This is a genomic window from Burkholderia sp. Cy-637, from assembly GCF_011753175.1.
Classification (GTDB): Bacteria; Pseudomonadota; Gammaproteobacteria; order Burkholderiales; family Burkholderiaceae; genus Burkholderia; species Burkholderia gladioli.
Map to the genome: position 1 here is coordinate 1 of NZ_VWWC01000050.1, position 40,779 is coordinate 40,779.

The window sequence follows — 40,779 nt, forward strand, 5'->3', positions numbered from 1 at the left end:
CCGGGGAGGGCGCGCCGGCCGCTGGCGGCAAGCCGCCGGCCACCGGCCTGGTGGGTGGTCCCGAAGGACGCCTGGCGGACCTGGCGGCGCGCCCGATCGGCGGCTTCGAGGCCGCCGCCGCCGGGCTCACGCTGTTCGTGGCCGGCGCGAGCCGCCTGCTCGACCTGGAACTGAGCGCGCTCGAATCGCAGGGCCGGGGCCAGATCGTCTCGCGCCCGCGCGTGGTGACGGCCGATCGCGCGCCGGCCCTGATCGAGCAGGGTACCGAACTGCCCTACCAGGCCAAGGTGGGGCGCGGCGTGTCCGGCGTGCAGTTCCGGCGCGCCACGCTCAAGCTCGAGGTGGAGCCGCAGATCACGCCCGACGGCCACGTGGTGCTCGACCTGGACATCGCCAAGGACAGCGTGGGCGAGCAGACCGACGCGGGGCCGGCGATCCACACCAAGCACGTGCGCACGCGGGTCGAGGTCGAAAATGGGGGCACGGTCTCGATTGGCGGTATTTACGAGCGCAACGAATGGGGCGATGTGACTCGGGTGCCGGTCTTGGGCAAAATACCGGTCTTGGGCGCGCTGTTCCGCCATAAGGCGCGGCGCGAGCGGTCGAGCGAGCTGGTGGTCTACATCACCCCGCGCGTGCTCGGCACCGCCGAGCACGAGGACGGCGATCCGGGCGATCCTTCCCCCGATCCGGCCGCGGGCCCGCCGGGCGTCCCGGAAGCGGCGGAGGCGCCGGCGCAGCCGCATTGAGCTGCGGCCGGCCGCGCTCGACAAGGCCGGCGCTTTGCCAGTAAGCTGCCGCACACACCAGCAAGATTGAAGCAGAGGAAGCCGTTGCAAGCGCGGGACCCACACGCAAGCGTATTTTTCGTCGGACTCATGGGAGCAGGCAAAACCACCGTGGGTCGTGCGGTCGCGCGCCGTCTCGACAGGCCGTTCTTCGATTCCGACCACGAGATCGAGGCCCGCACCGGCACGCGCATCCCGGTCATCTTCGAACTCGAGGGCGAGGCGGGTTTCCGCGATCGCGAGGAAAAGATGATCGACGAGCTGACGCAGCGCGACAATGTCGTGCTGGCCACCGGCGGCGGCGCGGTGATCCGTCCCGAGAATCGCGATGCCCTGCGATCGCGCGGCATCGTCGTCTATCTGCGCGCCAATCCTCACGATCTCTGGCTGCGTACCCGCAAGGACAAGAACCGCCCGCTGCTGCAGACGGAAGATCCCAAGGCCCGGCTCGAGGCGCTCTACGAGGCGCGCGATCCGCTCTATCGCGAATGCGCGCATTTCGTGATCGAAACCGGCCGTCCGTCCGTCAACGGGCTCGTCAACATGGTGCTGATGCAGCTCGAGCTGGCCGGCATCGTCGCCAAGCCGCTACAAGCATGATTACCGTCAATGTCGACCTGGGCGATCGCGCCTACCCGATCCATATCGGCGATGGCCTGATTGGCCGCACCGAGCTGTTTGCCCCGCATATCAAGGGCACGTCCGTCACCATCGTGACCAATACCACCGTCGAGCCGCTCTATGGCGAGGTGCTGCGCGCCGCGCTCGCGCCGCTCGGCAAGCAGGTCAACACGGTGGTGCTGCCCGACGGCGAATCCTACAAGCACTGGGAAACGCTGAACCTGATCTTCGACGGGCTGCTCGGCTCGCGCGCCGACCGCAAGACCACCCTGATCGCGCTGGGCGGCGGCGTGGTGGGCGACATGACCGGCTTCGCGGCGGCCTGCTACATGCGCGGCGTGCCCTTCATCCAGGTGCCCACCACGCTGCTCTCGCAGGTCGATTCCTCGGTCGGCGGCAAGACCGGCATCAACCACCCGCTCGGCAAGAACATGATCGGCGCGTTCTACCAGCCGCAGGCCGTGATCGCCGACATCGGCGCGCTGCGCACGCTGCCGGAGCGCGAGCTGGCGGCCGGCATCGCCGAGGTGATCAAGACCGGCGCGATCGCCGATGCCGCCTTCTTCGACTGGATCGAGGCCGATATCGAGGCGCTCAACCGTCGCGAGCCGGCCGCGCTGACCGAGGCGGTCAAGCGCTCGTGCGAGATCAAGGCCCGCGTGGTGGCCGCCGACGAGCGCGAGGGCGGGCTGCGCGCGATCCTCAATTTCGGCCATACCTTCGGCCACGCGATCGAGGCCGGCCTCGGCTACGGCGAGTGGCTGCACGGCGAGGCGGTCGGCTGCGGGATGGTGATGGCGGCCGATCTCTCGGTGCGCCTGGGCCGGCTCGACGACGCCGCCCGCCGGCGCCTGGACCGCGTGATCGCGGCCGCCCACCTGCCGGTGCGCGCCCCCGACCTGGGCGCCGCGCGCTATGTCGAGCTGATGCAGGTCGACAAGAAGGCCGAGGCCGGCGCGATCAAGTTCATCGTGCTCGACGGGCTCGGCACGGCGGCCATCACCGCGGCGCCCGACGAGATCGTCGAGGCCACGCTCGCGGCCGCCATCGGCTAACATCGGTCGCATCCCGGCGCGATCCGGCCCCGGCGCCTTGCCAGGGCCGGTCTGATTTCCGCATCGAGCCGGCCATGTACCGGGTGCCGGATCGGCCGGCGCCCCCGCAGTGGAGGAGACAGTGAGCGAAACACCCCGCGAGTTGCCACACCCCACCGACGCTTCCCGCCAAGGCCGCTCCGGTAGCTCGGCCGGTCCCGTCGCGGCGCCCACCGTCGCCGCGCTCGAAGCGCACCTCGCCCCCTACGCGGCCCATTCCGCGAACACGCGCGGCCGCCGCCATCCCGAGACGGCGCCCGCCGCGCGCACCGAATTCCAGCGCGACCGCGACCGCATCGTCCATTCGACGGCCTTCCGCCGCCTCGAATACAAGACCCAGGTGTTCGTGAACCACGAGGGCGACCTGTTTCGCACGCGCCTGACGCACAGCCTCGAGGTCGCGCAGATCGCGCGCTCGGTGGCGCGCAACCTGCGTCTGAACGAGGACCTGGTGGAGGCGATTTCGCTGGCGCACGACCTCGGCCATACGCCCTTCGGCCATGCCGGGCAGGACGCGCTCAACGAGTGCATGCGCGAGCACGGCGGTTTCGAGCACAACCTGCAGAGCCTCGCGGTGGTCGACGAGCTGGAGGAGCATTACGGCGCCTTCGACGGCCTGAATCTCTGCTTCGAGACGCGCGAGGGCATTCTCAAGCATTGCTCAAGGGAGAACGCGCGCCGGCTCGGCGAGCTCGGCGAGCGCTTCCTCGACGGCCGGCGGCCCTCGCTGGAGGCGCAGATCGCCAATATCGCCGACGAGATCGCCTACAACAACCACGACGTCGACGACGGCTTGCGCTCGGGCCTGATCTCGATCGAGCAACTGGCGGGCGTGGCGCTCTGGCGCCGCCACCACGATGCCGCGCTGGCCGATTTCCCCTCGCTGGAAGGCCGCCGGCTGGTGCACGAGACGGTGCGGCGCATCATCAATACGCTGATCGTCGACCTGATCGACGCGACCACGCGCAACCTGGCCGAGCACGCGCCGGCCTCGCTCGACGACGTGCGGCGCTGCCCGCAACTGGTCGCGCACAGCGCCGTGATCGCCGAGGAGGCGGCCGAGCTCAAGCGCTTCCTGTTCCGCAACCTCTATCGTCACTACAAGGTGATGCGCATGGCCAACAAGGCGCAGCGCGTCGTCAAGGGGCTCTACCAGGCCTTCACCGGGGATCCGCGCCTGCTGCCGCCGGCCTACCAGAGCGACGACGCGGCCGCCCAGCCGCGGCTCGTCGCGCACTATATCGCCGGCATGACCGACCGCTTCGCGTTGAAAGAATATCAACGCCTTTTTGTCATGGACGAGAATTAGACTGCCGCGTTTTGGCTCGACGGGACAACGCGGCGGGCAACAACAGCGGTCGGACATTCGAGCCGGCCGCACACCATTTGGAGATGGTCAATGAGAGTCAACACCCTGGTTCGCTCGCTGGCTGCGGGCGGCATGATCTGGTTCGGAATGCAGAATGCCGCCTTCGCCGCCACCGAGATCCAGTTCTGGCACGCGATGGAAGCGGCGCTCGGCGACAAGGTCAACGCGATCGCCGACCAGTTCAACGCCTCGCAGAGCGACTACAAGATCGTGCCGGTGTTCAAGGGCACCTACGACCAGGCGCTGGCCGCCGGCATCTCGGCCTATCGCAGCGGCAACGCGCCGGCGATCCTCCAGGTGTATGAAGTCGGCACCGCCACCATGATCCAGGCCAAGAAGGCCGTGATCCCGGTCTCCGAGGTGTTCAAGCAGGCCGGCGTGCCGCTCGACGAGAAATCCTTCGTGCCGACCGTGGCCAGCTACTACAGCGACGCGAAGACGGGCCAGCTGGTGTCGATGCCGTTCAACAGCTCGACGCCGGTGCTGTACTACAACAAGGACATGTTCAAGAAGGCCGGGCTCGATCCGAACCAGCCGCCCAAGACCTGGGCCGAGCTGAAGACCGATGCCGAGAAGCTGCGCAAGGCCGGCTCGACCTGCGGCTACACCACCGGCTGGCAGGGCTGGATCCAGCTCGAGAACTACAGCGCCTGGCACGGCCTGCCGTTCGCCACGCGCAACAACGGCTTCGACGGTACCGACGCGGTGCTCGAGTTCAACAAGCCGCGGCAGGTCGCCCATATCCAGTTCCTGCAGGACATGGCCAAGGAAGGCAGCTTCACCTATGCCGGCCGCAAGGACGAGGCCACCGGCAAGTTCTACAGCGGCGACTGCGCGATCATGACCACCTCGTCGGGCGCGCTGGCCACCATCCGCAAGTACGCGAAGTTCGATTTCGGCACCGGCATGATGCCCTACGACGCCGACGTGAAGGGCGCGCCGCAGAACGCCATCATCGGCGGTGCGAGCCTGTGGGTGCTGGGCGGCAAGGACGCCAACACCTACAAGGGCGTGGCGAAGTTCCTGGCCTACCTGAGCTCGGCCCCGGTGGCCGCCAAGTGGCACCAGGACACGGGCTACCTGCCGGTCACCACGGCCGCCTACGACCTGACGCGCGAGCAGGGCTTCTACGCGAAGAACCCGGGCGCCGACACGGCCACCAAGCAGATGCTGAACAAGCCGCCGCTGCCGTTCACCAAGGGCCTGCGCCTGGGTAACATGCCGCAGATCCGCACCGTGGTCGACGAGGAGCTCGAGCAGGTCTGGGCGCAGAAGAAGACGCCGCAGGCCGCGCTAGACTCGGCCGTCTCGCGCGGCAACGAGCTGCTGCGCCGCTTCGAGAAGCAGGGCTCCTGAGCCCGGCCCGCCGCCGCGCCCCGGCGCGGCGGCGTTTCGTTTCCTTCGACGGAATTCCTCCGATGTCATCCCGCTCCCGTTTCGGCACGAGCGTGCTGCCCTACCTGCTGGTCGCGCCGCAGCTCGCGATCACGGCGATCTTCTTCCTGTGGCCGGCCGGCGTCGCGCTCTGGCAGTCGACCCAGACCCAGGACGCGTTCGGCACCACCAGCGAATTCGTCGGCCTGGCGAACTTCGCGCACCTGTTCGGCGATCCGCTCTACCTCGACTCGTTTCGCACCACCCTGGTGTTCAGCGCGCTGGTCACCATCGGCGGGCTGGCGGTGTCGCTGCTGCTGGCGGCCTGCGCCGATCGCGTGGTGCGCGGCGCGCGCAGCTATCGCACCCTGCTGATCTGGCCTTACGCGGTCGCGCCAACGATTGCGGCCGTGCTGTGGGCCTTCCTGTTCAATCCGAGCATCGGCGTGATCACCTATGCGCTGGCCCGGCTCGGCATCGTCTGGAATCACGCGCTCGACGCGAACCAGGCGATGGCGCTGGTGGTGGTGGCCTCGATCTGGAAGCAGGTCAGCTACAACTTCCTCTTCTTCTACGCCGGCCTGCAGGCGATCCCGCGCTCGCTGATCGAGGCGGCCGCGATCGACGGCGCCGGCCCGGTGCGACGCTTCTTCAACATCGCGCTGCCGCTGCTCTCGCCGACCAGCTTCTTCCTGCTGGTGGTGAACCTGGTCTATGCCTTCTTCGACACCTTCCCGGTGATCGACGCGGCCACCGCCGGTGGCCCCGGCCAGAGCACCAAGACGCTGATCTACAAGATCTTCACCGAGGGCTTCCAGGGGCTCGACATCGGCAGTTCGGGCGCGCAATCGGTGGTGCTGATGGCGATCGTGGTGGCGCTCACCGTGGTGCAGTTCCGTTTCGTCGAACGCAGGGTGCAATACTCATGATCGAGAATCGCAGGGGTTTCGACCTGTTCTGCCACGCGGTGCTGATGGTGGGCGCCGTGCTGGTGCTGTTCCCCGTCTACGTGGGCTTCTGCGCCGCCACCATGAACGCGCAGGAGGTGTTCCGGGTGCCCATGTCGCTGATCCCGAGCACCCACCTGTTCGAGAACATCGCCACCATCTGGAGTCGCGGCAGCGGCGCGACCACCACGCCGTTCGGCATCCTGCTGATGAACAGCCTGGTGATGGCGCTGGTGATCTCGATCGGCAAGATCGCGGTGTCGATCCTGTCCGCCTACGCGATCGTCTATTTCCGCTTCCCGTTTCGCAACACCGCGTTCTGGCTGATCTTCGTCACCCTGATGCTGCCGGTCGAGGTGCGTATCTTCCCGACCGTGCAGGTGGTCTCGACGCTGCACCTGACCAACAGCTACGCGGGCCTGACGCTGCCGCTGATCGCCTCGGCCACCGCCACCTTCCTGTTCCGGCAGTTCTTCATGACCCTGCCCGACGAGCTGATGGAGGCCGCGCGCATCGACGGCGCCGGGCCGCTGCGTTTCTTCTGGGACGTGGTGCTGCCGCTGTCGCGCACCAGCATCGCCGCGCTGTTCGTGATCACCTTCATCTACGGCTGGAGCCAGTACCTGTGGCCGATCCTGGTCGCCACCGACGGCGCGATGTCGAACGCGGTGGTGGGCATCAAGTCGATGATCGCCAGCGGTGACGCGGCCACCGAATGGCACCTGGTGATGGCCGCCACCATGCTGACCATGCTGCCGCCGCTGGTGGTGGTGCTGGCCATGCAGCGCTGGTTCGTGCGCGGCCTGGTGGACACCGAAAAATAACCGCTTATCCGGAGAGTTTCGAAGCATGGCTGCACTGAGCTTGAATGGCGTCAGGAAGACCTATGACGGCAAGCACGTCGTCCTGCACGGGATCGATGTCCAGATCGAGGATGGCGAATTCATCGTGCTGGTCGGGCCGTCCGGCTGCGGGAAGTCGACCCTGCTGCGGATGATCGCCGGCCTTGAGAGCGTCTCTGAGGGCGAGATCTCGATCGGCGGGCGGGTGGTCAATACGCTGGAGCCGAAGGATCGCGATATCGCGATGGTGTTCCAGAACTACGCGCTTTATCCGCACATGACGGTGGCGCAGAACATGGGCTACGGCCTGAGGATCCGCGGCATCGAGCGCGCCACCATCGAGGCGCGGGTGGCCTCGGCGGCGAAGATCCTCGAGCTCGAGCCGCTGCTCGGGCGGCGCCCGCGCGAGCTCTCGGGCGGCCAGCGCCAGCGCGTCGCGATGGGGCGCGCGATCGTGCGCGAGCCGGCGGTGTTCCTGTTCGACGAGCCGCTCTCGAACCTCGACGCCAAGCTGCGCGTGCAGATGCGGCTCGAGATCCAGCGCCTGCATGCACGGCTGCGCACCACCAGCGTCTATGTCACGCACGACCAGATCGAGGCGATGACGCTGGCGCAACGCGTGATCGTGATGAATCGCGGCCATGCCGAGCAGATCGGCGCGCCGGTCGAGGTCTACGAGAAGCCGGCGACGCTGTTCGTGGCGAGCTTCATCGGCTCGCCGGCGATGAACCTGCTGCGCGGCCGGCTGTCGGCCGATGGCAGCGCGTTCGAGGTGGCCGAGGGCGGCCCGCGCCTGCCGGTGGCCGGCGCTCCCGGCATTGGCCGCGAGGTGGCGCCGGGCGCCGAGTGGGTGCTCGGCGTGCGGCCCGAGCATATGACGCCGCAGCCGGGCATGCCGGTCGCGCCGCTGACGGTCGACTCCTGCGAGCTGCTGGGCGCCGACAATCTCGTCCACGGTCGCTGGGGCGCCGGCGACGTGGTAGTGCGGTTGCCGCATGCGGATCGCCCCGCGCCCGGCACGGCGCTGCCGGTGTCGCTGCCGGCCCACCGGCTGCACTTCTTCGATCCGGTCACGGGCCGGCGCGCCAACTGATACGCGGGGACGAGACCATGACGGATCCGAGATCCTGGCCCTACGAAGGTATCGCGCGCATCGTCGCGCATCGCGGCGGCGGCAAGCTCGCGCCCGAGAACACCCTGGCGGCGCTCGAGGAGGGTGCGCGGCGCGGCCATCGCATGGTGGAGTTCGACGCCAAGCTGTCCGCCGACGCGGTGAGCTTCCTGCTGCACGACGACGGCGTCGAGCGCACCTCGAACGGCCGGGGCCCGGCCGCCGCGATGCGCTACCAGGAACTGGCCGCGCTCGACGCGGGCGCCTGGTTCGACGCACGCTTCGCCGGCGAGCGGATGCCGACGCTGGAGGCGGCCGCCGCGCGCTGCCTCGCGCTCGGCCTGGCGGCCAACGTCGAGATCAAGCCCTGCCCGGGCCGCGAGGTCGAGACGGGCGAGCGGGTGGCGCTCGACACGGCGCGCTACTGGCGCGGCGCGGCGGTGCCGCCGCTGCTGTCCTCGTTCTCGGTGGATGCGCTCGATGCGGCGCGTCGCGCGGTGCCGGACCTGCCGCGGGGCCTGCTGGTCGAGACCCTGCCGGACGACTGGCGCGCGCTCGCCGCCGAACTCGGCTGCGTCGCGCTGCATGCCAACCATCGCGAATTCGATGCGGCCCGCGTGGCGGAGATCCGCGCCGCGGGCCTGCGCATGCTGGCCTACACGGTCAACGAGCCGGCGCGTGCCCGCGAGTTGATGGACTGGGGCGTCGACCTGATCTGCACCGATCGCATCGACCTGATCGGTCCCGATTTCACCTGAAGCTTGTGGCGAGACCGCCTGTCGATCGCCTTCCGTATCGACGAGCGGGTCGAGCCTATCCATCCTCGCCTGCCGATAGCGGGCCAGATCGCCGGTGAATGATTCGCCTGGCCGAGCATCGCCTCCAAATCGGAACGATTTTTCGGCCGGAGCGGCCTGGCGGGAAAAATGAAAATATCGCCGATCGGCTATTTGGGGTAGGAATCTACTCCGAAGAGCGGGCCACAAGGCATGCTCGCGGCCCGCTTTCGTAACGTCAGGAAAAAATCGCTACAAATTGCAGCGAAATTAACCATTCCCCAAATATTCGACTACGCTTAGAAGCGGTACCCGATGTTGACGTAGCTGACGATCGGGTCGAGCTTGATGTGAGCCTGGGACGTGCGCGTCAGCGTCCCGACCTGGGTGGCGGACTGGCTCGTCAGGGTGGCCGTCAAGCTGACCGGGATGTACGAGATCGACAGGCCGGCGAACCAGTGCTTGTTGAAGTTGTAGTTGAAGCCGGCGTTGAACACGGGCGCCCACTGGTTGCTGGTGGTGACGTTGGTGGGGCCGCCCAGCACGCCGCGCTCGAAGGCGGTGTTGGTCAGCTTGGCACCGGTGAAATAGATGTACGATGCGCCCACGCCCACGTAGGGACGGAACTTGGCCTCGGCGCTGTTGAAGTAGTACTTGAGCAGGACCGCCGGGCTCCACTGGTAGGCGCGGCCGAGCGTGCCGAACTGTTCGAACGAACCCTTGCCGTCCAGATTGAACTTTGGCGGGATCCCGTAGACGAACTCGGCAGCGATGTGGTCGGTCACGAAATACCCGGCGGTGAAGCCGAGCGTGTCGGAGTCGCTGATGCCGGCGCCGGTGTTGGGCACCGACTGGTTGACGGACCTGCCGCCGACGGTCATCACCTTGAGCGGATCGCTCGAGTCCTGCGGGGCGAGGTGGAACCAGCCCGTGGTGACGTAGAAGCTACCTGCCGATTGCGCTTGCGCGGCGGTGCCGGCAGTCATGAATGCGAGCGCAACGGCCCCCGTAATGGCCAATTTTTGTTTCATGGGTGTGTCTCCTCCTCGATTTAAGGCGTGCTCATTATGACCACGGCGTTTCAAACGGAACAGGCTTGTAAGCTAGAGCAATCTCCCTAGGTTTCGTACGAACGTGCGATTCCTCCCTGCCGCGCGGGGCTCTGCGCGGATGCAGTCATTCGGGCCTTCGGGTTTTTCCTAACGCGATCAAACGGACATTCAGCATGGCACGGCTAGCACGACTCTATGTTCCCGATCAGCCGCAGCACGTCATCCTGCGCGGCCTCGATCAGCAACCGGCGTTCGTCGACGATCAGGATTACGAGCTGTTCATCGATTGCCTGAAGGCGGCGGCGCGCGATCATCAACTGGCGGTGCATGCTTACGTGCTGCTGCCGCGGCAGGTGCAGCTGCTCGTCACCCCGAGCGACGAGGCGAGCCTGCCAAAGGCGATGCAGGCGGTAGGCCGGCGTTACGTCGCGCACTTCAACCGACGCTACTCGCGGCGGGGCACGTTGTGGGAAGGCCGCTACCGCGCCACCGTGATCGAGGGCGAGCGCTATTTCCTGCTCGCCAGCCGCGTGGTGGAGCTGAGCCCGGTGCGCGCGCAGCTGGTGCAGGCGGCCGAGGCCTATCGCTGGTCGAGCTACCGCCACCACATCGGCCTGACCGTCGACAGCCTGATCACCGACCACCCGCTCTACTGGGCGCTCGGCAATACGCCGTTCGAACGGCAGCGCGCCTACAAGGAGCTCTGCGAGCAGCCGCTCGACGAGCGCCAGACCGAGCAGCTCCAGCAGGCCACCCTGAAGGGCTGGGTGCTGGGCGGCGAGACCTACCGCGAGTGGGCCGCGCGCACCGCCAATCGGCGCGTTTCGCCCCTGCCGCGCGGTCGGCCGCGTAAGGTACGTGAAAACAACGGCCCACACAACCCGCCCGCGCACCAGTAAGCCGGGCCGGCGAATCGAAAGGCGGCATCTTCGGATGCCGCTTTTTTTGCACCAAATCGGTACGTCCCCAATAAAATAGCACCAAATCGAAACATCCATTTAATTGGTGTCAGAGCAAGCGGTTTTATTTGCTATTCCGTTGATTCGTCGCGTATATTCCGAATTCCGGCAGGCCGGGCGCAACTGTGTCCGGCTTTGGCCCGCCACGCCGCCGCCGAAGCGGCGGGCCCAAAAGCAGATGTTTCAACGGCCGCGAGGCCCTTACTCAGACGGTGTCCCCATGAACGACCACCAAGAGCCGCAGCGCGCGGTCCCCGCCGCGCAAGGTCTGTACGACCCGCAGAACGAGCACGACGCTTGCGGCGTCGGCTTCGTCGCTCACATCAAGGGCAAGAAGAGCCACGAGATCATCGAGCAGGGTCTGAAGATCCTGGAGAACCTCGATCACCGCGGCGCGGTCGGCGCCGATCCGCTGATGGGCGACGGCGCGGGCATCCTGATCCAGATTCCGGACGCGTTCTATCGCGAGGAAATGGCGCGCCAGGGCGTGACGCTGCCGCCGGCCGGCGAATATGGGGTCGGCATGATCTTCCTGCCGAAGGAAAACGCCTCGCGGATCGCCTGCGAACAGGAGCTGGAGCGCACCGTCAAGGCGGAGGGGCAGGTGGTGCTGGGCTGGCGCGACGTGCCGGTCGATTCGAGCATGCCGATCTCGCCGACGGTGAAGGCTTCCGAGCCGCTGATCCGCCAGATCTTCATCGGCCGCGGCAAGGACGTGATCGTCACCGACGCGCTCGAGCGCAAGCTGTACGTGATCCGCAAGACCGCCAGCCACCGCATCCAGGCGCTCAAGCTCAAGCACGGCAAGGAATACTTCGTGCCGTCGATGTCGGCGCGCACCATCGTCTACAAGGGCCTGCTGCTGGCCGGCCAGGTCGGCGTCTACTACCGCGACCTGCAGGACGTGCGGGTGGTCTCGGCGCTGGCCCTGGTGCACCAGCGCTTCTCGACCAACACCTTCCCGGCCTGGGAACTGGCCCACCCGTACCGGATGATCGCCCACAACGGCGAGATCAACACCGTCAAGGGCAACGTCAACTGGCTCAACGCACGCACCGGCGCGATCGCCAGCCACGTGCTCGGCGACGACCTGCCCAAGCTCTGGCCGCTGATCTACCCCGGCCAGTCGGACACGGCCTCGTTCGACAACTGTCTCGAGCTGCTGGTGATGGCGGGCTACCCGCTGGTCCACGCGATGATGATGATGATCCCGGAAGCCTGGGAACAGCACACGCTGATGGACGACAACCGCCGCGCCTTCTACGAGTACCACGCCGCGATGATGGAGCCGTGGGACGGCCCCGCCGCGATCGCCTTCACCGACGGCCGCCAGATCGGCGCGACGCTGGACCGTAACGGCCTGCGTCCGGCGCGCTACATCGTCACCGACGACGACCTGGTGATCATGGCCTCGGAAGCCGGCACGCTGCCGATCCCCGAGTCGAAGATCGTCAAGAAGTGGCGCCTGCAGCCGGGCAAGATGTTCCTGATCGACATGGAGCACGGCCGCATCATCGACGACAAGGAACTGAAGGACAACCTCGCCAACGCCAAGCCCTACAAGAGCTGGATCGACGCGGTGCGCATCAAGCTCGACGAGATCGAGCCCAAGGACGAGGACGTCGCGGCCGAGCGCCGCTCGGCGTCGACGCTGCTCGACCGCCAGCAGGCCTTCGGCTACACGCAGGAAGACCTCAAGTTCCTGATGGCGCCGATGGCGCAGCAGGGCGAGGAAGCGGTCGGCTCGATGGGCAACGACTCGCCGCTGGCGGTCATGTCCAACAAGAACAAGACGCTCTACCACTACTTCAAGCAGCTGTTCGCGCAGGTCACCAACCCGCCGATCGACCCGATCCGCGAGAACATGGTGATGTCGCTGGTGTCCTTCATCGGCCCGAAGCCGAACCTGCTCGACACGCAGAACGTCAACCCGCCGATGCGCCTCGAAGTCTCGCAGCCCGTGCTCGACTTCAAGGACATCGCCAAGATCCGCTCGATCGACCAGTACACCGGCGGCAAGTTCAGCGCCTACGAGCTGAGCATCTGCTACCCGGCCGGCTGGGGCAAGGAAGGCATCGAGGCGCGCCTGGCCTCGCTGTGCGCCGAGGCCGCCGACGCGGTCAAGTCGGGCTACAACATCCTGATCGTGTCGGATCGCAAGACCGACGCGGACACGGTGGCGATCCCGGCGCTGCTGGCCACCTCGGCGATCCACTCGCATCTGGTCGACCAGGGCCTGCGCACCAGCACCGGCCTGGTGGTCGAGACCGGCTCGGCGCGCGAGACGCACCACTTCGCGCTGCTGGCGGGCTACGGCGCGGAAGCGGTCCACCCGTACCTGGCGATGGAAACGCTCGCCAAGCTGGCCGAAGGCCTGCCGGGCGACCTGTCGGCCGAGAAGGCGATCTACAACTTCACCAAGGCGGTCGGCAAGGGCCTCTACAAGGTGATGTCGAAGATGGGCATCTCGACCTACATGTCCTACACCGGCGCGCAGATCTTCGAAGCGGTCGGCCTGGCCGGCGAGCTGGTCAACAAGTACTTCAAGGGCACGGCCTCGAAGGTCGGCGGCATCGGCCTGTTCGAGGTGGCCGAGGAAGCGCTGCGCCTGCATCGCGACGCCTTCGGCGACAACCCGCTGCTGCGCGACATGCTCGACGCGGGCGGCGAGTACGCGTTCCGGATCCGCGGCGAGGACCACATGTGGACCCCGGATTCGATCGCCAAGCTGCAGCACGCCACGCGCAGCAACTCGTACCAGACGTACAAGGAATACGCGCACCTGATCAACGACCAGACGCGCCGTCACATGACCTTCCGCGGCCTGTTCGAGTTCAAGGTCGATCCGTCCCGCGCGATCCCGATCGACGACGTCGAATCGGCCAAGGATATCGTCAAGCGCTTCGCCACCGGCGCGATGTCGCTGGGCTCGATCAGCACCGAGGCGCACGCCACGCTGGCGGTGGCGATGAACCGCATCGGCGGCAAGTCGAACACCGGCGAGGGCGGCGAGGACGTCAACCGCTACAGGAACGAGCTGCGCGGCATCCCGATCAAGAGCGGCGAGACGCTGCGCTCGGTGATCGGCGAGGAAGTGGTGCGCGACATCCCGCTCAAGGACGGCGATTCGCTGCGCTCGAAGATCAAGCAGGTGGCCTCGGGCCGCTTCGGCGTGACGGCCGAGTACCTGTCCTCGGCCGACCAGATCCAGATCAAGATGGCGCAGGGCGCGAAGCCCGGCGAGGGCGGCCAGCTGCCCGGCCACAAGGTCTCGGAATACATCGGCAAGCTGCGCTACGCGGTGCCGGGCGTCGGCCTGATCTCGCCGCCGCCGCACCACGACATCTACTCGATCGAGGATCTGGCGCAGCTGATCCACGACCTGAAGAACGTCAACCCTGTGGCCAGCATCTCGGTGAAGCTGGTGTCGGAAGTCGGCGTGGGCACGGTGGCGGCGGGTGTCGCCAAGGCCAAGGCCGACCACGTGGTGGTGGCCGGCCATGACGGCGGCACCGGCGCCTCGCCGCTGTCCTCGCTCAAGCATGCCGGCACGCCCTGGGAACTGGGCCTGGCCGAAACCCAGCAGACCCTGGTGCTGAACGGGCTGCGCGGGCGCATCCGCGTGCAGGCCGACGGCCAGATGAAGACCGGTCGCGACGTCGCGATCGGCGCGATGCTCGGCGCCGACGAGTTCGGCTTCGCCACCGCGCCGCTGGTGGTCCAGGGCTGCATCATGATGCGCAAGTGCCACCTGAACACCTGCCCGGTCGGCGTCGCCACGCAGGACCCGGTGCTGCGCGCGAAGTTCTCGGGCCAGCCCGAGCACGTGGTGAACTACTTCTTCTTCGTCGCCGAGGAAGTGCGCGAGATCATGGCCCAGCTCGGCATCGCGAAGTTCGACGAGCTGATCGGCCGCGCCGACCTGCTCGACACGCGCAAGGGCGTCGAGCACTGGAAGGCCAAGGGCCTCGACTTCTCGCGCGTGTTCTACCAGCCGCAGGTCGAGAACGCATCGACGCGCCACGTCGACGTGCAGGACCACGGCCTCGAGCGCGCGCTCGACCACACGCTGCTCGAAAAATCGAAGGCGGCGATCGAGAACGGCGAGCACGTGTCCTTCATCCAGCCGGTGCGCAACGTGAACCGCACGGTCGGCGCGATGCTCTCGGGCGTGATCGCCAAGAAGTACGGCCGCGACGGCCTGGCCGACGACGCCATTCACATCCAGCTGAAGGGCACGGCGGGCCAGAGCTTCGGCGCCTTCCTGGCGAAGGGCGTCACGCTCGACCTGGTCGGCGACGGCAACGACTACGTCGGCAAGGGCCTGTCGGGCGGCCGCATCATCATCCGCCCGACCAACGACTTCCGCGGCAAGTCCGAGGAAAACATCATCTGCGGCAACACGGTGATGTACGGCGCGCTGGAAGGCGAGGCCTTCTTCCGCGGCGTGGCCGGCGAGCGCTTCTGCGTGCGCAACTCGGGCGCCACGGCGGTGGTCGAGGGCACCGGCGACCACGGCTGCGAATACATGACGGGCGGCACGGTGGTGGTGCTCGGCGAGACCGGGCGCAACTTCGCGGCCGGCATGTCGGGCGGCCTGGCCTATGTCTACGATCCGGACGGCAGCTTCGCGGCCAAGTGCAACAAGGCGATGGTCGCGCTCGATCCGGTGCTGCAGCAGGTCGAGCAGGAACGCACGGTCGACCGCGCGATCTGGCACGCCGGCCAGACCGACGAAGCGCTCCTGAAGGGGCTGATCGAGCGTCACTTCCAGTTCACCGGCTCGCCGCGCGCGAAGTCGCTGCTGGAAAACTGGGATGCGGCGCGCCGCCAGTTCGTGAAGGTGTTCCCGCACGAATACAAGCGCGCGCTCGGCGAGATCGCGGCCGCCAAGGCCGCGAAGGAAGCCGTCGCAGCCTGACGCCGACGATCGAAACGAACTAGCGAACGTGCCCGCCGCATCGAGCGGCGGGCACGGGTCCCCACCCGAACCACCCCCGATTCAGACGAGAACCTTATGGGCAAGGCAACCGGTTTTCTCGAGTTCGAACGCCGCCACGAGGCGTACGAGGCTCCGCTCACCCGTGTGAAGCATTACAAGGAATTCGTCGCGGCGCTGTCCGACGACGACGCGAAGGTCCAGGGCGCGCGCTGCATGGACTGCGGCATCCCGTTCTGCAACAACGGCTGCCCGGTCAACAACATCATTCCGGACTTCAACGACCTGGTGTATCGCCAGGACTGGCAGCAGGCCATCGAGGTGCTGCACTCGACCAACAACTTCCCCGAGTTCACGGGCCGCATCTGCCCGGCGCCCTGCGAGGCGGCCTGCACGCTCGGCATCAACAACGACCCGGTCGGCATCAAGTCGATCGAGCACGCGATCATCGACAAGGCCTGGGCCGAAGGCTGGGTCAAGCCGCTGCCGGCCGCCCACAAGACCGGCAAGAAGGTGGCCGTGGTCGGCTCCGGCCCGGCGGGCCTGGCGGCCGCGCAGCAGCTCGCGCGCGCCGGCCACGAGGTGACGGTGTTCGAGAAGAACGATCGCGTCGGCGGCCTGCTGCGCTACGGCATCCCCGACTTCAAGCTGGAGAAGTGGCTGATCGACCGCCGCATGCGCCAGATGGAAGCCGAGGGCGTGACCTTCCGCACCAGCGTGTTCATCGGCAAGGATCCGCTGCCGCCGCAGATCGGCAGCCTGGCGAAGGAAACCATCTCGCCTGACACGCTCAAGGAAGAGTTCGACGCGATCGTGATCGCGGGCGGCTCGGAAACGCCGCGCGATCTGCCGGTGCCGGGCCGCGAGCTCGAGGGTGTGCATTTCGCGATGGACTTCCTGCCGCAGCAGAACCGCGTCAATGCCGGCGACAAGGTGGCCGACCAACTGCTCGCCAAGGGCAAGCACGTGGTGGTGATCGGCGGCGGCGATACCGGTTCGGATTGCGTGGGCACCTCGAACCGCCACGGCGCGAAGTCGGTCACGCAGTTCGAGCTGCTGCCGCAGCCGCCCGAGCAGGAAAACAAGCCGATGGTCTGGCCGTACTGGCCGATCAAGCTGCGCACCTCCTCGTCGCACGACGAGGGCTGCGAGCGCGATTGGGCGGTCGCCACCAAGCGCCTGGAAGGCAAGAACGGCAAGGTCGAGAAGCTGATCGCCGCGCGCGTCGAGTGGAAGGACGGCAAGATGGTCGAGGTGCCGGGCTCGGAGTTCGAGATGAAGGCCGACCTGGTGCTGCTGGCGATGGGCTTCACGCAGCCGGCCGCGCCGGTGCTGGATGCCTTCGGCGTGGCCAAGGATGCGCGCGGCAACGCGCGCGCGGCCACCGAGGGCGAGCGCGCCTACACGACCTCGGTCGACAAGGTGTTCGCGGCCGGCGACATGCGCCGCGGCCAGTCGCTGGTGGTCTGGGCGATCCGCGAAGGCCGCCAGTGCGCGCGCTCGGTCGACGCGTTCCTGATGGGCCATTCGGAACTGCCGCGCTGAGCGGCGACGCGCGGGACGCCAGCCGGCGTCTCGCCGCGGATGTGAAAAGAGCACGCTTCGGCGTGCTCTTTTTCATTGCTGCGGGGCCGGCTGCGAATGCGCTCAGGCGGCGGCCTCGTCGCGCCGCACCTCCAGCGTGCGGTCGTGGAACTGCGCCAGCGATTCGCGGTGCGCGATGCTGACGATCGCCGCGCCCGGCAGGCGCGCCGCCAGCAGGCCGTAGAGATGCGCCTCGTTCTCGGCGTCGAGCGCGCTGGTGGCCTCGTCAAGGAACAGGAAGTCGGGCTTGTGCAGCAGCACGCGCGCGCCGGCCAGGCGCTGCTGTTCGCCCGGCGAGAGGATCTGGGTCCAGTGGCCCGATTCCTCCAGGCGGCCGGCGTAGTCTTCCAGCCCGCTGTCGCGCAGCGCCGCGCGGCAGTCCTCGTCGCTGAAGCGATCGACCGCCGACGGATAGGCCAGCGCGCCCTTCAGCGTGCCGATCGGCAGGTAGCTGCGCTGCGGCACGAACATCATGGCGGCGCCGACCGGCGCGTCGATCGCGCCCTCGCCGAACGGCCAGAGGCCCGCCATCGCGCGCATCAGCGTGCTCTTGCCGGCGCCCGAGGGGCCGCGCACCAGCCAGCGCGAACCCGGCTCGATGCTGATGTCGTCGATGCGCGACAGCGGCTTGCCGTCGGGCAGGGCGAGGCGCAGGCCGTGGGTGCCGAGGTTCTGCTCGTCCATGTAATGCAGGTTGATGCCGCCGCGCTCGGTGGCCGGCGACATCGATTCCTTCAGGTGCGAGGCGCGCGTGACGCGCTTGAATTCGCGCAGACGATTGACGGTCGCGCGCCAGTCCACCAGGGTGCCGTAACTGTTCACGAACCAGGAGAAGGAGTCGCTGACGGTGCCGAAGGCGCCGACGATCTGCATCAGCACCCCGAACGAGTAGGCGCCCGCGAAGTAGCGCGGCGAGGCCACGGCGATCGGGAAGATGTTGGCGAGCTGGGCGTAGAAGCTGATCACGAAGGTCATGCGCTTGGTGATCGACATCACGCGCCGCCAGTTCTCGCGGATATGGCCGAACAGGTCGAGCGCGCCCTGGCGCTCGCGCGACATGCCGTCGTAGAAGGCGATCTGCTCGGCGTTCTCGCGGATCCGGATCAGGCCGAAACGCAGGTCGGCCTCGACGCGCTGCTGCTGGTAGGTGATCGAGACCAGCGGATGGCCGGCCTTGTAGGTCACGTAGGAGCCGATCAGCGCGTAGATCGCGGCGGCCCAGACCATGTAGCCGGGAATCACGAAGCTGGTGCCGCCCAGCGAGATGGTCGCCGCGCCCGCGATCGACCAGAGGATCACGATGAAGGAGAACAGCGTGACCACCGTCGAGAGCAGGTCGAGCGTCAGCGACAGCGTGCTGGTGGCGAGCGAATTCAGGTCGTCGGTGATCCGCTGGTCGGGGTTGTCGGCCAGCCGGTCGCGCTCGATGCGGTAGAAGGCACGGTCGCCGAACCAGTCGTCGAGCGCCTGGGTGGTGATCCATTGCCGCCAGCGGAAACCCAGCAACTGGCGCAGGTAGCGGCTATAGACGGCGATGATGATGAAGGAGAACGCATAGCCGGCGAAGATCATCAGCAGGTGCGGCACCTGGGCGGCGTCCTTCTGCTGCAGCGCGTTGTAGAAGGCGCCGTTCCAGGCATTGAGCCGGACGTTGATCCAGACCACCGTGAGATTCATCGCGATGATCGCGATCAGCAGCGACCAGGCCAGCTTCCATTCCGAGGACACCCAGTAGGGCTTGATCAGGCTCCACGCGGAGATGCGGGCGTCGTCGGGCGGCGCGTCGTTCGCGGCGCGGGCGGCGGGGGACGAGGGCGTCATGGGTTTCCTGCGTTTGGGGGGCGCGATGCCGGGTTGTCGAAGCGATGCGCGAGCCGGGCCGCGCATCCAAACAAAATCGTGCCAGTTGGCGACAGCTTGCCGCGGATTGTGCGGCGCCTCGCTTAAACGGCTCTTAACCGCGCCGGGGCGCCCTCGGGGCGAATCCGGCGGCCGGCCGAAACAGGGGCCATTGTGCCAGCACCGCGTGACGGCGCGCAGATCGGGGTCGAACGACCAGACCTGGCCAGGCGCCTCGCCGCAACCGTTCGCCGCCTGCCGCGCGATGGGGCGGCGTCGTTTGCGGGCGTTCGGGCTTCTGTGGTCTAATGGCCGCCTGACGAAACAGGGGTGCTTTGCTGCCCGCCGGAGCCGGAAACGGACCTCGGGCGATGCGGCGGCAAGGCTGAGAGAGACCCTTCGCACCCGATCCGGGTAATACCGGCGCGGGAAGTTTCCGATACCACCGGGTCGCGCGCTGTTTCCACGCTGTCGCCATGCTCTTGCCATCCATTGCGATGGTTCGACATGGGCGCCGCCCGGTCGGCCCAGGCCGCCGGTTTCGTCCGTTCGATCACGCCCTCGCGCGTCACGGAAGGAGCCCATGCCCGTTCTTCACGTCCAGCCGTTTTTCCCTGATTCCGATGCTTCGCGGTGCTGCCCGCCGTGGCCGGCTTGCGTTCGCGTGCTTGCCGGCGACGGCAGTCGCGCCGACCTCGCGGCGGAGCACGTGCGATGAGCCGCGCCGCCGGCGAGCGCCCCGATATCGCCGTGCTGGGCGGCGGCTTGGTCGGCCGCCTGATCGCCTGGCGGCTGGCGGGGCTGGGCATGCGCGTTGCGCTCTACGAGCGCGGCGACGCGGCCGGTACGGGCGCGGCCGCCTGGGTGGCCGCCGCGATGCTCGCGCCCCTGGCCGAGGCGGCCAGCGCCGAGCTGTTGATCACCGAGCTGGGCGCGGCCTCGCTGGCGCGCTGGCCGCAGTGGCTGGCCGAGTTGCCCGAGCCGGTGTTCTTCCAGCACAACGGCACCCTGGTGGTCTGGCATCAGGCCGATCGCGCCGAGGCGCCCTTGTTCGAGCGGCGCGTGCGCGCCAACGCGCCGGCCGAGCTCGTCGACGGCGCCGCGCGCAAGGCCCGTGCGAACGAGGCGGCCTTGCCGGAGTCGTCCGCCGAGGCCGAGGAAGTGGTGCGCCCCCCGTACTGGGACAAGGCCAGCGCCGATCTCGTCAAGCGCGATCGCATCCTCAAGAAGCTGATTCCGAAATTCGGCCCGGCGCATCTGGTCAAGCGCGGCGATCCCTTCGTCACGCTGGCGCGCTCGGTGGTCGGCCAGCAGATCTCGGTGAGCTCGGCGCAGGCCGTGTGGGCGGCGATCGAAGCCGCCTGCCCGAAGCTCGCGCCGCAGCAGGTGATCCGCCTCGGCCTGGAGAAGCTCGCGGCCTGCGGCCTGTCCAAGCGCAAGTCGGAATACATCATCGACCTGGCCCAGCATTTTGTTTCGGGCGCCTTGCACGTCGACAAATGGACCTCGATGGAAGACGAGGACGTGATCGCCGAGCTCACGCAGATCCGCGGCATCGGCCGCTGGACCGCCGAGATGTTCCTGATCTTCAACCTGTCGCGGCCCGACGTGCTGCCGCTCGACGACCCCGGCCTGATCCGCGCGATCAGCGTCAACTACTTCAGCGGTGAACCCGTCACGCGCAGCGAGGCGCGCGAGGTCGCAGCCAACTGGGAACCGTGGCGTACTGTCGCAACCTGGTACATGTGGCGCAGCCTTGACCCGGAATCCGGTGACGCTTGATCCGTTTTTGCTATTGATTAAATCGGCTCGATAGTTTCGAGTCGATTTTGATGCGAACCAGCGCGGTTAGAATACGCGCTGCCGCACGACCTAGGACTCCCATACATGAAGACCACGTTTCTGGATTTCGAACAGCCGATCGCCGAACTGGAAGGCAAGATCGAGGAACTGCGATTCGTGCAGGACGATTCGGCCGTCGACATTTCGGAAGAGATCGAGCGGCTGTCGAAGAAGAGCCAGCAACTGACCAAGGACCTCTACGCGAACCTCTCGCCGTGGCAGGTCTCGCAGATCGCGCGCCATCCGCAGCGTCCCTACACGCTCGATTACGTGAGCGAGCTGTTCACCGATTTCCACGAACTGCATGGCGACCGCGCCTTTGCCGACGACCAGTCGATCATCGGCGGCCTGGCGCGCTTCAGCGGCAATCCCTGCATGGTGATCGGCCACCAGAAGGGGCGCGACACCAAGGAGCGCGCGGCGCGCAACTTCGGCATGCCGCGTCCGGAAGGCTATCGCAAGGCCGAGCGCCTGATGCGCCTGGCCGAGAAGTTCGGCCTGCCGATCTTCACCTTCGTCGATACGCCGGGCGCGTATCCCGGCATCGGCGCCGAGGAGCGCGGCCAGTCGGAGGCGATCGGCCGCAACCTGTACGTGATGGCCGAGCTGAAGACGCCGATCATCACCACCATCATCGGCGAGGGCGGCTCGGGCGGCGCGCTGGCGATCGCGGTGGCCGATACCGTGCTGATGCTGCAATTCTCCACCTACTCGGTGATCTCGCCGGAAGGCTGCGCCTCGATCCTCTGGAAGAGCGCGGCCAAGGCACCCGAGGCTGCCGAGGCGCTGGGCCTGACCGCTCACCGCCTGAAGGCGCTGGGCCTGATCGACAAGATCGTCAACGAGCCGCTCGGCGGCGCGCATCGCGATCCGAAGGGCATGGCCGCGCTGCTGCGCCGTGCGCTGGCCGATACGCTGCGACAGTTCCAGGGCATGAGCATCGATGCGCTGCGCGAGCGTCGCCTGGAACGCCTGCTTGCCTACGGCAAGTACAAGGAAACCACGCCGGGCATCTGAGCCCCGTCTTCCACGTGCCTCGCGCGTGATGCCGATGATTCCTCCGAATGACCTCAACGCGGACCGCGTCGTACTCGACGCGGTCCGCGTTGCTTTGGGCGAGCTGCCCGAGCACGCGACGATCGCGATCGCCTACAGCGGCGGGCTCGATTCCTCCGTGCTGCTCGAAGCCGCCGCGCGCGTCGCCGGCGCCGAGCGCTGCGTGGCGCTGCATGTCCATCACGGCCTGAGCCCGAACGCCGATGCGTGGCTCGCGCATGCCGAGGCGGCCGCGGCTGCGCTCGGCGTGCGTTTCGATGTCGAGCGCGTCGAGGTGCCGCGTGGCACCGGGCTCGGCGTCGAGGCCAGCGCGCGCGAGGTGCGCTACCGCGCGCTCGACGCGATGGGCGAGCGGCATGGCGCGCAGGCGCTGTGGCTGGCCCAGCATGCCGACGACCAGGCCGAGACGGTGCTGCTGCAGTTGCTGCGCGGCGCGGGCCTGGCCGGCATCGCCGCGATGGCGCCGCGCTACCTGCCCGCCGAGGCGAGCATGGTGCGCGTGCGCCCGCTGCTGCATCTGCTGCGCGCCCAGCTCGAGCGTTATGCCGAGGCGCGCCGGCTGCGCTGGATCGACGACGAATCCAATGCCGACACGCGCTATACGCGCAATGCGCTGCGCATCGAGGTGCTGCCGGCGCTGTCGGTGCATTTCCCCGGTTTTCGCGACGCGCTCGCGCGTACCGCGCAGCATGCGGCGGCCGCGCAGCGGCTGCTCGACGCGCTGGCCGCCGGCGATCTCGCCGAGATCGCCCGGGACGAGGGCCGCGCCTTGTCGCGCGAGCGCCTGCTCGCGCTCGACGACGAGCGCGGCGCCAACCTGCTGCGCCACTGGATGCGCACGCTCGGCCTGCCCGGCGCATCGGCCGCGCGCCTGGCCGAGATGATCAAGCAGTTGCGCGCGACGCAGGTGTCGCATGCGCTGCGGATCGATCATGCGGGACAGTGCCTGAGGCTGTATCGCGAGGAGGTGTATTGGGAGGCCGGCGACAGTGCCGATCCGCCCGACGACGGCACCTCGCCCGAGCGCCCCGTGGCGCGGCTCGACTGGCGCGGCCAGGAGGTCTGGCACCTGCCGGCCTGGCGCGGCAGCTTCGTGTTCCGGCCGGTGACGGCCGAGGCGGGGCAGGTGGAGAACAGCGTGGCCGAGGCCACGCTCGCGCAGGCGCCGCTGATGGTGCTCGCGCGCAGCGGCGGCGAACGCCTGCGGATGTCCGCCGGCGGCCCCTCGCGCACGCTCAAGAACCTGTTCCAGGAGCGCGGCGTGCCCGCCTGGCAGCGCGACGTGCCGCTGCTGCATGTCGGCCAGACGCTCCTGTTCGTGCCGCGCATCGGCCTGAATCGCGCGCCCGAGGCGGCCGGCGCCGAGGCCGGGCAGGGCGGCGGCGCGCGCCGCCAGATCGAGTGGCGCCCCGATCTGCTGATGGCCTGAATTAAATGGGGCCGGGGCGATAACAAAAATGCCGATTTGCAGCGGCGCCCGTTTTTTAAAGGTGTCGGATCAATGCGGCTCGCTTGTCAAGCGGACCTCGATAGAGTACGCTCAAGCGTTTGCTCGGCTCGATTTTTCGAGCATTTTGTGCAGGTTTTCCGCGTGACGTACCCGGTTTGCGCGGCCTGATCCGCCGACCGGGCAAATCCGCCACGCCAGCGTACTGTTCCCGCCGTTTTTCCCGTCGTCCCCCTGCCAAAAGCCGCGAGACCGAACGGCAGCGCGGCTTCCGGCGCAGTGCGCCCGCGCGGTCAATCTCCTGTTCTGAACGACAATGGCACTCATCGTACATAAATACGGCGGCACCTCGATGGGCTCGGTCGAGCGCATCAAGAACGTCGCGAAACGCGTCGCGAAATGGCATCAGGCCGGTCACCAGCTGGTGGTCGTGCCCTCGGCGATGTCCGGCGAAACGAACCGCCTGCTGGGTCTCGCGAAGGAAATCTCGAGCCAGCCCGATCCGCGCGAACTCGACATGATTGCCTCGACCGGCGAGCAGGTCAGCGTCGGCCTGCTGGCGATCGCGCTGCAGGAAATCGGCGTCCCGGCCGTCAGCTACGCGGGCTGGCAAGTGCCCATCAAGACCGACAGCGCATTCACCAAGGCACGCATCCAGTCGATCGACGATGCGCGCGTCAAGAAGGATCTCGCGGCGGGCAAGGTGGTGATGATCACCGGCTTCCAGGGCGTCGATCCGGAAGGCAACATCACCACGCTGGGCCGCGGCGGCTCGGACACCTCGGCGGTCGCGGTCGCGGCGGCGCTGGGTGCCGAGGAGTGCCTGATCTATACCGACGTCGACGGCGTGTACACGACCGATCCGCGCGTGGTCGACGGTGCCCGCCGGCTCGACCGCGTGACCTTCGAGGAGATGCTGGAAATGGCCAGCCTCGGCTCGAAGGTGCTGCAGATCCGCTCGGTCGAATTCGCCGGCAAGTACCGCGTGAAGACGCGTGTGCTGTCGAGCCTGACCGATCCCCTGATTGCGCTCGACGAAGAGATGAAGTCGGGCACCCTGATTACTTTTGAAGAAGACGAGACCATGGAAAAGGCAGTCATTTCCGGCATCGCATTTCAGCGCGACGAAGCCCGCATCGTGGTGATGGGTGTGCCCGACAAGCCGGGTATCGCCTACCAGATCCTCGGCCCGGTGGCCGACGCGAACATCGACGTCGACATGATCATCCAGAACCAGAGCGTGGCCGGCAAGACCGACTTCACGTTCACGGTCGGCCGCGGCGACTACCAGAAGGCGATGGACATCCTGACCAACCAGGTCAAGGGCCATGTCAACGCCGAGCAGGTGCTGGGCGACCCGAAGGTCTCGAAGGTCTCGGTGGTGGGCGTGGGCATGCGTTCGCACGTGGGCGTGGCGAGCACGGCGTTCCGCACGCTGTCGGAAGAGGGCATCAACATCCAGATGATCTCGACCTCCGAAATCAAGATCTCGGTGCTGATCGACGAGAAGTACATGGAGCTGGCCGTGCGCGCGCTGCACAAGGCGTTCGAGCTGGACCAGGCCTGAGTTCGCGGGGTTTTCGCGGATTCGAGCGCGCGGCCGTCTTCGGCCGCGCGGCTCCTTGGAAGCGGGTTGTGGTTTAGGCAAAAAAAGCGTGCCGAAACATTTGACCTGGGCCCAATGAGCAGATAGAATTTCGTTCTCGTCGCGCTGCCTCCCTGGCGCGAGCGAAAGTTTGGGAGACGTGGCCGAGAGGTCGAAGGCACTCCCCTGCTAAGGGAGCATCTGGGCCAAAACCTGGATCGAGGGTTCGAATCCCTCCGTCTCCGCCAATAGGCGGTGACAAAGCCCCGCAAGTTTTCGGACTTGCGGGGCTTTTTCTTTTTCAGCCTATTAATTGGCCCATCAATGGCCAAGGGCCCATCGGTCATTCGAGGTAGATCATTTGGAATCGCGACAGGTCGTTGCCAGATTAGAGAGCGGTGTGGTGTCGGTTTCAGGTGGTTCAAAACAGGTAAAGGGAATCTCGGTGATCACGAGGCGAACCCGCTTCTGCCGCTGATTGTGGAGCAGGAATTGTCGCTTCGACAGATTCGATTTCACCTTGCCGCTTTGTTTTCCCGGCTTCGTGGGGAAAACCCGTGTCATCGACGGAATCACCAATTCGAAGAATTGATCTGGACCGTGCGCATGCTTGTCGATGTACTCGGATGCCTTGTAGAGAATCCACTCCACCTGCTGTCTGCTCAGAGAACGAGTATTTGACTTGCATTGGATAAAGCGAGCCTCGGATCCCTTACGGGCGACTAGGTCCACTCCTTGGTCGTAGAAACCAAGCGTTGCGCCGCGATACTCGACCAGATAGCCCGCAGCCTCGAAGTGAAGTCCGACGAGTCGTTCATAGACGGCACCGAAGTCCGAATGAGTCAGTTCATCGGCGCCAATCATATCGATTAACTGGCCGCTGGCATTAAATACTTCGACCGCGTGCTCGGGCGTCACGCTTGGAATACCTGCCATCAGCCTGCGATTCAAGCCCTTCATGCCGCCCCCAGTGAGACTTGTCAGCACTGTTCGAAAATAACCTCCGAAAGGATAACCGCTGATTGCGTTTCGTTGGAATGCAAGGCCCCGCTAGGTAATGCCAGCTCACCTCGTCGAAATGCGCTGATGCGCCACATGATCGATGCGCGTGGCCGGAAGGTGGGGTTTGTCCGAGGCGCCAACATCGCAAGCGCCTGAGCGCGGCGAGCGCGTTGGAAATTGCGATCTCGATGGCCTGTTGAAGAAGCGCTTCGATTGCTGGCGTCGTTGCTTCGATGCCGGGCGGGAGGGCGCTTGGTGCCACCATGCCGTCGCCGTCGCCGTCGCCGTCGCCGTCGCCGTCGCCGTCGCCGGCGGCTCGCGGCATCCTCCGGAGCTCCTCCAACCACCATCGATCAGGGGCCGGCTACGTCGACGTCGCGCCGACGCTCACGGAATCGAATAAGCCGAGGCGTGTGTAAACCTCTCGCCGATGACGTTGTAGCGAGCCTGCATCGCGTCGAAGAAATACTCCTCGTCGCGGCGCGATACCTTGAACTCGCCCATGTTGGAGTCGAACACGGTGAGCCGCTGGTCGCGCTCGTTGCGCGCCGGTCGGTGGACCGTGATGGCATGGCCCGTGCCGAAGCCGATGAGGCCGACGACATAGTCTCCCGGTGCGCGAGTCAGGGCATGCATCGATTCGCCGTTGAACAGGTCCGTCGCGCGGCTGACCTGGACGCCTTGTTGGCGGAAGATCTCCGTGATCGCCATGTCGGTTCTCACCGAGGGATCGTGCGATACCGACTGGATGCTCTGCTGATAGCTGACGTAGTTGTTTTGCACGTTCTGGGCCCTCCCCAGGGCCGCCGGGGAGCGCAGCGCGGCCAGGCTGTCGGCGTTCTGCCCGGCGGCGCCTGATCGACGATTGGCGAGCCATTCCATGCTCAGCCCGTAGCACACACCCTCGCCGATCTCCTGTCCTACCGAGTCCGCCACCTGGCCCATGTTGTAGCGATTGCCGAGGAAGGGCAGCAAGGCATCGCGGGTGCGTTGCTGGGCCAGTTCCCTGCCGATGTGCTGGATATTCGACAGGTCAGGCCGCTGAGCCTGTTGCGGCGGACTCGTATCGTGGGCGGGATCGGACAAGCAGCACAGGCGGCTGATCCAGGAGCGCGACCGGACAGCCGGCGCGGTCTGTGACTGCGGCGGGTAATGATGGATGCCGGTTTGGGAATGATGGGCGGGAGGCGCGTGCCGCGGAGGTCTCGAGGACGTGCTGCTGCGCTGCGAGCGCATGGACGGTGGCAGGGCACCATAGGGGTTCGGCCGCGCGGACGGCTCGCCCGAGACCGACGGCGACGCATGCTGCGTGGCGGATTGCGGATCGTGCGACGGATGGCTGGTATAGGGGTTGTAGACCGGATTCGACTTGGGGAAATGAGAAGACATGAGTCGTGTTCGTGAAAGTCAAAAGTCATTCTGATATGGCGGCTCCTACTCTAGAGACTCGGCGCAGGCTTGGCGGCGATGCAGGCGAAGAAGTAGGGCAATTGGCGAACACGTTCCATCGCGCCGCGATCCGTGATCGAACCTCCACGCCTCGCGCAAGCCGCCGGCATCACTCGCGCCGTTGAGCGCAACTCATGAGTCGGCGTGTCAGAATCCCGAAGCAAAATCCGCGCGGTCGTCCCGACCTCGTCCCCCCGTCGTTCATTCCTATCGGAGTTGTCATGCAGGTTTCTCATCGCCGTTTCGGCCGCACCGGCTGGGACGTTTCGGAAGTGGGTTTCGGTGCCTGGGCGATCGGCGGCGCATGGGGCGACGTCTCTGACGCGGATGCGCGCCAGGCGCTGCATGCGGCGCTCGACGCCGGGGTCGATTTCATCGATACGGCCGACGTCTATGGCGACGGCCGCTCGGAGCGGATCATTCGCGAGGTGCTCAAGGAGCGCGGAGGCCAGCGTCCGATCGTGGCGACCAAGGCAGGGCGCCGGCTCGATCCGCATGTGCTGGAAGGCTATACGAAGGCCAATCTCGAAGCCTTCATCGATCGCAGCCGCGAGAATCTCGGCGTCGATACGCTCGATCTGCTGCAACTGCATTGCCCGCCGACGGACGCCTATTTCCGCCCCGAACTGTTCGAGGCGCTCGACGAACTCGTCGCGGCCGGCAAGCTGCGCCATTACGGCGTGTCGGTCGAACGCGTCGAGGAGGCCTTGAAGGCGATCGAGTATCCGAACCTGGTGTCGGTCCAGCTCATCTACAACCTGTTCCGGCAGCGGCCGGCGCAGTTGCTGTTCCGCGAGGCGATTGCGCGCGATGTCGCGATGATCGTGCGCGTGCCGCTGGCCAGCGGCATGCTGACCGGCAAATTCACGGCGCAGTCGAGCTTCGCGGCCGACGATCACCGCAATTTCAACCGTCACGGCGAAGCCTTCGACGTGGGCGAAACCTTCTCCGGCGTGCCTTACGAGGTTGCCCTGGAAGCCGTCGAGGCGCTGCGCCCCCATGTGCCGCAAGGCGCGACGATGGCGCAGTTTGCCCTGCGCTGGATCCTGATGGAGCGGGCCGTGTCGGTCGTCATCCCCGGCGCGAAGAACGCCGCGCAGGCGAAGGGCAATGCCGAGGCGAGCGCGCTGGCCCCGCTGCCCGAGGACAGCATGGAACAGGCGCGGCGGATCTACGATCAGTTGATCGCGCCGCACGTCCATCATCGCTGGTGATCGGAGCCGCCGCTGCCGGCACGCGAGGCGCGCAGGCAGCGGCGCCGCTTGCCTGCGATCCGTCGCGGCCTGGATTGCTCCCGCAATCCCATCCGAGCGGCCAGGCCCGATCGATCAAGCCGTTTCCGGAATCACCATCCGCACCACCAGGTCGATATACGCATCGTCGATCTCGGCATAGGGCATCAGCAAGCGATAGTAGAAGGCACCAAACAGCAGGTCGATCATGACCGCCTCTTCCTGCTGCGACATGCCCGCCATCTTCAGGGCATTGCGTCCTTCCTCGCGTCGCGGCCCGATCCATTTCTCCCAGAATTCGCGCGCCAGCTCCGGGTCCGACTGCGCCGCGCCGATCAGGTGACGCAGCAACTCGCGGCGTGAGGGATCGAGCGCGCGCGCGAAATCGCGAAGCACGTTGCGGAAGGTTTCGCGCGGCGTCGAGCCCCGGGGGTAGACGATATGGGGCTGGATGTCCGCGAGGAAGGCATCCATGATCACCGCGGCGGCATTGGGCCAGCGCCGGTAGATGGTCGTCTTGGCCACGCCGGAGGTCGTCGCGATCCCGTCGATCGTGACGCGGCTCGGACCCAGTTCGCGCGCCAGCTGCAGCGCCGCCGTCTGCACCGAAGCCGTTGTCGCGTTGTTCCTGGCACGCCCCGCGCGTCCTTTCTCCATCGTCATCCTGTCGATTCTCCTTGTCGCCGGGGCCCGCGGGCCTCCATCCACACCCAATTCATTCGATTGACATCGCTACGGAGCGTAGCGTAATCTCCGCCCGAAACGCTACGCATCGTAGCGTATTTGTGGGCGTGTTGCCCGGCGGCGCTTGCACGATCGACTCCCGATCCGGTCAAGCCGCGCCGCGACTCGCGCCATCCTGATTGGAAAGGAACATGGCAGACAAGGAAGTCAATTCGCAGCGGGGCGAGGATAGGGGCGTTCGAGCGGTATGTGTCTACTGCGGCTCGTCGCCCGGCGCCGATCCCGCCTTCATGGAGGCCAGCCAGGCGCTCGGGCGGGCATTGGCGCGGGCGAGGCTAAAGCTGGTCTATGGCGGCGGAACCACCGGCCTGATGGGCGCGGTGGCGCGTGGCGCGCTCGACGCCGGCGGGGAGGTCGGCGCGGTCATTCCGCGCTTCCTGATCGATCGCGAGGCAAACCAGGCATCGCTGACGATGTTCGAGGACCTGACGATCACCGACACCATGCACGAGCGCAAGCACCGGATGTTCGAGCGCTCGGATGCGTTCGTGGCACTGCCGGGCGGCATCGGAACGGTCGAGGAGATCGTGGAGATCATGACCTGGAGCCAGCTCGGCCGCCATCGCAAGCCGATCGTGCTCGTCAACACCAAGGGTTTCTGGAATCCGCTGCTTGCCCTGCTCGACCACCTGCGCGAGGCCGGCTTCATCCATAGCGGGCACCTGTTGCAGCCGATCCTTGCCGAGCGCGTGGAGGACGTGGTGCCTGCCATCCTGGAGGCAGCCGTTCCCGCCGGAACCTCGGGCGAGGGTGAGCCCTCGATCGTCGGGACGCGCTAGCCGGCAGGTTGGTTCCTCCGCCGATGCGGCTTGCGCCGCCCGCTCACCGGCGCAACATCTCCGCGATCGTCTGCGTGAGCAGGGTCTGCCGGTTCGCCTTGCGCTGGACCATGCTCACCGAGCGAATGAAGGTTCGCCCCGGCAGCGGCACCAGCCGCAGGTTCGGGTCGCTGCGCCATCCGCCGCCGCGCAGCACCGGCAGCACGCTTACCCCCACGTTGCCGCGCACCAGCGAGACGATCGTCTCGATCGAGTTCAGCTCCAGGTATTCGCGCGGCGCGATGCCGAGCTCGGCCAGCGCGCGGTCGATCACCACGCCGGTCGGCACGCGCCGGTCGAAGCGCAGGAATTCACGCTCGCGCAGGATGCGGCGCGCGTCGTCGCCGGGCGTCTCCCGGCTCGTCACCAGCATCAGCGGCTCCTCGTAAAGCGGCGTCCAGGCGAGCGTCTCGTGCAGCGCGCCCTCGGCGCTGTCCACCACCACGGCGAGGTCCACGTCGCCATCCTCGACCATGTGCGCCAGCTCGTTCGAGCGTGCCGAGGTCAGCCGCACCTCCAGTTCCGGATGATCGTTTTTCAGGTGCGCGATGGCCAGCGACAGCCCGCCGATCACCGATACCACCGCGCCGATGGTGACCGAGCCGCGCATGGTGTCGCCCGTGCTGGCGGGCAGCTCGTCGATCAGGGCGAGGATGTGCTCCACCTTGGCGCAGATCTCCCGGCCTTCGCGCGTGAGCGCGATCTGGCGCGCGCGGCGGTCGAAGATCGATTTGCCCAGCGCTTCCTCGAGCCCGCGCATCTGCAGGCTCACGGCGGCTTGCGTGAGCGCGGTCTTCTCGGCCGCCGTGGCGAACGAACCGCTGCGCGCCACGGCCTGCAGGGTGCGCAGCATGCGTAAGGTGAGCATGTAAATTAAATTTAAGTGTCGAGAAAAAATATTAAATTTTTTTGCCCGCGCGTTCAAGATAATCCAGGTATCGAGGTGGGCATGCGTGCCGCCTCCTTCCTCATTACCGGGATCCGAACTTCCATGACGAGCTTCGACTGGCAGAACCCCTATCCGACACCGCGCCTGCCGGTGTTCGCCCGCAACATCGTCTCGACCTCGCACCCGCTGGCGGCGCAGGCGGGGCTGCGCATGCTCTGGAAGGGCGGCAACGCGGTCGACGCGGCGATCGCGGCGGCCGCGGCCATCACCGTGGTCGAGCCGGTCTCCAACGGCCTGGGCAGCGACTGCTTCTCGCTGGTCTGGGACGGCGCGAAGCTGCACGGGCTGAACGCCTCGGGCCCCGCGCCGGCGGCCTGGAGCGTCGATTATTTCCGCCGCAGGTACGGCGAGGAAAACGGGCTGGCGAAGCAGCCCAAGCGCGGCTGGGACACGGTGACCGTGCCCGGCGTGATCGCCGGCTGGGAGGCGCTGCATGCGAAGTTCGGTTCGCTGCCGTTCGCTGACCTGATGGAGCCGGCCATCGAGATCGCCGAGCGCGGCCATGCCGTGGCGACCATCGTCACGCGCAAGTGGCAGGCCGCGATTCCCGAACTGCACAACCAGCCGGGGTTCGCCGAGACCTTCATGCCGCGCGGGCGCGCGCCGGAAGTCAGCGAGCGTGTCTGTTTCCCGGGCCACGCGGCCACCCTGCGCCGGCTCGCGGAAAAAGGGCCGCGCGACTACTACGAAGGCGAGATTGCCGAGCGCATCGCCGCCTTCGCGCGCGAGGGCGGCGCGGCGCTCACGCTGGACGACCTGCGCGGCTATCGCCCGGAATGGGTCGAGCCGATCGGCAAGGACTATCGCGGCTACACGGTCCACGAGATCCCGCCGAACGGGCAAGGCATCGCGGCGCTGATCGCGCTGGGCATCCTCGAGCAGTTCGACATGAGCGCGTTGCCGCGCGACAGCCTCGAATCGCAGCATCTGCAGATCGAGGCGATGAAGCTCGCCTTCGCCGATGTCTACCGCTACGTCGCCGATCCGCGCTCGATGGAGGTCACGCCCGAGCAGATGCTCGATGCCGCCTACCTCAAGGAGCGCGCCAAGCTGATCGACCCGAAGCGCGCCACGCACTTCGGCTTCGGCATGCCGCGCTCGGGCGGCACGATCTACCTGTCCGCGGTGGACGAGCGCGGCATGATGGTGAGCTTCATCCAGTCGAACTACATGGGCTTCGGCTCGGGCGTGGTGGTGCCCGGTACCGGCATCGCCCTGCAGAACCGCGGCTGCGGCTTCTCGATGGATCCGGCCTCGCCGAACGTGGTGGCGGGCGGCAAGCGCCCGTTCCACACCATCATCCCGGCCTTCCTCACGCAGCAGGTGAACGGCCGCCAGGAGGCGGTGATGAGCTTCGGCGTGATGGGCGGCGACATGCAACCGCAAGGGCATCTGCAGTCGGTGGTGCGCATGCTCGATTACGGCCAGCAGCCGCAGGCCGCCTGCGACGCGCCGCGCTGGAAGGTCAACCGCGATTTCACGCTCGACATCGAGTCGACCTTCGACGCGCAGACGGCACGCGGCCTGCAGGGCCTCGGCCACGAGATCAAGGGCATCGACGACCCCTACATGGACTTCGGCTCCGGCCAGTTCATCTGGAAGCTCGATCGCGAGGATCCGGAACGCGGCTACGTGGCCGCGAGCGATACGCGACGCGACGGGCTCGCCGCGGGTTTCTAGTCGGCCGGCGCCTGGCCGCGAGTCGGAGTTCCCGGCTCGCGGCGCGCGGCCATCGATGAGTAGAACAAAGCAAAGTGGGGAAGACTGGCATGGATATCGGGACATCGGCCGAGCAGGTCGCGCTCAGCCGCGGCATGATGCGCCGCATCGTATTCTCCTCGTCGATCGGCAACGCGCTCGAGTGGTTCGATTTTCTCGTCTACGGCTACTTCGCGCCGATCATCGCGAAGGTGTTCTTCCCCGTGCACGACGAATGGCTGTCGACCCTGCTGGCCGTCGGCACCTTCGGCATCTCCTTCCTGATGCGGCCGCTGGGCGCGATCGTGCTGGGCATCTACGGCGATCGCCACGGGCGCAAGGCGGCGCTCACGCTGGCCATCGCGCTGATGATGGCCGGCACGCTGGCGATGGCGGTCATGCCGCCCTATGCGTCGATCGGCATCGCGGCGCCGCTGCTGATCCTGCTCGCCCGCCTGGTGCAGGGTTTCGCGGTGGGCGGCGAGTTCGGCAGCGCGACCGCGCTGATGGTCGAGCACAGCCCGAACCGGCGCGGCTACTTCGCCAGCTGGCAGTTCGCGAGCCAGGGCGCGGCGGCGATCCTGGCGGCGGCCTTCGGTTCGCTGCTGGCCTGGTGGCTGCCGCCCGAGCAGCTCCAGTCCTGGGGCTGGCGCCTGCCGTTCTGCTTCGGGCTGGTGCTGGGGCCGGTGGGCTGGTACATCCGCTCGCACCTGGACGAGACGCCCGAATTCCTCGCCAACCAGCGGGCCGAGTCCATGCAGGCCGCGCCGCAAGGCAAGGCGCCGGGGCTCGGCCGTCAATGGGGCAGCCTGCTGCTGGCGGTCGGCATCGTCGCGCAATCGACGGTCGGCGTGTACATCCTGCAGCTCTACATGCCGATGTACGCGGTCAAGCAGCTCCACATGGCGGCGGCGACCTCGTTCGGCGTGGTCGTGCTCAACGGCGGCCTGCAGTTCCTGCTCTCGCCGGTGATGGGCGCGCTCTCGGATCGCATCGGGCGCGTGCGCATCATGCTGACCACCTCGATCCTGCTCGCCACGCTCACCTATCCGATGTTCGCGCTGCTGCAGCGCCATCCCACCCTGGGCTGGCTGCTCGTGCTGCAGGCCGCGGCCGGCATCTTCAAGGCGGCGTATTCGGGGCCGATGCCGGCCCTGATGTCGGAGATCTTTCCCGTGCGCGTGCGATCGGCGGGGCTGTCGATCGCCTACAGCCTCGGCGTGACGCTGTTCGGCGGTTTCGCGCCGACGATCGCGGAGGTGTTCATCCACGCGAGCGGCGATGTGCTCGCGCCTGCGTACTACGTGTCGCTCGCAGCCGTGATCTCGGGGGTATCGCTTGCCGTCGTGGGTTGGCGACGGCGAGATCGCGTTGGCGGCCAGCTTCGTTAGTCAAGTGTACGAAACGTCGGTCGCTGCCGGCCGGCATGCGGTCGTCGGTCGAGACGAACGCGCGTTTCATACGATCTCCAGCGGCCCCGAGCCGGGCAGGCTACTCACCAGCCCGGCCCCGATCAGCCTGGACGGCGTGTAGGCGCCGCCGGCCGGGGGAGTGCGCATCAGATGGTCGACCACGGCCAGCGCGCCGTTGACGGTGAGGCTGTACACATGGTCGGTACGCACGCGCGCCGTCCTGCGCTCGCCTCGCGCATTGCGCACCTCTCCCCAGACGTAGGTGGCCTGTCCGGCGCGCCGACGCGCATCCGGGCCGGTGACGGTCCTGCCGATGCGTGCCTTGAGCAGGTCCTGCACGGCGCGCAGGCCCAGCAGCGGCCGGACCAGGTTGCCGAGCCGGGCGCCGAGGACCATGCCGGCCGAGGCGGGGATGAACACCTCGATATTGGGAATGCCCGTGGTGGCGTAGGCCGTGGACACGTCGCCCCACGGAATGGTCATGGCGTTCTTCTCGCCATTGCCGAAGTCGATCCGGCGCACGCCATGGGCGAGCGGCACCGTCACGATGCGCCCGTCGCGACGGACCTTGCCGCCTTGCGGCATGCCCTCGACCAGGGTCTTGGCGGTGCCGGGCGAAAAGCTCGAACTCGAATCGAAGCCGAGGGCGAGATGCGTGGCATCCGGCAGGGCGGCCTTGAGCGCGGCCGCGACGCAATCGGTGGGAATCACGTCGAAGCCGACGCCCGGGCAGATCGTGATGCCGGCCTGCCGGGCGCGTTCGTCGAGCGACCGGGCATGCTCGAACACGGCGATCTCGCCGGAAATATCGAGGTAGTGCGCCCCGGCGCCGAGGCAGGCCTCCATCATGGGCGCCGCAGTCGCCGAAAACGGGCCGGCGCAGTGCATCACCAGCGTCTGGCCGTCGACCTGCCGCGCCACCTCCCCGGGGCGATCGAGGTCGAACACGCGCGCCTCCAGGCCCAGCTCCCGGGCCAGTGACTCGACCTTGTCGCGGTTGCGGCCGGCCAGCACCGGCCTGAGCCCGCGTCTTGCCGCCTCGCGCGCGATCATTTCCCCCGTATAACCGTTCGCTCCGTAGAGCATCCAGTCCGGCGTGCTGTGCTGTTGGTTCATCGGCGTGGTCCCTGGTGCGAGTTGCGCTGCTTGTCGGTCCTGATGGAGGTTCGACCTTAACGTTCAAGTGGTATTGAAGGTCAATAGGCGCGCGAGGGCAAGGAGAGGCTGGCCGAAGCGTGCCGGTTCTTCGCGGCATAGTGGTCCAGTTCCGGCGCCCGCAAGTGGTCCTTCAGTTGGTCCTCGACGATTCGTATAGTCACCCCATGGAAGCATGACCACATGGGAGGCTCAATGCAGGCGCTGGTACAGAGCCTCGAACATCGAGGCGGATCCGTCGTGATCCTGGGTTTGTCCCCGGTGGGCACGCCCTTGCACTATCAGGAAGGGCAATACCTGAGCATCGCATTGCCGGGCACGGACGCGCATCGTTCCTATTCGATGGCTTCGCCCTGCCGCGCTGACGGCAGGATCGAACTCCACATCCGCCTGCACGAGCAGGGGCGGTTCTCGCGCATGCTGCGCGAGCAGATCCGGGTCGGCAGCACGCTGGCGTTGTCCGGGCCCTACGGCGATTGCATCTGGCGGGTCCCGGCCGATCAGGATGCCAAAGTGATCCTGCTGGCGACCGGAACCGGCATCGCGCCGCTCAAGGCGATGATCGAGAGGCACCTCGCGACGGCCGTGCGCAACGAAGTCTGGTTGTACTGGGGCGGCGACCGGCCCGGCGATCTCTACGCGGCCGACGTCTTGCGCTCGCTCGCGCGCGAGTACCGCCATTTCCATTTCGTGCCGGTCATGCGCACCACGAGCCCGGATTGGGAGGGCGCGACGGGTTTCGTCCAGGACGTGGCGGCCGCCGCCCATCCCTCGCTCGACGACGCGTATGTGTTCGCGTGCGGGGCGCCGGCCATGGTGCGAATGGCGCGCGAGCGGCTGGTATCGCGCTGCGGCCTGCCCGAGGACAGGTTCTTCTTCGATGCGTTCGAGGCGTCCGCGGCTGCCGCCGTGATCGACGCGTCGCCGGACGCGAGCATCACGGTTGCGGTGTCGCTGCCCGACGGGACGCGCCGATCCCTGCGCTGCCCGGTCGGCGCGTCGCTGATGCAGGCGCTCGCCGCCGAGCATGTCGTGGAGGCCATCTGCGGCGGAAACCAGTCATGCGGCACCTGCCGCGTGAGGATCGACGAGACGGACCTGCCGAGGCTGCCGGCGATCTCGAGAGCCGAGAAGCGCCTGCTCGGCGCGCTTGCCGCCAGCGGGCCGTTCGACCGGCTTTCCTGCCAACTGGACATGCGAGCCGAACACGAAGGCCTGCGGCTGACCATACCCCCGAAAGACTTTTGACCAGGACCACCATGCAAGACGAATCGCTCATGAACCCGCACGACAATCCGCTCGAGGCCGTGGGCCCGCATTACGACGCCGCCCAGATGCTGGTCGCGCGCGAGCACACGCGCGCCGCCGTCGAGGCGATCGCCGCCGCCATGCAACCGGGCATGGCCGAATCCGAGGCGATCGAGACCGCCAAGGACATCCTGGCCGACATGGGGCTGCTGCGAGGCTGGCACGACGTGTACGTCCGTTTCGGCAGCAACACCGTGCAGATCGGCGGCGCGCCGGCCGACCCGCACCGCGTGCTGGGCGAGGACGACATCTTCCTGGTCGACATCGGGCCTTGCTGGCAGCGCTGGGAGGGCGACGGCGGCGACACCTTCGTGACCGGCTCGAACCAGGAGATGGCGCGCTGCGCCGAGGACGTCAAGGCGATCTTCCACGAAGTGCGCCGCCATTGGCTGAGCACCGGCGCGACCGGCAGGCAGCTCTACGAGTTCGCGAAAGCCAGTACAGAGAGGCGTGGCTGGGAGCTGAACTTCGACTTGCCGGGGCATCGCATCGCCGATTTTCCGCACAAGGCCATCGTCAACGTGCCCTTGTCCGGCATCGAATTTCGTCCCTCGCAGGAGCTGTGGGTTCTCGAGATCCATATCCGCGACAAGGACCGTCGCTTCGGCGCGTTCTTCGAGGACATGCTGCTCGACGATTCGTATTTCGAGCGATGAGCGCCGCAGTCGCGCAATCGGGCTGGCCCGGCCTCAAGGCGTGCCGCGCGGCCCATGCCCCGTCCAGCGCTTGAACGCGCGCCGGAAGTTGTGCGCGTCGCTGAAGCCCACCTCGTGCGCCACGTCCTCGATCGAGAAGCGCGGGTTGCTCAGCAGCGTGCAGGCGCGCTTCCTGCGGATCGTGTCGATCACCGCCTGATACGACACGCCCTGGTCGGCGAGGCGCCGTCGCAGCGTGCGCTCGCTCATGCACAGTTGCGAGGCGATCGCCGCGAGCGTCGGCGCGTGCCGCAAGTCGCGCCGCACGATCCGCTCGATCGATTCGAGGAACTCGCTGCCTTCGGGTTCGGGGGGCAGGGCACCCTGCAGGAATTCGAGTACCTGGCGATGCGCGAGCGGGTCGTGCGTCGCGATTGGCAGCGCGCCGAGCGCGGCATCGCAGGACAGCAGGTTCTGCTCGCGCTCGAAGCGGATCGGGCAGGCGAATACCTGCTCGTAGTGCCCGGCATAGGCGGGCGGCGGATAGCTGAGTTCGATGCAGCTGGGCTGGAACGCCGGGCCGGCGAGCGAGCGCCCGATCTTCATGAAGCTGGCGAAGGCCTCCTCGACCAGGAAGGCCTCGATATCCGGTTCGAGGAACACATTGGTGGCGCGGATCGACAGCGTGCTCGCATCCGAGACCAGCTCGAAGCGCATCAGCGGGCCGGTGTGGCGCTGCAGCTCGAGGCCGATCGTGATGGCATCCTTCAGCGTCGGGCTGGTGAGCATCGCGTAGCCGACCAGCCCGATCGAGGCGATCGTCTCGCTCATCCCCAGCTCGATGCCGAGCGCCCGGCGCGGCGCCATCTCGATCGCGCGCCGGATCATCGTGCTGGCCTGGCGCAGCGAAATCCGGCACGAGGGGTTCGACAGGTCCGCGACCTCGAAGCCCAGCCCGAGGCACAGCCGCGTGGGATCGATGCCCAGTTCCCTGCTTGTCTCCGCGAGGCACCGCAACAGATGGACCGGCAGATTCGCCGTCGTGTAACGGGCGGTATCGTCCATGGATGCTCCCTGTTTTTTTCCATGGATTGTACTCGTCCCGCCCGGCCGGGTCGCCCCGGCCGCCATTGCCCACATCCAGGCGGCCCGGCGTCAGAAATAGTGGCGCAGGCCGACGGTCGCGCCGAGCTGGTTGCTGCTGGTGCTCGGCGACTGGCCGTTCACGCCCACCAGTTGCGCGCCGATCAGGCCGCCGCGATAGACGGCATAGTCGACTTCCGCGTAGAGCATGCTGCGCTTGGACAGCCGGTAGCCGGCGATCAACTGGAACTGCCGCGCCCGGCCGTCGAAGTCCGGCGTATAGCCGGACTGGGTGGTCCACCACATGTTGGCCGCCGCGGTGAAGGTGGAGGTGAGGCGGTAGGCCAGCCCGGCCAGCGCCATCCTGCGGCGGCGGAAGCCGCCCGGCGCCGACGGATCGACCACCTGCTCCGGCGAGATGATGCCGAGCCCGGCGAGATCGGTCGGACTGAAAGGGCCGTTGCCGAACGAGGTGAAGTCGTTGTCGCGCGCGTTCACGATGTAGCCGGCGTTGACGGTCGCGTCGCCGATCGTCAAGGTGCCGCCGCCGGTGTAGACGTCGAACTTGCCGTGCGTGAAGTCGTCCCAGGAGCGCATGAAGGAGGCGCCGAGCGTGAAGGGCCCCTTGGCCGGCACGTAGGCGACGGCGCCGCCCAGCTGGCTGCCGAGCACGCCGCTGCCCGCCTGGCCGCCCGGCGCGTACTGCGCGAGCAGGATCAGGCTGCCGAGTTGCGCGCCGTACTGGATCATGTTGCTGGTGCGCGCGGCCGCGAGCATCGTCTGCTCGGGCTTGAACAGGTTGAAGTAGGGGTCCTGCGGGCCCGCCCACAGGTTCGATCCGTAGGTCAGCGACACCATCTCGAAGGGCACGTTGTACTGGCGGCCCAGCGAGAGCTGGCCCAGCGAACTGGAAGTCAGCCCGACATAGGCGATCTGGAAGAAGTTCGTCGAGCCGGCCGGCACGATGCTGCCGCTGTTGGGGCCGAAATGGCTTTCCACGTTGAACTGCGCGGACAGCCCGCCGCCGAGGTCCTCCTGTCCCTTGAGGCCCCAGTAGCTTTCCGTCAGCCCGCCGCCGTCGGTCATCGAGACCTTGCGGCCGGTCGAGACCGGCGTGCCGTCGGCGCCGTAGGACACGCCGTGCGTCTCGTAGCGGATGCCCGCGTCGATCACGCCGTAGAGCGTCACGCCGCTTTGCGCCTGCGCCGCGGCGCAGGCCAGGACCATCGTCGCGCAACAGGCCGCGCGAATGCCTTCATGACGATTCATTCTGGACTCCGCATCGAACCGGGGCCGGCGATGTCGCCCCGCCGGGAATGACTGTAGAAAGCCAAATTTTCCGGAACCAAGGCCGTGGCGGCCAATCTCGTGGTGCGCGGCGGCCAGGGTGCCGCGCGGCGAAGCGATCGGTTGGTTCAGGGCGAGGCGCGCGCCACGCTGCCGGGCAGCGTGCGGCGCAGCGCGAGCCGCACGCAGGGCACGGCGGCCAGCACCGCCAGGCACAGCACGTGGGCGAGGCGCGTGCCGCCGAGGCGATCGAGCAGCGCGCCGGACAGCGCCGTGCCGATGCCGGCCGCGAAGAAGGTGACCACCAGCGTGCGGGCTACCAGCGAGCCGTCGGGGTCGAGGTCGGAGAGCATGCCGGTCAGGAAGGGCACGATCACGAAGAACGCGCTGTTGAGCACCAGCTGGCTCAGGAAGTAGGCGCTGCCGCCGGTCGCGCCGAAGAACCACTCGATCGATCCGATCATCGCGAGCTGGGCGGCGCCAATCAGCAGCAGGCGATGTCGCCGGCTGGCGGGATGCGCGGGAATCGCGGCGCCGACGAAGCCGAGCAGGGACGATACCGACAGCAGCACGCCGATGGTGGTGGGCGCGAGCCCGGCGCGCGCGCCGACGAAGCCGGCGATCGCCCACTGCGAGGCCTGCACGCCGTAGATCAGCGCGGTGACCGCCCAGATCGCGGCGACCGGCTGCCATGGCGGCGCGTGGGCACGCACGCGCGCGGCTTCGGGGGCGGCCGCGAAGGCGCCGATGCCGCGGATGGCCAGCCCCAGCACCACGCTCGG

Annotated in this window: 31 protein-coding genes, 1 tRNA gene, 2 pseudogenes and 1 riboswitch; of the genes and pseudogenes, 23 read left to right on the top strand and 11 right to left on the bottom strand. The window is 67.3% G+C overall.

All coding sequences use genetic code 11. The features are described 5' to 3' along the window. The 9 genes and pseudogenes from F3J10_RS15585 to ugpQ all read left to right on the top strand — a co-directional run. Positions 1-749: pseudogene (locus F3J10_RS15585) on the top strand (type IV pilus secretin PilQ); the annotation flags it as partial. An 84-nt stretch (positions 750-833) separates the two neighbouring features. Beyond that, a complete protein-coding gene (locus F3J10_RS15590) occupies positions 834-1,388 on the top strand; it encodes a shikimate kinase (RefSeq protein WP_025099448.1) in 555 nt (184 codons plus the stop codon). Beyond that, positions 1,385-2,464, top strand: a complete 1,080-nt coding sequence (aroB, locus tag F3J10_RS15595) for a 3-dehydroquinate synthase (protein WP_166915270.1) — start codon at positions 1,385-1,387, stop codon at positions 2,462-2,464. Before F3J10_RS15590 ends, aroB begins: the two co-directional genes overlap by 4 nt. Before the next feature lie 121 nt (positions 2,465-2,585). After that, the gene (locus F3J10_RS15600; RefSeq protein ID WP_166915268.1) at positions 2,586-3,812 is read left to right on the top strand and encodes a deoxyguanosinetriphosphate triphosphohydrolase; all 1,227 of its coding nucleotides are present in this window, start codon (positions 2,586-2,588) and stop codon (positions 3,810-3,812) included. 90 nt (positions 3,813-3,902) lie between these two features. Further along, complete coding sequence (ugpB, locus tag F3J10_RS15605; protein ID WP_025099445.1) at positions 3,903-5,228, top strand: sn-glycerol-3-phosphate ABC transporter substrate-binding protein UgpB; 1,326 nt, start codon at positions 3,903-3,905, stop codon at positions 5,226-5,228. Between the two features lie 62 nt (positions 5,229-5,290). Beyond that, positions 5,291-6,175, top strand: coding sequence for a sn-glycerol-3-phosphate ABC transporter permease UgpA (gene ugpA, locus F3J10_RS15610; RefSeq protein ID WP_025099444.1), 885 nt, complete (start codon positions 5,291-5,293; stop codon positions 6,173-6,175). Next, positions 6,172-7,017 (top strand): sn-glycerol-3-phosphate ABC transporter permease UgpE, encoded by an 846-nt coding sequence (gene ugpE, locus F3J10_RS15615; RefSeq protein WP_025099443.1) that lies wholly within the window; start codon positions 6,172-6,174, stop codon positions 7,015-7,017. The genes ugpA and ugpE overlap by 4 nt, the downstream gene beginning before the upstream one ends. Positions 7,018-7,042: 25 nt before the next feature. Next, entirely contained in the window at positions 7,043-8,128 is a 1,086-nt protein-coding gene (locus F3J10_RS15620) for a sn-glycerol-3-phosphate import ATP-binding protein UgpC (protein WP_167242431.1), read from the top strand. A 17-nt stretch (positions 8,129-8,145) separates the two neighbouring features. Beyond that, positions 8,146-8,904, top strand: a complete 759-nt coding sequence (gene ugpQ, locus F3J10_RS15625) for a glycerophosphodiester phosphodiesterase (protein WP_167233176.1) — start codon at positions 8,146-8,148, stop codon at positions 8,902-8,904. Between the two features lie 317 nt (positions 8,905-9,221). On the opposite strand, the gene F3J10_RS15630 is transcribed toward ugpQ, so the two are convergent. Further along, positions 9,222-9,953 carry an OmpW family outer membrane protein gene (locus tag F3J10_RS15630; protein ID WP_025099440.1) on the bottom strand — a complete coding sequence of 244 codons (732 nt, stop codon included), beginning with the start codon at positions 9,951-9,953 and terminating at the stop codon, positions 9,222-9,224. Positions 9,954-10,147: 194 nt separating this feature from the next. Here F3J10_RS15630 and F3J10_RS15635 point away from each other — a divergent pair, with 194 nt between their 5' ends. The 3 genes from F3J10_RS15635 (at position 10,148) to F3J10_RS15645 (ending at position 17,417) form a co-directional block, all read left to right on the top strand. Continuing rightward, positions 10,148-10,873 carry a transposase gene (locus F3J10_RS15635; RefSeq protein ID WP_013696412.1) on the top strand — a complete coding sequence of 242 codons (726 nt, stop codon included), beginning with the start codon at positions 10,148-10,150 and terminating at the stop codon, positions 10,871-10,873. 280 nt (positions 10,874-11,153) lie between these two features. After that, on the top strand, positions 11,154-15,854 hold the full coding sequence (locus F3J10_RS15640) for a glutamate synthase-related protein (protein ID WP_025099439.1): 4,701 nt from the start codon (positions 11,154-11,156) through the stop codon (positions 15,852-15,854). Between the two features lie 96 nt (positions 15,855-15,950). Continuing rightward, on the top strand, positions 15,951-17,417 hold the full coding sequence (locus F3J10_RS15645) for a glutamate synthase subunit beta (RefSeq protein WP_025099438.1): 1,467 nt from the start codon (positions 15,951-15,953) through the stop codon (positions 17,415-17,417). 102 nt (positions 17,418-17,519) lie between these two features. Here the strand turns inward: F3J10_RS15645 and F3J10_RS15650 are convergent, their stop codons facing one another. Further along, complete coding sequence (locus F3J10_RS15650) at positions 17,520-19,277, bottom strand: ABC transporter ATP-binding protein/permease (RefSeq protein WP_167242432.1); 1,758 nt, start codon at positions 19,275-19,277, stop codon at positions 17,520-17,522. A 334-nt stretch (positions 19,278-19,611) separates the two neighbouring features. Next, positions 19,612-19,744, top strand: a riboswitch (TPP riboswitch). Between the two features lie 265 nt (positions 19,745-20,009). Between F3J10_RS15650 and F3J10_RS36665 the strand changes: the two genes are divergently transcribed. The 5 genes from F3J10_RS36665 to F3J10_RS15675 all read left to right on the top strand — a co-directional run bounded on the left by F3J10_RS36665 (position 20,010) and on the right by F3J10_RS15675 (position 25,473). Then, a complete protein-coding gene (locus F3J10_RS36665; RefSeq protein ID WP_167242433.1) occupies positions 20,010-21,077 on the top strand; it encodes an FAD-dependent oxidoreductase in 1,068 nt (355 codons plus the stop codon). Between the two features lie 105 nt (positions 21,078-21,182). Beyond that, positions 21,183-22,154 (top strand): acetyl-CoA carboxylase carboxyltransferase subunit alpha, encoded by a 972-nt coding sequence (locus tag F3J10_RS15660; RefSeq protein ID WP_013698595.1) that lies wholly within the window; start codon positions 21,183-21,185, stop codon positions 22,152-22,154. Positions 22,155-22,188: 34 nt separating this feature from the next. Then, positions 22,189-23,622 carry a tRNA lysidine(34) synthetase TilS gene (gene tilS, locus F3J10_RS15665; RefSeq protein WP_167242434.1) on the top strand — a complete coding sequence of 478 codons (1,434 nt, stop codon included), beginning with the start codon at positions 22,189-22,191 and terminating at the stop codon, positions 23,620-23,622. A 334-nt stretch (positions 23,623-23,956) separates the two neighbouring features. Next, complete coding sequence (locus F3J10_RS15670; protein WP_013698592.1) at positions 23,957-25,207, top strand: aspartate kinase; 1,251 nt, start codon at positions 23,957-23,959, stop codon at positions 25,205-25,207. 172 nt (positions 25,208-25,379) lie between these two features. Beyond that, positions 25,380-25,473, top strand: a tRNA-Ser gene (locus F3J10_RS15675). A 109-nt stretch (positions 25,474-25,582) separates the two neighbouring features. On the opposite strand, the gene F3J10_RS15680 is transcribed toward F3J10_RS15675, so the two are convergent. Next, complete coding sequence (locus tag F3J10_RS15680) at positions 25,583-26,185, bottom strand: restriction endonuclease (protein WP_155419983.1); 603 nt, start codon at positions 26,183-26,185, stop codon at positions 25,583-25,585. Positions 26,186-26,614: 429 nt separating this feature from the next. After that, positions 26,615-27,616, bottom strand: a complete 1,002-nt coding sequence (locus F3J10_RS15685; RefSeq protein ID WP_167242435.1) for a YopT-type cysteine protease domain-containing protein — start codon at positions 27,614-27,616, stop codon at positions 26,615-26,617. Between the two features lie 281 nt (positions 27,617-27,897). On the opposite strand from F3J10_RS15685, the gene F3J10_RS15690 reads away from it, so the two are divergent. Continuing rightward, on the top strand, positions 27,898-28,890 hold the full coding sequence (locus F3J10_RS15690) for an aldo/keto reductase (RefSeq protein WP_166913354.1): 993 nt from the start codon (positions 27,898-27,900) through the stop codon (positions 28,888-28,890). Positions 28,891-29,004: 114 nt separating this feature from the next. Here F3J10_RS15690 and F3J10_RS15695 read toward each other — a convergent pair whose 3' ends face one another. Continuing rightward, positions 29,005-29,571: a TetR/AcrR family transcriptional regulator gene (locus F3J10_RS15695; RefSeq protein ID WP_167242436.1), complete on the bottom strand. Its 567-nt coding sequence runs from the start codon at positions 29,569-29,571 to the stop codon at positions 29,005-29,007. 212 nt (positions 29,572-29,783) lie between these two features. Between F3J10_RS15695 and F3J10_RS15700 the strand changes: the two genes are divergently transcribed. Next, on the top strand, positions 29,784-30,431 hold the full coding sequence (locus F3J10_RS15700) for a TIGR00730 family Rossman fold protein (protein ID WP_166913356.1): 648 nt from the start codon (positions 29,784-29,786) through the stop codon (positions 30,429-30,431). Positions 30,432-30,474: 43 nt separating this feature from the next. Here the strand turns inward: F3J10_RS15700 and F3J10_RS15705 are convergent, their stop codons facing one another. Next, entirely contained in the window at positions 30,475-31,338 is an 864-nt protein-coding gene (locus tag F3J10_RS15705) for a LysR substrate-binding domain-containing protein (protein ID WP_166913357.1), read from the bottom strand. A gap of 123 nt (positions 31,339-31,461) precedes the next feature. Between F3J10_RS15705 and F3J10_RS15710 the strand changes: the two genes are divergently transcribed. Next, positions 31,462-33,099, top strand: coding sequence for a gamma-glutamyltransferase family protein (locus F3J10_RS15710; RefSeq protein ID WP_167242437.1), 1,638 nt, complete (start codon positions 31,462-31,464; stop codon positions 33,097-33,099). Positions 33,100-33,188: 89 nt separating this feature from the next. Beyond that, complete coding sequence (locus tag F3J10_RS15715; protein WP_167242438.1) at positions 33,189-34,508, top strand: MFS transporter; 1,320 nt, start codon at positions 33,189-33,191, stop codon at positions 34,506-34,508. Positions 34,509-34,574: 66 nt separating this feature from the next. On the opposite strand, the gene F3J10_RS15720 is transcribed toward F3J10_RS15715, so the two are convergent. Then, on the bottom strand, positions 34,575-35,645 hold the full coding sequence (locus tag F3J10_RS15720) for a saccharopine dehydrogenase NADP-binding domain-containing protein (RefSeq protein WP_167242439.1): 1,071 nt from the start codon (positions 35,643-35,645) through the stop codon (positions 34,575-34,577). Positions 35,646-35,725: 80 nt separating this feature from the next. Further along, positions 35,726-35,848, bottom strand: coding sequence for a hypothetical protein (locus tag F3J10_RS36530; protein ID WP_275691126.1), 123 nt, complete (start codon positions 35,846-35,848; stop codon positions 35,726-35,728). A 31-nt stretch (positions 35,849-35,879) separates the two neighbouring features. Here F3J10_RS36530 and F3J10_RS15725 point away from each other — a divergent pair, with 31 nt between their 5' ends. Together F3J10_RS15725 and F3J10_RS15730 are read left to right on the top strand one after the other, a co-directional pair. Continuing rightward, positions 35,880-36,932 carry an FAD-binding oxidoreductase gene (locus tag F3J10_RS15725; RefSeq protein WP_167242440.1) on the top strand — a complete coding sequence of 351 codons (1,053 nt, stop codon included), beginning with the start codon at positions 35,880-35,882 and terminating at the stop codon, positions 36,930-36,932. A gap of 29 nt (positions 36,933-36,961) precedes the next feature. After that, entirely contained in the window at positions 36,962-37,648 is a 687-nt protein-coding gene (locus F3J10_RS15730) for a M24 family metallopeptidase (protein WP_240155602.1), read from the top strand. A 33-nt stretch (positions 37,649-37,681) separates the two neighbouring features. Here the strand turns inward: F3J10_RS15730 and F3J10_RS15735 are convergent, their stop codons facing one another. The 3 genes and pseudogenes from F3J10_RS15735 to F3J10_RS15745 all read right to left on the bottom strand — a co-directional run. Then, positions 37,682-38,692, bottom strand: a complete 1,011-nt coding sequence (locus F3J10_RS15735) for an AraC family transcriptional regulator (RefSeq protein ID WP_167242442.1) — start codon at positions 38,690-38,692, stop codon at positions 37,682-37,684. 90 nt (positions 38,693-38,782) lie between these two features. After that, complete coding sequence (locus F3J10_RS15740; RefSeq protein WP_167242443.1) at positions 38,783-39,979, bottom strand: porin; 1,197 nt, start codon at positions 39,977-39,979, stop codon at positions 38,783-38,785. 146 nt (positions 39,980-40,125) lie between these two features. Continuing rightward, positions 40,126-40,779: pseudogene (locus tag F3J10_RS15745) on the bottom strand (MFS transporter); the annotation flags it as partial.

Excerpts from the sequence above, each read along its gene's own strand:
- F3J10_RS15680 (WP_155419983.1), bottom strand. The coding sequence starts at position 26,185 with ATGAAGGGCTTGAATCGCAGGCTGATGGCAGGTATTCCAAGCGTGACG.
- tilS (WP_167242434.1), top strand. The coding sequence starts at position 22,189 with ATGATTCCTCCGAATGACCTCAACGCGGACCGCGTCGTACTCGACGCG.
- ugpB (WP_025099445.1), top strand. The coding sequence starts at position 3,903 with ATGAGAGTCAACACCCTGGTTCGCTCGCTGGCTGCGGGCGGCATGATC.
- F3J10_RS15670 (WP_013698592.1), top strand. The coding sequence starts at position 23,957 with ATGGCACTCATCGTACATAAATACGGCGGCACCTCGATGGGCTCGGTC.
- ugpA (WP_025099444.1), top strand. The coding sequence starts at position 5,291 with ATGTCATCCCGCTCCCGTTTCGGCACGAGCGTGCTGCCCTACCTGCTG.
- F3J10_RS15630 (WP_025099440.1), bottom strand. The coding sequence starts at position 9,953 with ATGAAACAAAAATTGGCCATTACGGGGGCCGTTGCGCTCGCATTCATG.
- F3J10_RS15695 (WP_167242436.1), bottom strand. The coding sequence starts at position 29,571 with ATGACGATGGAGAAAGGACGCGCGGGGCGTGCCAGGAACAACGCGACA.
- F3J10_RS15685 (WP_167242435.1), bottom strand. The coding sequence starts at position 27,616 with ATGTCTTCTCATTTCCCCAAGTCGAATCCGGTCTACAACCCCTATACC.
- F3J10_RS15725 (WP_167242440.1), top strand. The coding sequence starts at position 35,880 with ATGCAGGCGCTGGTACAGAGCCTCGAACATCGAGGCGGATCCGTCGTG.
- aroB (WP_166915270.1), top strand. The coding sequence starts at position 1,385 with ATGATTACCGTCAATGTCGACCTGGGCGATCGCGCCTACCCGATCCAT.
- F3J10_RS15645 (WP_025099438.1), top strand. The coding sequence starts at position 15,951 with ATGGGCAAGGCAACCGGTTTTCTCGAGTTCGAACGCCGCCACGAGGCG.
- F3J10_RS15715 (WP_167242438.1), top strand. The coding sequence starts at position 33,189 with ATGGATATCGGGACATCGGCCGAGCAGGTCGCGCTCAGCCGCGGCATG.
- F3J10_RS15635 (WP_013696412.1), top strand. The coding sequence starts at position 10,148 with ATGGCACGGCTAGCACGACTCTATGTTCCCGATCAGCCGCAGCACGTC.
- F3J10_RS15700 (WP_166913356.1), top strand. The coding sequence starts at position 29,784 with ATGGCAGACAAGGAAGTCAATTCGCAGCGGGGCGAGGATAGGGGCGTT.
- F3J10_RS15650 (WP_167242432.1), bottom strand. The coding sequence starts at position 19,277 with ATGACGCCCTCGTCCCCCGCCGCCCGCGCCGCGAACGACGCGCCGCCC.
- F3J10_RS15705 (WP_166913357.1), bottom strand. The coding sequence starts at position 31,338 with ATGCTCACCTTACGCATGCTGCGCACCCTGCAGGCCGTGGCGCGCAGC.
- F3J10_RS15660 (WP_013698595.1), top strand. The coding sequence starts at position 21,183 with ATGAAGACCACGTTTCTGGATTTCGAACAGCCGATCGCCGAACTGGAA.
- F3J10_RS36665 (WP_167242433.1), top strand. The coding sequence starts at position 20,010 with ATGAGCCGCGCCGCCGGCGAGCGCCCCGATATCGCCGTGCTGGGCGGC.
- F3J10_RS15710 (WP_167242437.1), top strand. The coding sequence starts at position 31,462 with ATGACGAGCTTCGACTGGCAGAACCCCTATCCGACACCGCGCCTGCCG.
- F3J10_RS15720 (WP_167242439.1), bottom strand. The coding sequence starts at position 35,645 with ATGAACCAACAGCACAGCACGCCGGACTGGATGCTCTACGGAGCGAAC.
- ugpQ (WP_167233176.1), top strand. The coding sequence starts at position 8,146 with ATGACGGATCCGAGATCCTGGCCCTACGAAGGTATCGCGCGCATCGTC.
- F3J10_RS15730 (WP_240155602.1), top strand. The coding sequence starts at position 36,962 with ATGAACCCGCACGACAATCCGCTCGAGGCCGTGGGCCCGCATTACGAC.
- ugpE (WP_025099443.1), top strand. The coding sequence starts at position 6,172 with ATGATCGAGAATCGCAGGGGTTTCGACCTGTTCTGCCACGCGGTGCTG.
- F3J10_RS15690 (WP_166913354.1), top strand. The coding sequence starts at position 27,898 with ATGCAGGTTTCTCATCGCCGTTTCGGCCGCACCGGCTGGGACGTTTCG.
- F3J10_RS15620 (WP_167242431.1), top strand. The coding sequence starts at position 7,043 with ATGGCTGCACTGAGCTTGAATGGCGTCAGGAAGACCTATGACGGCAAG.
- F3J10_RS15735 (WP_167242442.1), bottom strand. The coding sequence starts at position 38,692 with ATGGACGATACCGCCCGTTACACGACGGCGAATCTGCCGGTCCATCTG.
- F3J10_RS15740 (WP_167242443.1), bottom strand. The coding sequence starts at position 39,979 with ATGAATCGTCATGAAGGCATTCGCGCGGCCTGTTGCGCGACGATGGTC.
- F3J10_RS15640 (WP_025099439.1), top strand. The coding sequence starts at position 11,154 with ATGAACGACCACCAAGAGCCGCAGCGCGCGGTCCCCGCCGCGCAAGGT.